The sequence below is a fragment of the Kitasatospora sp. NPDC050543 genome (assembly GCF_044457565.1).
Lineage (GTDB): Bacteria > Actinomycetota > Actinomycetes > Streptomycetales > Streptomycetaceae > Kitasatospora.
Map to the genome: position 1 here is coordinate 1 of NZ_JBITGZ010000014.1, position 57,671 is coordinate 57,671.

The window sequence follows — 57,671 nt, forward strand, 5'->3', positions numbered from 1 at the left end:
CCGGGACGTTGCCGACCATGATCTGCCGGGAGACGCGACGCGTGGCCAGCGGCTTGAGCGGCAGGGACGGAATACCGAGCGAGATCGCGGTCATGGTTGTGCACCTTCGTGGTCTGGTCCGTGTGCTGAACAGCGTGCATTGGCGCGGAAGGGAACAGCGGATCCGGCGGCCCGGCACGGGCGGCGGCCGGTGCCGGACCGGGGGGCTCAGCGGCCGTGGTTGGCGCTGACCGTCTCGCGGGCCGCCCGCAGCGACTCCTTGAGCGAGCCCATGGTGGCGAGCACCGCCGTCGGCTCGTAGCCGCAGTGCGCCATGCAGTTCTCGCAGCGCGGATCGCGGCCGCGGCCGTACTTCGACCAGTCGGTCTTCTCGATCAGCTCGCGGTAGGTCGGCACATAGCCGTCGGCCATCAGGTAGCAGGGGCGCTGCCAGCCGAACAGCGAGTAGTTGGGGATGCCCCAGGCGGTGCACTCGAAGTCCACCTTGCCCTCCAGGAAGTCCAGGAAGAGCGGGCTGTGGTTGAGGCGCCAGCGCCGCCGGTTGCCGCCGGCGAAGGTCTTGCGGAACAGCTCCCTGGTCTGCTCGACGCCGAGGAAGTGCTCCTGGTCGGGCGCCTTCTCGTAGGCGAACGCCGGGGAGATCATCATCTCGTCGACCTGGAGTTCGTCGTTGAGGTAGTCGAGCACCTCGATGATGGTCTGCGGCGTGTCGGTGTTGAAGAAGGTGCTGTTGGTGGTGACCCGGAAGCCGCGCCGCTTGGCCTCCTTGATCGCCGCCACCGCCTCGTCGAAGGTGCCCTCCTTGGCCACCGACTCGTCGTGCCGCTCACGCATCCCGTCGATGTGCACGGTGAAGGTGAAGTACGGCGAGGGCGTGAACTTCTCCAGCTTCTTGCGCAGCAGCAGCGCGTTGGTGCAGAGGAAGACGTACTTGCGCCGCTCCACCAGCTGGCGGACGATCTCGTCGATCTGCGGGTGCATCAGCGGCTCGCCGCCCGCGATCGAGACCATCGGCGCACCGGACTCCAGCACGGCGCCGACCGCCTGGGCGACGGGCATTCTCTGCTTGAGCACCCCGGCCGGGTGCTGGATCTTGCCGCAACCCTCACAGGCCAGGTTGCAGGCGAAGAGCGGCTCCAGTTCCACGATCAGCGGGAACTTGTCCCGCCGCTTCAGCAGCTTCTGCTGCATCAGATAGGTGCCGACCCGCACGGTCTGGCGCAACGGCATGGCCATGGCTAGCTCGCCTCCTGGGGGAGCGTCGAGGATGTGGGGTGGTGGTGGGTGACAGGGTGTTCCCGGGGCGCGGCCCCGGCCTGCCGGTGCCACGCGACCAGCGCGGGCACGGTGGCGCGCAGCGTCCGCCAGGCCCGCAGGCCGGCCGGCAGGGTGCCCGGGCGCAGCAGCTCACGCTCGGGCGTGTCGACGACCACCCGCAGGACGGCCGCGGGCAGTGCGGGGCGGATCTCCTGGCGGCGGGCCAGCACGGCGGCCGCCTCCATGTCGACGGCGAGGGCTCCCTTGGCGTGCAGGGCACGGCGTTCGATACCGCGGACGACGTGGTCGGCGGTGTGGTGCACACCGATGTGGGTGGTCAGGCCCCGCGCCCGCAGCGCCTCGGCCAGGACGGGCCCGGAGTCGAGCGTGAAGAGGTTGCCCTCGGCGTCGCGTACGCCGTCCGCGACGATGACGTCGCCGGGGGCCATGCCCGGCGCCACGGCGGCGCCGAAGCCCGCCACGACCAGCGCGCCGTAGCCGCCCGGTGCGCAGGCGAGCAGCGTCTTGACGGCGGGTCCGGCCCGGCGCCGGCCCACGCCGGTACGCACCAGCACCGGCGGCCCGCCGGCCGCGCCGGACCAGTCCCCGCCGCGCAGCGCCCAGACCTCGGGGCCCAGTGCGCAGATCACCAGGAGCGGAGCGCCGGCATTCATCGGGCGGCTCCCAGCGGGCCGGCCGCGAGCGGGGCGGCCGCGGCTGCGGGGGTGCCGATGACGGGGGTGCCGTGGAGATAGCGGCCGAGAGCGGTCACGGGGAACACCAGCCGGTAGAGGTGGTAGTTGATGGAGAAGTCCCAGGGGAACCCGGTGCCGGTGAACTGGGGCTCGTCCCAGGTGCCCTCGGGCAGTTGGGTGCGCACCAGCCAGTCGACGCCGCGCTCGACGGCCGGGTTGGCCCGCCCGTCGGGGCCCTCGCCGGCCGAGAGCAGCGCCATCAGGGCCCAGGCGGTCTGCGAGGCGGTGGACTCCCCGCGCCCGGCCCAGTGCTCCGGATCCTCGTAGGAGCGCATGTCCTCGCCCCAGCCGCCGTCCGGGTTCTGCCGCTCCTCCAGCCAGCGGACGGCGCGCCGGATCGCGGGGTGCTCGGCCGGCACGCCGGTGGCGACCAGGGCGGGCAGCACCGAGCCCGTGCCGTAGATGTAGTTGGTGCCCCAGCGGCCGAACCAGGAGCCGTCCGGTTCCTGGTTACGCAGCAGCCACTGGACGCCCTTGCGGGTCCGCGGATCCCCGGTCATGCCGACCTCGGCGAGCATCTCGACCACGTGCGCCGTGACGTCCGCCGAGGGCGGGTCCACCACCTCGCCGAAGTCACAGAACGGCAGCTTGTTCGGCAGGGTGCTGGTGTTGTCGACGTCGAAGGCGGCCCAGGCGCCGTTCTTGGACTGCATGCCGAGGTTCCAGTCGACGCCGCGCCCCACCGCGCCCTGGACCCGGTGCGGGTCGGGGTGGACGACGCGGCGAAGGGCGAGCACGACCTCGGCGGTGTCGTCGATGTCGGGGTAGTTGTCGTTCTCGAACTCGAAGGCCCAGCCGCCGGGGGCCAGCCCCGGGCGCCGGACGGACCAGTCTCCGCGCCGGGTGATCTCCTCGTCGAGCATCCAGTCGACGGCGGAGACCAGCGCGGGGTGGTCGGCCGGAACTCCGGCGTCGACCAGGGCGATAGTGGCCAGGGCGGTGTCCCAGACGGGCGACTGGCAGGCCTCCAGCCAGCGCTTGCCGTCCTCGGTGTGCACGGTGAAGCGGTCGAAGGAGGCGAGGCCGGCCTGCATGACGGGGTGTTCGAGCTCGTAGCCCTGGAGGTGGAGGGCGATCAGCGAGTAGACGGCCGGGGGCTGGATGCCGCCCCAGCAGCCGTCGGCCTCCTGCCGCTCGACGATCCAGCGCCCGGCCTGGGCGAGGGCGAGCCGGCGCAGTGGGCGCAGGGCCCGGCGGTGGTAGGCGTGCAGCAGCTTGTCGAGGCGCTCGAAGAGCCCGTCCCAGGTGGTCGGCGGGGCGAGCGGGCGTTCGGGGAAAGGATTCGCCGGATCGGTGTGCAGCTCGGTCAGGGTGAAGGGCGCCGGGCGGATCGGGCGGTGGGCCGACACCACGGTGAGCGGTACGATCGTCTGCCGTGCCCAGCAGCCGAAGGCGTAGATGTTCAGCGGCAGCCATCTGGGCAGGAAGATGATCTCCGGTGGCATCTCCGGCAGCCGGTCCCAGGGCCACCAGCCGAACAGGGCGAGCCAGATCCGGGTGAAGACCCTGGTGGCCGCGATCCCGCCGCTCGCGCGGACGTAGCGGGCGGCCGCCTGCATGTGGGCGGCCTCTGGTCGGTCGCCCGCGAGCCGCAGCGCGACATAGGCCTCGACGGTGGTGGACAGCTCGGGCGGACCGCCGTGGAAGGTGCCCCAGGTGCCGTCGTCCCGCTGGTTCGAGCGGATCCACTCCGCGGTGGCCTTGGTCTGCTCATCTGTACGGATGCCGAGGAACTGTCGCAGTAACAAGTCCTCGGCGTCCATGGTGACGTTGGTTTCCAGGTCGCCCTTCCACCAGCCCTCGGAGCTCTGCAGGGAGAGCAGGTGGGTGGTGGCCCGGGCCAGCGCCTCCTCGGCGGAGGCTGGCCCGGCGTGAGGTTCACTTCCAGTTGGTTCATCAGCTTGTCGGACCGGTTGTGGTCCGTCAGGCTTCCACCGCCCGGCGCTCAGCAGCGCCGGTGGGCGGTCGCCCACCGCGACCGGCTCGGGATCGTACTCAGGGTCGAGCCGGCCGTCCGCGGTTGCTGTCACCTTGACGTCACCTCTCTCGTACCACCACGAATTCGGCGAGTGCGACGAAGTGCTCGCGCACCGCGTCGGCCATCGGCACCTCGTCCAGAGCGGCGAGGGCAGTCTTGTGCTGGCGGCGGGCCTCGCCCTGGGTCCAGGCGCGGCCACCGGCCTCCTCGATCAGAGCCGCACGGGCGGCGAGCACCTGCTCGCTCTCCTCGCCCCGGCCCTGCGGATCGGCCAGCTGCGCGGCCAGCCGGCGCGAGGCGGCACCGCCCTCGGCCAGCGCCGCGGCCACCGGCAGCGACTTCTTGCGCTGGCGCAGATCGCCCCAGTGCGGCTTACCGGTCACCTCGGTGGCGCCCCAGATGCCGAGCAGGTCGTCGACGGCCTGGAAGGCCAGGCCGAGGTGGTGGCCGTAGCGCTGGAGCGCGTCGGCGACACGGTCGTCGGCCCCGGCGAGCACCGCGCCGACCGCGGAGGCGGCGGCGAGCAGGGCGCCGGTCTTGTTGCCCTCCATCTCCAGGCACTCCTCGACCGTCACCACATCCCGGTGCTCGAAGGAGAGGTCCTGGGCCTGGCCGTCGATGAGCCTGCGGGTCGCGGTGGTGAGCAGCCGAACGGCCCTTGCCGCGTCGACCGCGTCGGCCCCGCCGCTCACGGCGGCGTCCAGCAGCACCTCGGTCCCGAGGGTTGCCAGGGCGTCGCCGACCAGGATCGCCTGCGCCGGTCCGAAGACCGTCCAGGCGGTGGCCCGGTGCCGTCGAGTCTCGTCACCGTCCATCAGATCATCATGAAGCAGGGAGAAGTTGTGCACCAGTTCAACGGCTACCCCGCCGGGCACACCGGCCTGCGCCGGGGCCCCGACGGCCTGCGCCGAGAGCACCGCCAGGGCGGGCCGGACGGCCTTGCCACTGTCCCCCGACACCGGGGTGCCGTCGCGGTCGATCCACCCGAAGTGGTAGGCGGCGACGGTGTCCATCGGCGCCACCAGCCCGGCCACCGCCGCGCGCAGCGGCGGGGTGCAGAGCGTGCGGGCACGGGCGAGCAGCGCGGGCACCGAGACCGGCTCCGCGGGTGCTGGGCCTGAGACGGCGGTGCCGCTGCGTGACTCCACGTACGTTCCCTCTCCCTCGTGGTGGCGGGCCGCCGCAGCTGGCCCGGCGGTTGCCATGTCTACCGTGGCGGTACTCCCGGTGCCGGAGTGTGCCGTGCCGGTGTACGCGGTACCGGTGTGCGCGGTACCGGTTCTCGCGCCGCCGCTGCCGGGGGTCATCGGGGCCACCTGCCGTCGCCCCGGTCCACCGGCACCCGGGACGCTGCGGCGGCCAGGGCGGCGTCGGCCGCGGCGTGACCGCTGCGCACGGCGCCCTCCATGGTCGCGGGCCAGCCGGTCGCCGTCCACGAACCCGCCAGCAGCAGGCCCGGCACCCTGGTGCGGGCCGCCGGACGCAGGGCCGCGGTGCCCGGGGCCGGGTCGAAGGTCGCGGTGCGCTCGCGGGTGACGAAGAAGTCCAGCACCTCGGCGCCGGGCACCGCGGGCAGCAGGCGCTCCAGCTCCGGCAGGTAGCGCCGGCGCAGCTCGGCGACCGGCAGGTCGATCTCGTCCTGGACGGCGGACTGCGACAGCGCCAGGTACTGGGCGCCGGGGTGCGTCGTGGCGAGCCCGGAGTGCGTGGTGCGGTCGAAGACCCACTGGACCGGTGAGTCCAGTGCCGCGAAGAACGGGCGGCGCAGCACCTTGCGGTCGTAGATCACGTGGATGTTGAGGATCGGGGCGGTGCCGAAGCCGGTCAGCTCCTGCTGCCGGTCGATCGCGTCGTCCGGCAGCAATGCGGCGGCGGCGTCCTGGGCCCCGGCGAGCACCACGGTGTCGGCGGTGAGCAGCTCCCCGCCGTCCAGGCGCACGGCGTGCGGAGCGGCCGGTTTGAGCTCCACCGCGCGGGCGCGCAGCAGCACCCGCACGCCGGCGCGCTCCAGCTCGCCGAGCGCCGCGTCATGGTGGATCGCGCCGAGCGGGACGGCGGCCATGCCGATGTCGGAGGCCCCCGGATCGGAGAGCAGACCGGTCTTGAAGACCATCGCGGCCAGCGCCAGCGAGACCTGGTCGGCTCTGGCGTTGAGGGTGGCCACGCCGACCAGGTCCCACATGGCGGCGATGGTGCGCTCGTTCTGGCCGTGCCGGCGCAGCCAGTCACCGAAGGAGACCGCGTCCAGCGCCGGATCGCTGAGATCCAGGCCCTTCAGTGCGAGCGCGGCGCGCACCACCCGCAGCCGGTCGGCCGGGCCCAGGTGCGGGTAGCCGGCCAGGCTGCCGGCCAGGTGCAGCGGCACCGGCAGGCCGGCCCTGCGCAGCCGGCCCAGGGTGCGGCGGCCACCGGAGACGGCGAGCACCGGGACGTCCAGCCGGGGCTGGAGGTCGACCAGGTCGTCGGCTCCGAGCCGGTCGAGCAGGCCGCGGTAGGCGGTGCAGCAGCGCAGGAAGACGTGCTGTCCGTTGTCGACCGTCAGGTCGCCGCGCTGGAAGGAGAACGCCAGGCCGCCGAGCCGGGGCCTGGCCTCGACCAGGGTCACCCGGTGGTCGGTCTCGGCCAGCCGCAGGGCGGCGGTGATCCCGGCCAGACCGCCGCCGACCACGACGGCACTGGGGCGGGAGGCGGCGGGGCGGCCCTGGTCGGATCGCACGCTCATCCGACCTCCCCCCTGACCGCGGCGCGCGGTACACACGTGGCGAACACAGCGGCGAACACAGATCTACCCATGCGTGATGGCACGCTGACACAGCGTGACAGAATCGGCGAGAGAATCAAGAACGCCCTCCGGCGAGCCCGGAAAGCGCCACGTATGCCTTCTCCCAGCCCGGCAGGGAGACCCGGCCGCGCAGTACCGACTCCGGGTCGGCCGCGATCCGCCCGAGCAGGCGGTGGTAGATGCCGGCCATGGCGGCGGTGCAGGCGCGGCTGCGCCGGTCCAGCATCGGCAGCAGCCGCAGGCCGTCCTCGAAGGCCCGCTGGGCACGGGCCGCCTCGAAGGCGACCAGGCCGGCGAAGTCCGCCCCGGCCGGCGGTCTGGAGAGGGCGAATCCCTGCTCGCAGCCGAACCGGACGAGGTCCTCGGTCGGCAGGTACGTCCGGCCGTTGAGGGCGTCCTCGCGCAGGTCGCGCAGGATGTTGGTGAGCTGGAGCGCCAGACCCAGGGTGTCGGCGTACTCGGCGCCGCGCTCCGGGTCCTCACAGCCGTACACGCCGAGCGAGAGCCGCCCGATCGCGCCGGCCACACAGCGGCAGTAGACCTGGAGCTCCTCGTACGTCTGGTACTCGGCGCCCTTGAGGTCCATCTCCACGCCGTCGATCAGCTCGTCGAAGCCGCCGAGCGGAATCGGGAAGCGCCGCGCGGCGTCCGCGAGGGCGACCTTGATCGGGTCGGTGTCGTCCTCGGCGACCGCGCCGGCCCGGATCTCGCCCAGCAGCCCGCGCGTGCGCAGCAGCTGCTCGGCCTTGCGCTCGGGCGGCAGGTCTCCGTCCCCGATGTCGTCGACCCGGCGGGCCAGGGCGTAGAGCGCGGACATGGCCAGCCGCTTGGGTTCCGGCAGCAGCCGGATGCCGTAGCTGAAGTTGCGGGCCTGCAGGCCGGTCACTGCCTCGCAGTACCGGTACGCCGCCATGACCTGGGCCGACGCCAGTGGTGATGCCGCCACTCGGGCGTTCACCTTCCCTTCGCGAAGATTGCCGCCGCCTTCGCTGCGAGGCGGCGCTTGTCGGGCTTTGCCTCCTGAGCGAGTACGTCGTACCCGGCGGCCTCGACGGCCGCCAGGGCCGCGTAGCCGCCTGCGGTGAATCCCGCCAGAAGCAGTCGAAGCCTTCCCCGAACCGTACCTACCAGCGGCGCACCTCGGTCGAGCAGGGTCCGGGCCCGGTCGGCCTCGAAGGCGATCAGGTCCCGGACGGCGGGGCCGGCGGTGGGGGCGGCGAGGTCGGCCTCGGTGACGCCGAAGCGTCGCAGGTCATCGGCGGGGAGGTAGATCCGGCCGTGGGCGAGGTCCTCCGCGACGTCCTGGAGATGCTCGACGATCTGCAGCGCGGTGCAGACGGCGTCGGACAGCGCGATCCGCTCGGGAGTGGCGACGCCGGCGATGGCGAGCACCAGCCGGCCGACCGGGTCGGCGGACAACTGGCAGTAGCCCACCAGGTCTTGGTAGCTCCCGTACCGGGTGGTGGTCTGGTCGACCCGGTTGGCCTCGATCAGGCGGCGGAACGGCTCGGGGGTCAGGCCGTGCTTGTCGATCAGCGGGACGAGGGCCCGCAGCAGCGGGTGCGCGGGGCGTTCGGCGGCCGAGCCGGACAGCGTCGACTCGAAGGCGCGGTCGAGGTCGCGCTCCAGTCCGTCGAGCAGGGCGAGGCGGAACGCGACCTCCTCGGGGCTCGGCGGGCCCGCCTGCGCCGAAAGGGTGACGCCGGGGGCGGGCGGGGCCTGCACACCGAGCAGCCGGGCCACGCCCGCCGGATCGGCGAGGTCGCCGTCGCCGGCGTCGTCCACCAGGCGGGCGAAGCCGTAGACCGCCATCAGGTCGCCGCGCCAGGCGGCGGGCAGGAAGAACGGGGCGACCGGGAAGTTCTCCAGGTCCGCCTTGTCCAGCGTGGCACCCGCTGACCGATCCGCTGACTCACTGCTGGGCTGGGCCGAAGCCGACACTGCTGTCACTCCCCCGTTCTACACTGCTCTGGACCACTGACCTCGCTCGGACACGCGTCCGATATCGGGCGCCCCGCGCGACACACCACTCCCCCGCCTACAGCCTGGCACCGTCGGCCTCGCCGGAGCAGGCCGCCCCGCCCCGGGGCGCGGCGGCCTCACCCGGACAGCCGCAGGGGCCGGTGCCGGGACCACGACGTCCCCGCACCGGCCCCTGCGGGCCAAGCCGGCTAGCGATCCGGGCGCTCGCCCTTCTCGTAGGCGCGCACGACCACCTCGGTCGGCCCGTCCATCACCAGCTCACCGTGCTCGATCCAGATCGTCCGCTCGCAGGTCTCGCGGATCGAGGCGTTGTCGTGGCTGACCAGGAAGACCGTACCGGCCTCCTTGCGCAGCTCGTTGATCCGGGCCTTGCTGCGCTTCTGGAACGCCTGGTCACCGGTGGCCAGCGCCTCGTCGATCAGCAGCACGTCGTGACGCTTGGCCGCCGCGATGGAGAACCGCAGGCGGGCACCCATACCGGAGGAGTACGTGCGCATCGGCAGCGAGATGAAGTCACCCTTCTCGTTGATGCCCGAGAATTCCACGATGTCCTGGTAGCGACGCTTCACCTCGGACGGGGTCATGCCCATGGCCAGGCAGCCCAGCACGACGTTGCGCTCGCCGGTCAGCTCGTTCATCAGCGCGGCGTTGACGCCCAGCAGCGAGGGCTGGCCGTTGGTGTAGATGGCACCGCTCTCGGTCGGCAGCAGGCCCGCGATGGCGGCCAGCATCGTCGACTTGCCGGAGCCGTTGGAGCCGATCAGGCCGACGGCCTCACCCTTGTACGCCGTGAAGCTGACGCCGCGCACGGCGTGCACCTCGCGGACGCCGGCCGCGCGCTTGCGGCTGATGATCCGGCTCAGCGCGGAGGTGGCACTGCCCTTGCCCGAGCCGGCGCCGTGCACGCGGTAGACGATGTGCACGTCGTCCGCGATGACGGTGGGGATCCGGGCGACGTTGTCGGCGGGCTTGCTGAGCTGCACGTCGGACTCAGCCTTTCGGGTCCTGGTACCTGCGATGTCAGCCACGGCCGTACTCCTCCTCAGCCTTCCAGAAGAAGACATAACCCAGGACGAACATACCGACTGCCCACGCGAGCCCGTACTCCCAGAGGTGATCGGGATACGTCTGGTAGTTCTCCGTGTGCTTGTTGTAGATCACCGGTGCCATCGCGTGGCGGACGAGGTCCATGTACACCGACGCCGGGTTGATCGTCATAAGAGTCTGGATCCACGGTGCCCACTGGCTGATGTGGTCCTGGATGCTGTACATCACGCCGGACAGGTACAGCCAGGCGCGCATCACGAAGGGCACCAGCTGGGAGATGTCGCTGGTCTTCGCCCCGATCCGGGCCATCACCAGGGCCAGGCCGGTGTTGAACATGCACTGCAGGACCAGCGCGGGCGCCACCAGCAGCCACGTGCGGCCCGGCTCGACACCGTTGGCGAGGACCACCACGACGAGCACGACCATCGAGATCAGCAGCTGCTGGAGCTGGATCACGGTGAACGCGATCGGCATCGAGGCGCGGGGGAAGTGCAGCGCCCTGATCAGGCCGAGGTTGTCCGCGATGGCCCGGGTACCGGACTGCACCGCACTCTGCGTGAACTGGAAGATGAAGACGCCGATGCAGAGCCAGGCGACGTAGTGCGGGATCTGGTCCTTGGTCGACAGGATCACGCCGAAGACGAGGTAGAACACCGCGCAGTTCAGCAGCGGCGTCACCACCTGCCACACCTGGCCGAGCTTCGCGTCCGTGTACTGCGCCACCAGGCGCGCGGTCGCGAAGGCCCAGATGAAGTGGCGCCGGCCCCAGAGCTGCTTGGTGTAGGCGATCAGCCCAGGGCGTCTGCCGCTCACCGACAGTCCGTACTTGTCCGCAAGCTGCTTCGGGGTCAGTCCCGCGTCCGCCCCCCTAGGGGCTGAGAGGCTGACGGGTTCACTCACTGTCGACACATTCGTCCTTCGCGGGGATCGGGAGTCGGCCGGACGGCAGTCGGGGGGATGCCTGCCGTTCGGCGATGGAGATCCACAGGGATCACTTGGGGGTACCCGGCCGGCGGTGCAGTCGCCGACCGGTGCGATCAAACGACCGGAGGTCTTCCCAACCTGGTCAATCGCCATACGGTACGCCATCGCATGGGTCGTCGCTCGCCGCAGGGCTCGCGCCAGCCCGCCCGGAACCCGCCCCACCAGGCCTTCAGTGCCTCCGGGGAGGGACGGCGGGCCAGCGTGAGCAGGAACCAGACTCCTGGATAGAGAGGCACGAACGGGGCCGGAAGGTTCCGTCGTGCGAGCCAGACCCTGTTCCGGGCGATGTTGTGGAAGTACGAGGCGTGCCGTGCGGGCGAGGTGGTGGGGTGGTGAAGCACCACGTCGGCCCGGTAGTCGATGGACCAGCCGGCGTCCAGGGCGCGCCAGGCGAGGTCGGTCTCCTCGTGGGCGTAGAAGAACTCGGCGGGCAGCTGCCCGGCCTGCTCGAACACCCGGCAGCGGACGGCGCTCGCGCCGCCGAGGAAAGTCGTCACCCGCGAGGAGCGCAGCGGGTCGCTGGCGCGCAGCCGGGGTACGTGTCGGCGCTGGGTGACACCCGTCTCGGGGTCGGCGATCCGGAAGGCGACGATGCCGAGCCCGGGGTCGGCCGTGAAGGCCTCCCGCAGCAGCCGGGCGGAGTCCTTGCCCGGCAGCAGGCCGTCGTCGTCCAGGAAGAGTATGGCGTCGACGTCCCGGCCGTCCTCGCCGAACAGCTCGATGCCGACGTTGCGTCCGCCGGGGATGCCCACGTTCTCCGGCAGCTCGACGCTGCGCACGCCCTCGGGCAGCGGTGGCAGCGGCGCGCCCTGGCCGACCACGGCGAGCTCCACCGCCGGGCCCTCCTGGCTCGTCACCGAGTCGATCAGCGCGGCCAGCTCGGCCGGGCGGTTGCCCATCGTGATGATCACGGCACCGAGGCGGAAGTCCTCGGGGCGGGCCGCGCCGGCGGCGGGGGCGCTCATCGCAGCCTGCTGGACAGGACGATGCTGAGCAGGTGCAGGACGGTCTGCAGCATGGCGATGGCGGCCAGCACGACGACCGCGAGCCGGGTGAAGAACAGCCCGCCGTGCACGGCGTCGGCGATCCCGGCGGCCAGGATGAACAGCGAGGCCTCGACCGCGCCGACCAGCCGGTGGAACTTGAGGAACGCGGCGGCCTTACGGGCCTTGGCGACACCGCTGGAGCGCGGCACCGCGGCGCTGTCCTCGACGGCGGTCAACCCGCTGCGGGCCCGGGCGACGTCCACCAGGTCGGTCTCGGACTTGATCAGGATCGCGCCGAGGGCGGCCAGCGTGCCGAGGAAGGCCCACTCCCAGTGCGAGGCCGAGCCCTGGCGGTGCAGCAGGTCCGTGGCGCGCAGGCCGAGGCCGGTGAGCAGCGCCGCCTCGGACATGTAGTGACCGACCCGGTCGAGGTAGACCCCGGTGAGCGAGGTCTGCCGGCGCCAGCGGGCCACCTCGCCGTCCACGCAGTCGAGCAGCAGGTAGACCTGGATCAGCAGGGCCCCGAGGACGGCGCCGGCGAGGCCGGGGACGACCAGGGCCGCTCCCGCCAGGATGCCGGTGAACATCATCAGATAGGTGAGCCCGTTGGGCGTGATGAAGGTGACCGGGGCCAGGATCCGGGTGATCCGCAGCGAGATGCTGCGCATGTAGAGGCGGCCCGCCCAGTGCTCCGCGCTGCGGCGCTGGAGCATCCCCTCAGGGTGGATGACGGCGCGCAGCTCCTCGATCGAGGGCCGCACCGTGAAGTCGATCGCGGGGCGCTCGGCGGAGCCGCCGGCCTGGGGGTCGGCGGGGCCGCCGGCGGGGCGGTCAGCTGTTGACGGCTTGGACATAGTCGGCGTACGCGTCCCTGATGGCTGATGGGGAGAGGTCGAGGTGCTCAAGGATGGTGAAGCGGCCCGGGCGGGTGTTCGGAGCGTAGTGCACCGCCTCGGTGAACTCCGCCTCGGTGAAGCCGATCTGAGCGGCGGTCACCGGCAGCCCGTGACGCGCCAGGCGCTCCACGATCAGACCGGTCAGCTCGCGCTCGCCCCGCAGGTAGCTGGCGAAGGCGGCCCCGAGGCCGACCTGCTCACCGTGCTGGGCGGACCGCTTGGGATACAGCACGTCCAGGGCATGCGAGATCTCGTGGCAGGCGCCCGACGAGGGCCGGGTGCTGCCTGCGATATTCATCGCGATGCCGGACAGTACCAGTGCTTCCGACAGCGCCGTAAGCAGGTCCTGGTCCTTCAGACCGCCCGGGTGGCGCAGCAGGTTCTCGCCGGCCGAGCGGGCCATCGCGACGGCCAGTCCGTCCACCGGTTCGCCCGTGACGCGGTGGGAGAGTTCCCAGTCCGCGCAGGCCGAGATGTTGGAGATGACGTCGCCGATGCCGGACGCCACGAAGCGCGGCGGGGCCTGGCGGATCACATCGAGGTCGACCACGATGCCGATCGGGCTGGGCACCCCGTAGGAGCCCCGCCCGGCGTCGTTGTCCAGGATCGACACGGGCGAGCAGATGCCGTCGTGCGCGAGGTTGGTGGCGACCGCGACGAGCGGCAGGCCGACCCGGGCGGCGGCGTACTTGGCCGCGTCGATGATCTTACCGCCGCCGAGGCCGACGATGGCGTCGTAGTGTCCGGCCCGCATCGCGTCCGCCAGGCGCACCGCGCTGTCCAGGCTGCCGTCGTCGACGTTGTACCAGTCGGCGCCGGGCAGGGCCGGCTCCAGCCGCTCGCGCAGCACCGCACCCGAGCCGTTGCTGATCGCCACCGCGACCCGGCCCGAGGCGGAGAGCCGCTGGTCGGCCAGGATGCCGGCCAGCGAGTCCAGCGCCCCGGGGCGGATCTCGACGAAGACCGGGGACGGCACCAGCCGGGTCAGTACTGGCACGCGATCTCCCGCGCCTTGGCCAGGTCGTCGTGGTTGTCGACCTCGACCCAGGACACCTCGCCGATCGGCTGGACGTCGATCCGCAGGCCGCGGTCGACCATCTCCTGGTAGCCGTCCTCGTAGTACAGCTGGGGGTCGCGCTCGAAGGTGGCGCGCAGCGCGTCGCTGAGGTCCTCGGCGGCGGAGGGATTGATCACGGTGACACCGATGTACTCGCCGCTGGCCTCGGCCGGCTCCATCAGCTTGGTGATCCGGCGCATCCCGGCGGCCGGGTCGACGACGACCTTCATCTCCTCGTCGGCGAGCTTCTTCACCGTGTCGAGGGCGAGCAGGATGCCGGGGGCGCGGCCCTGGCTGATCAGCCGGTCGTTGCCGTCCAGCATGGTGCGCTGCACGGAGGCCGGGTGGACGGTGTCGCCGTTGGCGAGCAGCAGGCCCTCGGCGAAGAGCTCGCGGGCGCACCAGAGGGAGTAGGCGTTGTTCCACTCCTCGGCCTTGTCGTTCTCGACCAGGGTGAGCTTGACGCCGTACTTCTGCTCCAGGGCGTTCTTGCGGTCGTACACCGCCTCCTTGCGGTAGCCCACCACGATGGCGGCCTCCCGCAGGCCGACCTCGGCGAAGTTGCCGAGGGTCAGGTCCAGGACGGTCCGCTCCCCGTCGACCGGCACCAGCGCCTTGGGCAGGGTGTCGGTGTACGGGCGCAACCGGCGGCCGGCGCCGGCTGCCAGAACGAGGCCGATCATGCGGTGTCTCCTGATCCGTGGTGTTCTGGTGGTCTGCCGCTGAGCCGCGCTCGCCCCCGTGGCGCTGCCCCCGCGCACGCGGTACACGGTGTCCTAGTGATGGTAGGCGACCGCGACGACCAGCCCGAACGCGGCCGGGGCCCCCGGACGCCGGGCCCGCGCCGATCTGGCCGGAACATGTCCGAAGAGGGGCGGGTACCTGCACGAATCGAACACATTTGGCATTTCGGTGGGCAGTATCCGCCCCATCTGTGTTTCGGTCCGTAGGCATCCCCACCGATGCGGCAGACTGGGGGCGACGCCACCGGTGCTCCCGAAAGAGGCCTCATGCCCCAGAGTCTCCCGACCAACCCAACGCACTTCACCTCGGAGATCGACACCGGACTCGACGTCGAGAGCGACGTGGCCAACCCGGCCGGCGAGCTCGCCGACCCGGAGATCCTCCTGGAACTCGTCGACGACGAGGGCGTGACGATCGGGACGGCCGAGAAGCTCTGGGCGCACCAGCAGCCGGGCCGACTGCACCGCGCGTTCTCCGTGTTCCTGTTCGACCGCCAGGGCCGGCTGCTGCTCCAGCGCCGGGCGCTCGGCAAGTACCACTCCCCCGGGGTCTGGTCCAACACCTGCTGCGGCCACCCCTACCCCGACGAGCCGCCCTTCGTCGCCGCCGCGCGCCGCACCGCCGAGGAGCTGGGTGTGGCGCCCGCGCTCCTCTGCGAGGCCGGCACCGTGCGGTACGACCTGCCGGACGAGGCGTCGGGGCTGATCGAGCGCGAGTGGAACCACCTGTTCGTGGGTCTGGTCACCGATCCGGTGCGGCCCAACCCGGACGAGGTGGACGACTTCGCGTTCGTCACCGCGCAGGAGCTGAAGACGCTGGAGGCCGAGCGGCCGTTCTCGGTGTGGTTCCGGACGGTCTTCGAGGCCGCGCTGCCGGGTATCCGCGAGATCGCCGGGCGGGACTGGTAGGCGATAGGCCCCACCCCCGCCGCATCGGTCCGATCCGGTCCGGCGCGTGTGTGCGCGGGGGGCGGCGGGTACCCCTTCGGGCAGCGCGCCGGGTCGGCTAGCCGTGATGCCGGATGCTCGGGGCGGGGGCGGCGAGGCCGACGACACCCCCGGCACTCCCGTGACTACCGGCGCCCGTGCCGTCGATGCCCGTGTCGTCGGTGCCGTCCCCGGTGGAGGACGGAATGGGCAGTGAGGCCCAGACCACCTTGCCGCCCTCCCCGGTGCGCTCCACGTCACAGATCCCGCCCGCCTGCAGCGTCACGCTCTTCACCAGCAACAGCCCACGCCCGCCGAGCTGCCCGAGATCGCTCTGCAGCGCCTTCGGCCGGTACGGGTGGCCGTCCTCCACCGAGACCCGCACCCAGCCGCCGGCGATCGCCAGCTCGGTGGTGACCTGCGGAGTGAGCACCGCCGCGTGCGTCACCGCGTTGCTCACCAGCTCCGAGACGATCAGCAGCAGGTCGTCGATCAGCTCCTGGTACCGCACCCCGCTCATCCCCTGCGCCAGCAACCTGTCCCGTACGGCATGCCGGGTGCGCGGCACCGAGCACTCCTGCGCCAGCACCGAGATCCGCCAGACACCCTCGACGGGGCCGGCCGGCCCGGTGCCCGGCCGTCTCGTCACGGGTTCGACCGCCCCGCTGATCTGCTCCACGTCGAGCCGCCCTTCATGCTGAGAGCGGGAGGCGTCACCGGCTGCCGCCGACGTCGGGAATCCGGCACTCCGCTCAAGGCTCCCTTGGTCCACAGAGGCTAGGAGAGCCGGGGTGGACACCGGGGCAGCGTCGACAAGTTGTCCGTGTCGGACCGCTTGCGCCCGGCCTTGACCGGCCCGCGCTCCGCATCTGGGCGGAAATATTCGCCGTACACCACCGGATCGTTCATCCGGTGGCCGGATTCCCCTCTCCCGCCGCCCCGATTGCCCGGCTTGCCCGGCTACGCACTACCGACTCCCCCATCACCCCCCGCGCCCACGGACCACCGCCCGCCCGGACCGCAGAAACGCAGGTGAGAAGCACTCCAGAACCCTGGTAATGTTCTCTCTGTCGCCGAGGGGACAGCAGGAAGAACCCCGAAGCACACACCCTGTCCGGGTGGCGGAATGGCAGACGCGCTAGCTTGAGGTGCTAGTGCCCTTTATCGGGCGTGGGGGTTCAAGTCCCCCCTCGGACACCACTTCAGATCCCCGCGAGGCTCGCAAGAGCCCCGCGGGGATTCGTCGTTTCCGGCACCGCCGCCCGCCGGGTCCGCGCATCGGCCGGCGCGTCGGGCCGAGCCCACGGGCGCCACGGCCGACAGACCCGGGAGATCTGAAGGAGCACCGTCCCCCCGGGCAGACCGAGACGCGCGGCCACCGCTGAGAGGGTCATCCCGGTGGGGGGTGGGGGTGGCTATCTTGGGGGGCGTGGGTTCGTATCCTCCGGCGCGGCATCTGTTGCGGGCCAAGGACCTCGCTGACGCCCGGTATGCCGAGGCGCTCACGGTCGCCGAGCTCGCGGCGGCGGCCGGGCTGTCCCGCGCGCACTTCAGCCGTGAGTTCCGGCGGGCGTTCGGGGAGTCACCGCACGTGTACCTGCTGACCCGACGGCTGGAGCGGGCGGCCACGCTGCTGCGGATGACCGACCGGCCGATCGCCACCGTCTGCTTCGACGTCGGGCTGAACAGCCTGGGGTCGTTCACCACCAGCTTCACCCGGATGTACGGACTGACGCCCGCCGCGTACCGGGCCGCGTTCCCGCCCGCCGCCGCGCACGCGGTCATCCCCGGCTGCGTGCAGCGCGCCTACGGGCGGCCGCAACACCGCACGTTTCGAGAAGACGGCGCCGAGGGCCCCGGAATAGCGTGGCGGTAGCCCCGAAGGCAGAAGGAACGCGTACCGGGAGGATCCGATGATCAGAATCGCCACCGCGCAGCTCTGGGTTCACGACCAGGACGAGGCGCTCGCCTTCTACACCAAGAGCGTCGGGATGGAGGTCAAGTCCGACGTCACCCTCCCCGAGATGGGGAACTTCCGCTGGCTGACCGTCGGCCCGGCCGGGCAGGAGGATGTGGCCATCGTGCTGATGGCGATCCCCGGCCCCCCGGTGTTCGACGCCGAGACCCAGTCGCAGGTCGAGCAGCTGACCGCGAAGGGCGCGGCCGGCACCGTCTTCCTGACCACCGACGACTGCGACGCCGCCTACGCGGAGCTCTCGGGACGTGGCGTCGAGTTCAACGAGAAGCCGACCGACCGGCCGTACGGCCGCGACTGCGGGTTCCGGGACCCGTCCGGTAACAACATCCGGCTCACCGAGCTCCGGGACATGTGAGCGCCATGGCGCACCCCGGGCGCCCCGGGGTCACGGCCGCTGCCTGGCGGCCGGGCCGCCGGGGGGTTCGGGGTCGGGCGCGGGGGCGGGAGCGTCGGGCGGGGGCGGGGTCCAGGGCGGTGCCGAGTGCCGTCAGAAGCTCGGTGATGCGGTTGACGACGCGTTCGCCGTGCTCGTCGAACGGCGCGAGGAAGAGCTCCTCCTTGCTGCTGAAGTTGGAGTAGAACGCCCCCGGGTGTAGCCCGCGCGCTCGCAGATGTGCTCGATCGACGCGGCGTGGAAGCCCTGCTCGGCGAAGGTCTCCAGGGCTGCCCGGAGCAGCGCCGCGCGAGTGCGGGGGCGGCGCTTGGTCACACCCTTGGGCATCGGTTCTCCCTCATCGGACTCATCGGACGCCCGGCCAACGCCCGGCTGATCGCGCTGGTCAGGGAGGCGGAGGCGGCCGGGCCCGGCTCGGCCCGGGCCTGGAGCGGGGCGGCTCTCCTCGCCGAGCCGATCTCGCCGCGCTGACACCGGCGCGCCGAGGCCGGCGAGCTGACGCGGCCCCGGGCGGGGGCCACGCCGCGCCCGGCCGGCCAGGTGCAGCCGGCTCCGGAAGGGCGCGTTCCGTTGACTCGTCGTCAGCTCGCAGCCTTCTCTCGACCGGCCGGTTCGATCACGTCGACCAACATCCCTTCCCTGCAAGGGCATTGACATGGACGCGCAACGAGAGCTTAACCTGTCGGGCACTACCGATCGGTAGCGTCAGCACTGGATCGGCCGGCGGACCGTGCCGCGGCGCCCCCGCACCCCCAGCGAGGGTAGCCGCTGCAACGCCCTGGCCGAGAGTCGCACACACCCCCATACCTGCGCCGCGACGCAAACCGGAGAGCCCATGAGGCCCAAGTTGCTGCTGGCCGACATCGTCATCGGGATCACCCCGTTCCACGAACCGGACGCCGGCCTGGCCGAGGCCGTCTGCCGGGCGGGTGCCCTGGGCGTACTGGATCTCGGGGGCGGTGATCGCCGGTCGCGGGAGGAGCTTGCCGGGCTGTGCGAGCGGGCCCCCGGCCGGTTCGGCATCCGGATCGGCCCCGCCTGCCGGATCACCCCCGAGGAGCTGCGCGCCCTCGGCCCGGCCGGGCCGCACACCCTGGTACTGGCCGCCGGTATGCCCGACCGGGCGGTCGGGACGCTGTCCGCCGACTACCGCCTGCTGGTCGAGGTCACCGACCTGGAGCAGGCGCTGGCCGCCGTCCGGGCCGGCGCGCACGGGCTGATCGCCCGCGGCAGCGAGAGCGGCGGGCCGGTCGGGGAGTTGAGCACCTTCGTGCTGGTGCAGCAGCTGCTGGCCGCTCCGCAGATCCAGGCACCGGTGTGGGCCTGCGGCGGCATCGGGCCGCGCACCGCCGTGGCGGCGGTGGCCGGCGGGGCGGCCGGAGTGGTGCTGGACAGCCAGCTCGCACTGCTGGCCGAGTCCTCGGCGCCGGCGCAGGCCGCGGCCGCCGTACGGGGCATGGACGGCTCGGAGACCGCCGTCGTGGAAGGGCGCCGGGTGCTGCGCCGGGGCGGTGACCCCGAGATGGAACTGATGGTCGGTCAGGACGGCTTTCTGGCCGAGGTGTTCGCGACGAGATGGGGCACCGTCGGCCGGGCGGTGCGGGCCGTACGGGAAGCCGTGGTCGACGGGGTGCGGGTCGCGGCGCGCGGTGGCGCGGGGCCGCTGCTGCTCGGGCCCGGGGCACCGCTGAGCGAGGCACTGGGCACCAAACTGCCGCTCGCGCAGGGGCCGATGACCAGGGTCAGCGACCAGCCGGGCTTCGCGGCGGTGGTCGCCGACGCGGGCGCGCTGCCGTTCGTGGCCCTGGCCCTGGCCGGCCCGGAGCAGGCCCGGGAGCTGCTCGCGCAGACCGCCGCCTGTGTCGGCCCACTGCCCTGGGGCGTCGGCGTACTGGGGTTCGCCCCGGAGGAGTTACGCAGCGCCCAGCTGGCGCAGGTGCTGGCCGCGAGACCGAGCCATGCGGTGATCGCGGGCGGGCGGCCGGCGCAGGCGCGGGTGTTGGAGGAGGCGGGGATCCGGACCTTCCTGCACGTGCCCTCCCCCGGACTGCTGCGGCAGTTCCTGGAGGACGGTGCGCGCAGGTTCGTCTTCGAGGGTTCGGAGTGCGGCGGGCATGTCGGCCCCCGGCACAGCTTCCCCTTGTGGGAGGCCCAGTTGGCCGTCCTGGAGGAGTTCCTGGACGCCGAGGGGCAGCGGGGCCAGGGCCGCCCGGACGGGCGGCCCTGGGTGGAGGTGCTGTTCGCGGGCGGTGTGCACGACGAACGGTCGGCGGCGATGGTGGCGGCGATGGCCGCGCCGCTGGCGGAGCGGGGAGTGGCGGGCGGCCTGCTGATGGGCACGGCGTACCTGTTCACCGAGGAGGCGGTGGCCCTGGGGGCGGTGCAGCCGCAGTTCCAGCGCCAGATGCTGGCCGCCCGCGGGACCGAGCTGCTGCAGACGGCACCGGGCCATGCCACCCGGTGCGTGCCGAGCCGGTTCACCGCGGAGTTCCACGAGACCCGGGAGCGGCTGCGGGCGGCCGGAGTGCCGGACCGGGAGGTCTGGGAACAGCTGGAGCGGCTGAACATCGGGCGGCTGCGGATCGCCAGCAAGGGCGTCGACCGGGTGGCGGGTGCGCTCGCCGCGGTGGACGAGCAGGGGCAGCTGGAACGGGGCATGTTCATGGCCGGCCAGGTCGCGGTGCTGCGCTCGGCGACCACGACGGTGGCCGAGCTGCACACGGCGGTCAGCTCCGGGGCCGCGGACTTCCTGACCGCCCGGGCGGGCGACCTCGCGCAGCGGCTCGGCCTGGACACCGACACGGCGGGGCAGGAGCGGCCGCAGCCGCTGGAGATCGCGGTGATCGGCATGGCCGGCATCTTCCCGCAGGCCCCCGACCTGCCCTCGTTCTGGGCGAACGTGGTGGCCGGCGTGGACGCGATCACCGAGGTGCCGGTGCAGCGGTGGGACCCGGCGGTGTACCACGCGGCCGGCGGCGGGCCCGGCACCACACCGTCCAAGTGGGGCGGCTTCCTGCCGCCGATCCCCTTCGACCCGCTGAGCTACGGCATCCCGCCGGCCGCACTGGGCAGCATCGAGCCGGTACAGCTGCTGGCGCTGGAGACGGCGCGCAGGGCGCTGGTGGACGCGGGGTACGACGGTGGCGGCGGGCAGGGCGGCCGGCCCTTCGACCGCTCGCGCACCAGTGTGGTGTTCGGTGCCGAGGCGGGCAGCGACCTGTCCAACGCGGGAGTGCTGGGCGCGGTGCTGCCGGCCTACCTGGGCCGGGTGCCGGAGGCGATCGCCGAGCAGCTGCCCGTCCTCACCGAGGATTCCTTCCCCGGCATGCTCTCCAACGTCATCGCGGGCCGGATCGCCAACCGGCTGGACCTGGGCGGCGCCAACTACACCGTGGACGCGGCCTGCGCGTCCTCGCTGGCGGCACTGGACGCGGCCTGCAAGGAACTGGCCACCGGCAGCAGCGACCTGGCACTGTGCGGCGGCGCGGACCTGCACAACGGGATCAACGACTACCTGCTGTTCGCCTCGGTGCACGCGCTCTCGCCGACCGGCCGCTCCCGCCCGTTCGACGCCTCGGCGGACGGCATCGCGCTCGGCGAGGGCGTCGGCTGCCTGGTGCTGAAGCGGCTGGCGGACGCGGAGCGGGACGGCGACCGGGTGTACGCGGTGGTGCAGGGGATCGGCAGCGCGAGCGACGGCCGGTCGCTGGGCCTGACGGCGCCGCGCCCCGAGGGGCAGCGGGCGGCGCTGGAGCGCGCGTACCGCGGCGCCGGGATCGGGCCGGCCGAGGTCGGCCTGGTCGAGGCGCACGGCACCGGGACGGTGGTCGGCGACCGTACCGAACTCACCACCCTGAGCGAGGTGTTCACCCGGGCGGGAGCGGCGCCGGGCAGTTGCGCGCTGGGGTCGGTGAAGTCGCAGATCGGGCACGCCAAGTGCGCGGCCGGGCTGGCGGGCCTGATCAAGGCCACGCTGGCGCTGCACACCGGGGTCCGGCCGCCGACCCTGCACCTGGAGCAGCCGAACGCGGCCTGGCAGGCCGGGTCGAGCCCGTTCGCCTTCCACACCGAGGCCACGCCGTGGGCGCAGCCGCCCGCCGAACGGGTCGCCGGGGTCAGCGCGTTCGGCTTCGGCGGCACCAACTTCCATGCCGTGCTGCGGGGTTATGACGGGCCGCAGCCGCTGCACGGGTTGCAGGAGTGGCCGGCCGAGCTGTTCCTCTTCCGGGGCGCCGACCGGGAGCGGGCGCTGCGCGGGGTGGCGGAGCTGCTGCGGCTCGCGGAGGCGGACGGCGGGGACGGTCGTACGGGCGGTGCGTCGTGGCGGCTGCGGGACCTGGCGCTGGCCGCCTCACGGCGGGCGGAGTCGGGGCGCGGGCCGGTGCAGGTGGCGGTGGTGGCCTCGGACGTCGCGCAGCTGGTCGGGTCGCTGCGGCGGGCCGCCGCCGGCGAGCACGACCCGGCGGCCGGGCTGCACCTGGCAGCCGGGGCGGACGGGGCAGGCGGGGTGGACGGGCCGGAAGGCGCGGCCGGGGCCGCCGGCGGCCAGGTGGCGTTCCTCTTCCCCGGGCAGGGCAGCCAGCGCCCGGGCATGTTCGCGGCGCTGTTCGCCGCGTTCCCGCAGGTCCAGCGGCATCTCCGGCTGGGCCGGGAGCACGCCGACGTGCTGTACCCGCCGGACGCCTTCACCGCCGGGGCACGTGAACAGCAGCGCGCGGCGCTGACCGACACCCGGGTCGCCCAGCCCGTGCTGGGCATAACCGGCCTGGCCGCGTACGAGCTGCTCGCGCTGGCGGGGGTGCGGCCGCAGCTGGCGGCGGGCCACAGCTACGGCGAGCTGGTGGCGCTCTGCGCGGCGGGGGCGCTCGCAGCACAGGACCTGCCCGCGCTCAGCGCCGAGCGCGCGCGGGCCATCCTCGACGCGGTGGGCGAGGGCGCGGACCCGGGTGCGATGGCCGCCGTCACCGCCGGGGCCGAGGACGTGGAGCGGGCGCTCGCGGCGGCCGGCCTGGCCGGGCGCGTGGTGGTGGCGAACCGCAACGCGCCCCGGCAGAGCGTCGTCTCCGGCGCGAGCGAGGAGGTGGCGGCGGCGACCCGGCTGCTGCGCGAGGCCGGGTACGGGGTGAAGCGGCTGCCGGTCGCGTGCGCCTTCCACAGCCCGCTGGTCGCCGGCGCCGGTGACCGGTTCGCCGAGGCGCTGGCCGCCCGGACGGTACGGGCACCGGAGTTCCCGGTCTGGTCGAACCGCACGGCCGCCGCCTACCCGCCGGACCCGGCGGCGGTGCACGCCGAGCTGGCGGCGCAGATCGGCGCCCCGGTGCGCTTCGTGGAGCAGATCGAGGCGATGTACGCGGCGGGCGCCCGGGTGTTCGTCGAGGCCGGGCCCGGGTCGGTGCTGACCAGGCTGGTGGGGGGCGTGCTCGGGGACCGGCCGCACCGGGCGGTCCCGGTCGAGGGGCGCCGCCGCGGCCTGCCGGGCTTCCTCGACGCGCTGGCCGAACTGGCAGTCGCGGGGGTGCCGGTGCGCACCGACCGGCTGCTGCGCGGCCGCGACGCGGTGGACGCGGGCCGGGCGCGGGCGACGCGCCGGCCCGGCTGGACGGTGGACGGGCAGCTGGTGCGCACCGCTGCCGGAGAACTGCTGCCCGGTGCGCTGGCACCGGCCCGACCCGTACCGGAGGCCCTGGTGACGACGCAGGACGCTCAGCCGCAGGACGCCCGTCCGAACGGTGACCGCTCCGCCGGGGACGCGCTGGTCTCGGAGTTCCTGAGAGGCAGCCGCGAGCTGATCGCGGCTCAGCGGGATGTGCTGCTCACCCACCTGGGCGGGGCGCCCGCGCTGCCGGGCACCGGCCCGGCGTCGCCCCCGGCGGTGACGGCGGTGACGGCGCCTGTGGTCGCGCCGGTGGTGGCGAGGCCCGCCGCCCTACCGGCGGTGGCCGCCGTCGCGGCGGAACCCGCCTCGCCCGTCGAGGCGCCCGCGCAGGAGCTCGGTGCCGAGGACATGCTGCGCGCGGTGGTGGAGGTGATCAGCGAGCGCACCGGCTACCCCGCCGACATGATCGAACCCGACCTCGACCTGGAGGCCGACCTCAGCATCGACTCCATCAAGCGCACCGAGATCATCGGGCGGCTCGCCCGCCGGCTCGCGGACGGCTCCGGCAGCGACCTCGCCGCGTTGGGTGACGAGGAGCTGGAGGAGCTCTCGCGAGCGCGTACCGCCGCCGCCATCACCGGCTGGCTGACCGCCCGGCTGAGCCGCCCCGAGCCCGATCTCGGCTCCGGGTCCGGCTCCGGCTCCGGCTCCGATGCTTCAGTCGTCGCGGAGCAGGATCCGGTACAGCCGGTGCAGCGGTCCGAGGCACCGGCCGTCGCGGGGCACGAGCCCGTGCGGCTGCGGTTCACGACCGTGCCGCTGGCGGCGCCCGCCGGGCGGCCGGATTCGCTCGCCGGCCGGCGGTTCGCCCTGCTGGGCGGGGACGGCGCGGGTGGGGGCGGCAGGGACAGCGGAGACGGCCACGGCATCGCGCGGGCCCTCGCGGCGCGGCTCGCCTCGCACGGCGCGCAGGTGCTGGCCGTCGACGCGGCGTACGAGCTGACGGCGGCTGACGGCCCGGTGGACGGCGTCCTGCTGCTGGACCCGCTCGCCGGGCAGGGCGCGCCCGCGCTGCCCGGCTGCGTACCGGCGTTGCAGGCCGCGCTGGCCCGCTCCCCCCGGTGGCTGCTGGCCGCACGGCCGGCGTCCGGCCAGGGCCCGGGCGCCGCGGGTGGCGGACGTGCGGACGGGCTGCGCGGGCTGTTCCGCACGCTGGCCCGCGAGTACCCCGGCACCACGGCCCGGCTGGTCGAGATCGGCCGGGCCGGCGAAGGGGCGGCCGACCCTGACGGAGCGCCGGCGGCGGGCCCGGACGACCCGGCGTACGCCGCCCGTGCGGCCGACGCGCTGATCGGCGAGCTGCTCGCCGAGGACCGCGAGCCCGTGGTGCTGCACGGCCCGGCCGGCCGGCAGGGTCTGGCGCTGGCGGAGTCCGGTCTCGGCGTGCTGGGCAGCACGGGGGCCGGGCCCGCCGGGGACGGGGTGGCGGAGGCCGCCGCGCTGGGGCTGGACCGGGACGCCGTGGTGCTGCTGGTCGGCGGTGCGCGCGGGATCACCGCCCGGTTCGCCGCCGCGCTCGCCGGCGCCTCCCGCTGCCGTCTGGAACTGCTGGGCCGCACCGCGCCGCCCGAGGGCCCCGAGGACCCGTCGACCGCCGCCGCGCCGGACCGCTCGGCGCTGCGGGCCGCGCTCGCCCGCCAGGGGGTGCCGCTGCCGGAGGTGGACGGCGCGGCCTCCCGGCTGCTGGCGGGACGCGAGGTGGCGGCGACGCTCGGCGAGCTGGCCGCCCTGGGCTCGTCCGCCCGCTACCGGGCCGTGGACGCGGCCGATCCGGCGGCGCTGCGGCAGGCCGTCAAGGAGGTCCACGCCGAGTACGGCCGGCTGGACGGCGTCGTCTTCGCGGCCGGCGTGATCGAGGACCGGGTGTTCGCGCAGAAGACCCCGGAGTCCTTCCGCCGGGTCTTCGCCACCAAGGCGGACGGTGCCCGCGCGCTGCTCGACGCGCTGGCCGAACTGCCGTCCGGGCCTCGCTTCACGGTGCTCTTCGGCAGCATCGCCGCCGCCCTGGGCAACCGGGGCCAGGCCGACTACGCGGCGGCCAACGACGCGCTGGAGGAGCTCGGGGCCCGGTGGGCGGCGCGGACCGGGCGGCGGGCGCTGACGGTGCACTGGGGGCCGTGGGCGCCGTCCGGTGCGCACGGCGGCATGGTCTCCGTGGAGCTGGCGCGCGACTACGCCCGGCGGGGTGTCCGGCTGATCGACCCGGGCGCGGGCACGCTGGCGCTGCTGCGCGAGCTGGCCTGGGGCGAGGAGTCCGCCCGGTCCGTCGTCTACACGGCCTCGGGCTGGTGACCGCGCCGGTGGCGGACAACGGCCCGACGCACCGGTTGCCGCCGGTGGCGGTGGTGGGGATGGCGGTACTGCTGCCCGGCGCCCCGGACCTGGCGGCGTACTGGCGGAACCTGCTCGGCGGCGTGGACGCGATCACGGACGTCCCCGAGGGGCGCTGGGACGCTGCGTACTACGACCCGGCGGCGGCCACCGGACCGGCCGCACCGGACCGGCTCTACTGCCGGCGCGGCGGCTTCGTGGACGGGCTGGCCGAGGTGCAGCCGACCCGTTTCGGCATCATGCCGAGCTCGGTGCCCGGCACCGAGCCCGACCAGCTGATCGCACTCCAGGTGGCCGCCGCCGCCATCGCGGACGCGGGCGGCGAGCACCGGCTGCCCGACCGTGACCGGATCGGCGTGGTGCTGGGCCGGGGCGGGTACCTGACGCCGGGGCTGGTCCGGCTCGACCAGCGGGTCCGCAGCGCGCACCAGCTGGTCCGCACCCTCGGCGAACTCCTCCCCGACCTGACGAGCAGTCAACTCGACCGAGTGCGGGCGGCGTTCACCGACCGGCTGGGCCCGGACCGGCCGGAGTCCGCGATCGGGCTGGTGCCCAACCTCACCGCCTCCCGGCTGGCCAACCGGCTCGACCTGCGCGGCCCCGCGTACACGGTGGACGCCGCCTGCGCGTCCTCACTGGTCGCCGTGGACCAGGCGGTCGGCGAGCTGGCGACCGGGCGCTGCGACGTGGTGCTGGCGGGCGGTGTGCACCACTGCCACGACGTCACGCTGTGGAGCGTGTTCGCCCAGCTGCGGGCGCTCTCCCCCAGCCAGCGGATCCGCCCGTTCCACCGGGGAGCCGACGGCATCCTGATCGGCGAGGGCACCGGCGTGGTGGTGCTCAAGCGGCTCGACGACGCCGAGCGCGACGGCGACCGGGTGTACGCGGTGATCCGCGGCACCGGCGTGGCCAGCGACGGCCGCACAGCCGGGCCCGCCACGCCCGACCCGGCCGGCCAGAGCCGCGCGGTGCGGGCGGCCTGGCGGGCGGCCGGGCTCGACCCGGCGGCGCGCGGGGCGCTCGGCCTGCTGGAGGCGCACGGCACCGCGACCCCGGCCGGGGACGCGGCCGAACTGGCCACGCTGGCCGAGGTGTTCGGCCCGGTCGGCGCCGGCGAGGAGCGGGCGGTGCTCGGCTCGGTGAAGTCGATGATCGGCCACACCATGCCGGCCGCCGGCGTGGCCGGGCTGATCAAGGCGGCCCTGGCCGTGCACCACGGCGTCCTGCTGCCGACCCTGCACTGCGAGGATCCGCACCCGGCGCTGGCCGGCACCCGCTTCCGTACCGTCGCCCGGGCGCAGCCCTGGGAGAGCGCCGGCGGTCTGCCCCGCCGCGCCGGGGTGAACGCCTTCGGCTTCGGTGGCATCAACGCGCACGTGGTGCTGGAGCAGGCCCCGGGCCCGGACGGCACCCCCGGCGCCGCCGGGCCGGACGGCCGGCGGGCCGCCGTGGTCGTCACCGAACCCGAGCGGGTGCTGCGGCTGGCGGCCGACGGGCCGGAGCAGCTTGCGCGGCTGCTGGCCGCCGACGACCGCACCGTCCTGGCCGCCGCCGCGCCCGAGCGGGGCGGGCCCGCGGCGCGCTGCCGGGTGGCCGTGGTGGACCCCACCGGCAAGCGGCTGGCGCTGGCGCGCCGCGCGGTGGCCAGGGGCCGGGCCTGGCGCGGGCGCAATGACGTCTGGTTCGCCCCCGAGCCGCTGCTGACCCCGGGCCGGGCGGGAGGCGGGCGGCTGGCGTTCCTCTTCCCGGGCCTGGAGGGCGAGTTCACCCCCCGGGTGGACGATGTCGCCGACCACTTCGGCCTGCCGCGCCCCGCGCTGGCCGGCGGCGCTCCGGGCTCCGCCGCCCGGGTGGGCGACATCGGGCGGCACGGCGCCGGCGTGGTCGCCGTCGGGCGGCTGCTCGACACGGCCCTGCGGCACACCGGCGTACGGCCGGACGGCGTCGCCGGGCACAGTGTCGGCGAGTGGACGGCGATGATCACCGGCGGCCTGTACGCGGGCACCGCCGTGGACGCCTTCCTGGAGTCGTTCGACCCCGACGCGCTGCACGTCCCCGGGCTCGCCTTCGCCGCGCTGGGCGCTCCGGCCGCCCGGGTCCTGGAGGCGCTCTCGACGGTCGAGGGCATGGACGAGGTGGTGCTGTCGCACGACAACGCGCCGCAGCAGTCGATCGTCTGCGGGCCCGAGCGGCCCGTCGGGGAGCTGGTGCGGTGGTTCCGCTCGCACGGCGTGCTGGGCCAGGTGCTGCCCTTCCGCTCCGGCTTCCACACGCCGATGCTCGGCCCGTACCTGGAGCCGATCCGGCGGGCCGCCGAGGGCTTCGAGCTGCACCGCCCCGCCGTACCCGTCTGGTCCGGCACCACCGCCTCGCCGTACCCCGGCACCGAGGCGGGCGTGCGGGAGTTGTTCATCCGCCACCTGCTGGAGCCGGTACGGTTCCGGCCGCTGGTCGAGGCCCTGTACGCGGCGGGGTTCCGGGCGTTCGTCCAGGTGGGTACCGGGCAGCTCGGCTCGCTGGTCGGCGACACGCTGGGCGAGCGGGACCACCTGGCGATCGCGGCGAACTCACCGCACCGGGACGGGCTCGCCCAGCTCCGGCGGGTCGCCGCCGCGCTCTGGGCGGACGGCGCGGAGCCCGACGCGGCGGCGCTGCTGCCGGGCCGTTCCGCGACGCGGGCGGCGGCGGAGGTGGAGGCTGAGGCTGAGGCTCGCGAGCAGGCGCCCGGGCGGGCGCATCCGGCGGTGCCGCTGGAACTCGGCGGGGCGCTCGTCTCGCTGGACCCGGCCGCCCTCGGCGGGCTCCGCGCGGAACTGACGGCCGGTGACACGCGAGGCGGTCCGCCCGCCCGTACCCCTGTCCGTACGCCCGGTGGCCCTGGCCTGGCGGCGCTGGCGGCCCGCTTCCCGATGGCGGCCGAGCTCGACGCGCTGCTGCGGGAGACCGAGCAGGCCGCGGTGCAACTGATCGGCACCCGGCCGGGCGCCGGGGCACCGACCCCGGCCCCGGCCCTGCCGGCTGCGACCTCGCCGCCGGCCGCCGCGCGGACCAGCCGGCTGCACGTCTCGCCCGCGGCCATGCCGTACCTGCTCGACCACTGCTTCTTCCGCCAGCGCCCCGGCTGGCCCGACCTCACCGACCGCTGGCCCGTCGTCCCGGCGACGACGATCGTGCAGCACCTGATGGACGCCGCCGAGCGGGCGGTGCCCGGCCGGGTGACCGCCGAGGTGCACGGGCTGCGGTTCGGCCGGTGGGTGCCAGCCGCCACCCCGCTGGACGTGGAGATCACCCTCCGGGACGCGGGCCCCGGCCGGCTCGCCGCCGACTTCGGCGGCTACGCGCGCGGCACCGTCGAGCTGACGGACCGCCGGCCCGCGCCCCCGGCAGCCTGGCGGCCCGACCTCGCGAGCGAGCGCGTGCCCGATCTGACGGCCGCCGGGCTCTACGAGCAGCGCTGGATGTTCCACGGCCCGGCGTTCCAGGGCCTGACCGAACTCACCGCGCTGGGCGAGGCCCACGTACGGGGCGTGATCACCGCACCGGCGGCGCCGGGCGCGCTGCTGGACAACGTCGGCCAGCTGCTCGGCTACTGGATCATGGCGACCCGCACCGAACGGACCGTGGTCTTCCCGGTCGGGATGCGGCGGATCCGGTTCTTCGGCCCGCCGCCACGGCCGGGCACCGCGCTGGAGTGCCACATCCGCATCACCGGCCTCACCGACACCACGCTGGAGGGCGACGTCCAGCTGCTGACCGGCTGCCGCGTCTGGGCCCAGGTGGACGGCTGGCAGGACCGCCGCTTCGACAGCCACCCCGACACCCGTCCCGTCGAACGCTTCGTCGACCGCCACACCCTCTCCACGCCCCAGCCCGGCGGCTGGGTGCTGCTGCACGAACGCTGGCCGGACCTCGCCTCCCGAGACCTGATCATGCGCAACCACCTGGGCTCCGCCGAGCGGGCCCGGTACGAGCAGCAGCAGCCGCGTGCACGGCGGGGGTGGCTGCTGGGCCGGATCGCGGTGAAGGACGCGGTACGGCACTGGCTCCGGGAGCACGGCGAGGGGCCGGTGTTCCCCGCCGAGATCGAGGTGTCCAACGAGCCTCCCCCGGCCTCCGGCGAGGGGTACCCCCATGGCCGGCCCAGGGTCACCGGGCTGCACGGCCGCACACTGCCGGAGCTCGACGTCTCGCTCGCGCACCGGGCCGAGGCGGCGGTCGCGCTGGTCCGGCCGCGCGAGGGCGGCGGCGGGCCCGGCGCGGTGGGCATCGACCTGGAGGAGGTGACGGACCGTCCGGCGCAGACCCTGCTGGTCGCGCTCGGCCCGGCGGAGCGCGAGCTGCTGGCCGCCTGCCGCGCCGCCGCCGTGGCGACGCGGGCCGGGGCGGGGGCGCAGGCGGGAGCGGGCCCGGGGGAGGACTCCGAGGCGCTCTGGTTCACCCGGTTCCGGGCCGCGAAGGAGGCGGCCGCCAAGGCCGAGGGCACCGGGCTGCGGGGCCGCCCGCGCGACTTCGAGGTGATCGCGGCGACCGCGTCCGAGCTGCTGGTCACCGCCCCGGGGCCGGGCCCGGCCCGCACCCACCGCGTCCGCTGCACCCGGCTCACCTCCCCGCCCGGTCTGCCGGAGCGCAGCTACGTCGCGGCCTGGACGACCGCCCGGGACGAGCGCGGCACCGCGGACCCCGGCGAGCACCGCGCCGCGGGCCCGAGCAGGCCCGACCGCGGGTCCGACCGCGGGCACGACACCGCGAACCCCGGCGAGAACGACGAAGGGACGGCAGCGAAGTGACCACCAGCGAGCAGCCCGTGGACCTGAACCAGCCCACCGAGCAGGAGGTCCTGGCGGCCATCTCCGGCATGCTGGCCGGCGTCCTGGAGGAGTACGGCCTGGACGACGCCGAGGTCACCATGGAGTCCCGGTTCACCGAGGACCTCGAACTGGAGAGCATCGACCTGGTGACCCTGGCCGGGCAGCTCCAGGAGCGCTGGGGCGAGCGGGTCAACTTCGCCGAGTTCATCGCGGGCATGGAACTCGACGAGATCATCCAGCTGACGGTCGGCCGGCTGGTGCACTACGTCCTGGACCGGCTCCGCGCACCCGGGCGGAGCTGACCGTGACCTTCGTCGACCTCGACGGCCTGCGCGTCCACGTGCAGCGGCTCGGACCCCGGGACTCGGGCCCGCCCGCCGCCACCGCCGTCCTGCTGCACGGGCTGCTCACCGACAGCCTCGCCAGCTACTACTTCACCCTGGCCCCGGCGCTGGCCGCCGCCGGGGTGGAGGTGCTGATGTACGACCACCGCGGCCACGGCCGCTCCGGTCGCCCGCCGAGCGGGTACCGGCTGGAGCACTTCGTCGACGACCTGGAGGCGCTGCTCGACCGGCTCCGGATGGCCGGCCCGGTCCACCTGCTGGGCAACTCCTTCGGCGGCACGGTGGCGTTCGGCCTCGCCGCCCGGCGCCCCGAGCAGATCACCGGCATCCTCGCCATCGAGTCCGAGCCGGCCTCCCCGGCGTGGTCCGCCAAGCTGGACGCCATCCTGCGGCGGGCCCGGACCGAGCTGGTCGACGAGTCCGCGCTGGCCTGGGTCGCGAGCGAGCGCGGCCCGCACACCGCGCGGCTGGCCCGCTCCGCCGGCCGACTGCTGGCCGACACCTCGCTGGCCGGGGAGATCCCGGCCAGCCGGCTGCCCACCGAGGCGCAGCTGCGCGCGATCCACTGTCCGGTGCTCGCGGTGTACGGCGCAGAGTCGGACCTCGCCGAGCAGGCGGCCTGGCTGGAGGACCTGCTGCCGGACTGCCGGAGCACCTTCGTACCGGCGCAGCAGCACTCCGTCCTGGTGGAGGCGCCGGACGTGGTGCGCGCCCTCACGCTGTCCTGGCTGCGGGAGCACGGCGCCGAGCTGCGGCTGCCGCCGGCGGCCGACGACCGGTGGCCCGCGCCGGCCGACGGGACTGCGGCGCCCGCCGAGGGGTACGTCCGGTGAGCCGGTTCCTGTTCGTCGTCCCGCCGCTGGTCGGCCATGTGAACCCGGCCGTCGGTGTCGCCGCCGAGCTGGCCGCGCGCGGGCACGCCACCGCCTGGGCGGGGCTGCCGGAGGTGATCCACCCGCTGGCCGGCCTCGGCGCCGAGGTGTTCCCCTGCGCGGTCGCACCCGGTACGGCGCCAGGCGGCACGCTGCGGGAGCGGCCGCCGCAGACGCGCGGACCCGCGGCGCTGAAGTTCCTCTGGGAGGACTTCATCGTCCCGCTCGCCGAGGCGATGGCCCCCGGCGTGGCGGCGGCCGTCGAGCGGTTCGGCCCCGACGTCCTGGTGGTGGACCAACAGGCGGTCGCGGGCGCGCTGCTGGCCGAGCGGCTCGGCCTGCCGTGGGCGACCTCCGCCACCACGTCCGCCGAGTTCACCGGCCCGCTGGACGGCATGCCGCTGGTGGACGCCTGGGTGCGCGGCCTGATCGCCGACCTGCGCGGGCGCATCGGCACCCCCGGCGGGACGGCGGACCCCCGCTTCTCGCCGCACCTGATCCTCGCCTTCACCACCCCGGAGCTCACCGGCCCGATCGCGCCGACGGCCGGCCCGATCCGCTTCGTCGGCCCGTCGATCGCGCCCCGCCCGACGCCTGCGCCGTTCCCCTGGGAGTGGCTGGCCCCCGGGCGTGCGACGGTGCTGGTCACCCTCGGGACGGCCAACGCCGACGCGGGCGCGGCGTTCCTGGCGCAGTGCCAGGAGGCCTTGCGGGCCCGGTCCGAGCGGCTCCAGGCGGTGATCGTCGACCCGGCGGGCGCGCCCGGGGTGCCGGCGGGCGACCCCGATGTCCTGGTGCTGCCGTCCGTACCGCAGCTGCGCCTGCTGGCCCGCACCGCCGCCGTGGTCTGCCACGCCGGGCACAACACCGTGTGCGAGGCGCTGTGGCACGGCGTGCCGCTGGTGGTCGCCCCGATCCGCGACGACCAGCCGGTGGTGGCCGGCCAGGTGGCGGCGGCCGGCGCCGGCCGGCGGGTGCGGTTCGGCCGCGCCGACGCGGCCCGGCTCGGCCGGGCGGTGGACGCGGTGCTGGACGATCCCGCGCACCGGAGCGCGGCCCGCCGGATCGGCGCCTCGTTCCGGGCCGCGGGCGGGGCGGCGGCCGCCGCCGACCACCTGGAACGGCTGACCGGCCGGGCCCCGCAGCCGGCGGGCCGCCCCGGGGGCGACGAGCCTACGGAGAGTGAGAGGGAGCGCCGATGAGCACCACCGAGGCACGCCCGGCCGAGCGCGGGCGCGCAGGCCGGGCCGGACGGGCCGGACGGATCGCCGCCGTGCGCCCCGGCTACCTGGCGGACCTCGCCCGGGGCACCGACCGGTTCTTCGAACCGCGCCGCACCGACTGCCCGTGGTGCGGCTCCGCCAGGCTGCGGGAGCGGCTGCGCACCTGCGACCTGCTCCAGCACAAGCCCGGGCGGTTCGTCCTGGACGAGTGCCGGGACTGCGCGCACGTCTTCCAGAACCCCCGGCTGACCGGAGCGGGCCTGGAATTCTACTACCGCGACTTCTACGACGGCCTGGGCGAGCAGCGGCTCGGCGGGGTCTTCGGCACCCGTACGACCGTCTACCGCGCCCGCGCCCGCTCGGTGGCGCCGTTCACCTCGTCACCGTCCCGGCCCTCGCCTGCCTCGCCCGCGCCGGCCGCCGCGCCACCGGCCCGCTGGCTGGACGTCGGCACCGGGCACGGCCACTTCTGCGAGAGCGCCCGCGAGGTCTTCCCGGACACCCGCTTCGACGGCCTCGACCTCAGCGCGGGCGTCGAACTGGCCCAGCAGCACGGCCGGCTGGCCCAGGGCTTCCGCGGCTCACTGCCCGAGCTCGCGCCCTCCCTGGCCGGCCGGTACGACGTGGTGAGCATGTTCCACTACCTGGAGCACAGCACGGACCCCGGGCGGGAGCTCACGGCCGCCCGGCAGGCGCTGCGCCCCGGCGGGCTGCTGCTGATCGAGGTACCCGACCCGCAGTGCCGGTACGCCCGTCTGCTGGGCCGCTGGTGGCTGCCCTGGCTGCAACCGCAGCACCTGAACCTGGTGCCGGCCGCCAACCTGCGGCGACGGCTGGGCGAGCTGGGCTTCGAGGTCGTCCTGGAGCAGCACGGCGAGGCGCACGACCCGGTGGACCTGCTGGCCGCCGGCTGGCTGCTGCTGGACGCGCTCGCGCCGCGCGAGGACGCGCCCTGGCTGCCCGGTACACCGCCCGGCCGGCCCCGCCGCGCGCTGCGCGCCGCGCTGTTCCTGGCGGCCGCCCCACTGCTGGTGCTCGCCGCGGTGCTGGACCACCTGATCGCCCGGGTGGCCGGCCGTACGGGGCTCGCCAACGCCTACCGCCTGCTGGCCCGCCGCTCACCCTCACCTGCCGACGAGGCGTCAGGAGCGGGGCACACCGGCTGACTCCACCGCGCTCGGGCCCACCCGCCCGGGTGGGCCCGGAAATCCAGGTGACGGACGGCGGGCGGGCCGTCACCATTCCCGTGGACGGACCATCGGGGTCGGTGCACGGGAGGCGGAGATCATCGGTACCAGCGGGGCCGCACGGCAGCGGCCGGGGAACGCGACGGCGGCGCAGGACGGTTTGAAGCTGCACCGCCGGGTGCTGCGGCTCGACGGGCGCGCGTACACGGTGCTGGGGCTGCGGCCCGGCACCGACGCGCGCTTCGCGACCAACCGGTACCACGACACCTGGCACATCCTCTCCGACCGGCCGGGCGCGCAGCTGCTGGGCCGGCTGCTGTGGGCGATGTCGTACGAGCGGCGGCCCGACACGCTGATCGTCGTCGACCGCCCGTTCATCGACCCGACCCCGTTCGACGGTGAGCGCAGTGACCCGTTCGTGCTGATGCCGCGGCACCTGACGCCGCTGAGCGAGGCGGCCGCCCGGGCCCTGCGCCGGGCCCTGCCGCTGAACTCGCCGTCCCAGGGCACGGTCCGGCTGCGCACCCCGGGGCTGGACCTCGCGCTGGCCGACCCGGAGGGGTGGCAGGAGACCCTCCGGCACGACTACGGGCACGGCGTCGACTTCAGCAGCCAGGTGACCCGGCGGGGCGGGCTGCTGGTGCTGGCGGCGACGCCGGCGGAGCTGCGCTGCTGGGCGGTGCGGTCGGCGCAGCTGTCCGCCCACAACGCCTGGGACATGGACTACAGCTACCTCGGTGAGGGCTGCCGGGGGGACGGGGAGGTGCAGATCTTCCGCCGGTACCGGGCGATGGTCTCCAGCGCCGCGGTGGCCCGGCAGGAGGTGCTGGCCGAGGACAGCGGTCTAGATCTGCCGCAGGCGGTGCGCGAGCGGATCTGGCACCGCTCGGCGCAGATGCGCCGGCGCACCGCCCGCCCGGCCGGGCGACCGGCCGCCCCAGCCTCGGCCACGGCGTCGGCCGAGGTGGCGCGATGACGGGCGGAACGCCGGGCCGTAGGTCCGGAAGGACGGCGTCCGGGTGAGCAGGTTCCGGGACGACAATCGGACGAAGTACGACTTCCTGGACGACGTCCTCGTCACCTGCCCCCGGTGCGGACGGCCCGCACACATACGACCGGTGCCCGACGCGGATCCCGCCGCCGCCCGCCCGCACTTCGAGCCGCGCCGGCTGGCCTGCACGGCGTGCTCGTTCACCGTCGCCGCGGACGGCCGGTGGGTGGGGTTCTCGCGCGCCCCCGTCCACCGCGCCAGGGATCCCTACCTCGGGCTGCCGCTGCTGCTCCAACTGCCCACCCGGCACGGCGTGCTGTGGGCGCACAACCACGAGCAGCTGAGCGTGCTGGAGCGCTACGTCCGGGCCGGCCTGCGGGAGCAGCCGGTGCACAGCGCCAAGTCCATGGTCGTCGACCTGCCGCGCTGGCTGAAGCTCGCCGCCAACCGGGAGGAGAACCTCCGGGCGATCGCCCGGATCCGCAAGCGGGCTCTGGGGCTCTGACGCGGCGGGGGCGGCCCGTCAGCCGACCATGGCCGGTTAGTGGGAGGTGCCCGGACGGCGGCCGGGGCCGGATGCGACGATGGTGGGCATCATGACGACCTGGCAGCTTCGCACGCTCCGCACCGCGGTCTTCGCCGCGCTGTGTGTGACGCTGGCCGCGGCCGCCCACCTGAGCATGTCGCAGGCCGACCTGCCGGCTCCGGTCCTGCTGGCCGCGCTCGGCGCGACCGCCGGCTGCACCTGGGTGCTGGCCGGGCGCCGGCGCTCGCTCGCGGTGATCAGCCTCTGGATGGTGGCCGCACAGGGCGTCCTGCACCTGCTGTTCGAGCGCGCCACGCCGTCCGGTGGCGCCGTCGCCGCCCCGGCGGGCGCCGCGCCCGACTGGGTGCACCTGCTGCTGTGCACTCCGACCGGGGCGAACACCACCGGCATGTCCCCGGTGGAGCTGGCCAGGACGGCCGGGATCGACCCGGACTCGGTGTCACTCGCCGCTCTGCCGCTGCCCGGCCACCGGATGGTCTCGACGGCCGGCCACCACGGCCTGACCGCCGTGCAGAACCTCGGCGCCCCGGGCAGTACCAGCGGCGCCGGTGACATGAACGGCATGGGTGGCATGGGCGGCATGGAGTCGCTGCCCGGCGTGCCGGCCATGGCCGGACACGCTCTCTCCCCCGGCATGCTGCTCGCCCACCTGGTGGCCGCGCTCGCCTGTGCGGTGCTGCTGCGCCGCGGCGAGGACGCGATCGCCGGGCTGTCCGCGCTGCTGCGCACCCTCGCCGACGTCGTACTGCCGCTGCTCCTGCTCCTGCTCGTCCCCCGCGGGCACCGGCTGCCCGCGCCCGCCCGGCCCAGGGCCCGGCACACCCGCCTGCCCCGGCTGGTGGTGCTCTGCCACGCCCTGGTGCGGCGCGGGCCGCCCGCGTACGCCCTCGCCCTCTGACGACGCCCGCCGCCCCCGCGCCTTCACCGGCCCGGCGCGTACGCGGGCAGGTCGCCCCTGCGCAACGGGATCCGGTGCTCACCGGTCCGTGAGCCGCGGGGGCCGGGCCCTCCCCTCACCCCCGTCCCCGGACGAGACATCAGGCCGGCGTCCCCCGTGCGCGCCGACGCCCCTCGTCCTGCCACGCCGTGCCGCACCCGACCCCGGGGCGCCGCGGCGCGCCGAGCCATGAGCCGGCGCGGACGGCGGTGACGGTGAGCGGCCGTCACCCCCTCCGCGGTGCCGCCTGAGCGGCACCGCTCCCGAGCCTGCCCTCAGGACTCCCCATGAAGCACAGAGACTTCGCCCTGCCCGCCTCCGACCGCATGTCGGGGCCAGACCGTGGATGACGAGAAGCTGACCGCGCTGGCCCTGGCCGCCCGGGCCGGACGGGCCGAGGACGTCGAGGCGTTCGTCCGGGCCACCCAGCGGGACGTGTGGCGCTTCGTCGCCCACCTCACCGACGTCGAGTCCGCCGACGACCTCGCCCAGGAGACCTTCCTGCGGACGCTGCGCGCCCTGCCCGGCTTCGCGGGCCGCTCCTCGGCGCGCACCTGGCTGCTGTCCATCGCCCGCCGCACGGTGGTCGACCGCTACCGCAGCGCGGCGGCCCGGCCGCGCTGCGCCGCCCTCGCCGACTGGGAGCAGGCCGTGGAGCTGCGGCCCGGCCCGGCGGAGGCGTTCGAGGACCATCTGGCGCTGAGCGACCTGCTGACCTTCGTACCCGCCCAGCGGCGGGAGGCCTTCGTGCTGACCCAGGTGGTGGGCCTGAGCTATGCGGAGGTGGCGGCGGTGTCCGGCTGCCCGGTCGGGACCGTCCGCTCCCGGGTGGCCCGGGCCCGCGACGAGCTGGTCGCGCTGGTGCGCTCGGCGGAGCGCGGCGAGAGCCGGCCCGACACCGCGCCGGACGCCGGCGGGCGCGACCGGCGCAGGGACACCACCCGTGCGCCGGTCGCGGCCTGACTTCGCGCCAGTCATCCGAAGCACCCGAATCATCCGAAGCACCCGAGGAATCCGGAGCTCACATGACCTCGACGACAGTGTCCGCACGACGGCGGCCGGCCGGGCCCGGGCCGGGCCCGGCCCTGCTGGGGTTCGTCCTGCTGCTCGCCCTGCTCTTCGCCGGCTCGTACGCACTCGGCCGGCTGGTCGGGCCGCCCGCACCCGGGGGCGCCCGCCCGGCGGGGGACGACATGCCCGGCATGCACGCCGCCGGGCCCGTCCACCCCGGCACGCCGGGGGTGCGGCGGTGAGCCCCGGAGGCGCGGCGGCGGCGGCCGAGCAGGCCGGTACGACCGACACGACCGGCACGACCGAGGGCCTGACCACCACCGACCTGGCCGTCGGCGGCATGACCTGCGCGGCCTGCGTCAGCCGGGTGGAGAAGAGGCTGCGGCGGCTCGACGGTGTCACCGCCGGAGTCAACCTGGCCACCGGCCGGGCCCGGGTGCTGCACCCGGCGGCCGTCCCGGTGGCCGAGCTGGTGGCCGCGGTGGAGCGCGCCGGGTACACCGCCGAGCCCCTCGGCGGGCCCGCGCCACTGCCACCGGAGCCGGCCGGCGGCGGGCAGGACGGGGACGAGCGGCTGCTGCTGACGCTGGTGGCGCTGCTGGCGGTGCCGGTGATCGTGGTGTCGATGGTGCCCGCCCTCCAGGTCCGGGGCTGGCAGTGGGCCTGCTTCGCGCTGGCCGGGTACGTGGTGACGATCGGTTCGTACCGCTTCCACCAGCGGGCCTGGCGGGGTCTGCGGCACGCCACCGCGACCATGGACACCCTGGTCAGCCTGGGTGTCATCGCCTCCTTCTGCTGGTCGGCGTACGCGCTGCTGTTCGGTGGTGCCGGCGTCCTGGGCATGCGGATGCCGTTCTCGCTGACGGCCGGGCCCGGCGGCGGTGCGCACATCTACCTGGAGGCGGCCGTCGGGGTGCCGCTGTTCGTGCTGTGCGGGCGGCGGCTGGAGGCCGGGGTCCGGCGGCGGACGGGCTCCGCGCTGCGGGCGCTGGCCGAGCTCGGTGCCAAGGAGGTCTGCGTCCGCGAGGAGGGCGGCGCGCAGCGGCTCATCCCGGTCGAACAGCTGCTGCCCGGGCAGGACTTCGTGGTCCGGCCGGGCGAGAAGCTGGCCACCGACGGGGTCGTGGTCGAGGGCAGCTCCGCCGTGGACGCGAGCCTGCTGACCGGCGAGAGCGTCCCGGTGGAGGCAGGTCCTGGCGACCGTGTGACCGGTGCGACGCTCAACGTCGGCGGCACCCTGGTGGTCCGCGCCACGGCCGTCGGCGCCGACACCCAACTGGCCCGGATCACCGCGCTGGTGATCGAGGCCCAGGCCGGCAAGGCCCGCGCGCAGCGGCTGGCCGACACCGTGGCCGGGGTCTTCGTGCCCGTCGTGCTGGCGGTCGCCACCTGCGTCCTGGGCTTCTGGCTCGGCGCGGGCGCCGGCACGCAGGAGGCCGTCACCTCGGCCGTGGCCGTCCTGGTGGTGGCCTGCCCGTGTGCCCTGGGGCTCGCGACGCCCACGGCGCTGCTCGCGGCGACCGGCCGTGGCGCCGAACTCGGCGTCCTGGTCCGGGGTCCGCAGGTGCTGGAGAGCCTGCGCCGGATCGACACCGTCCTGCTGGACAAGACCGGCACGCTGACGGCGGGCCGGCTGCGGCTGGACGCCGTCACCACGGTGCGGGGGTTCGAACGGGAGGAGGTGCTGCGGCTGGCAGGTGCGGTGGAGCGGTTCTCCGAGCACCCGGTCGGCCGGGCCGTCGCCTCGGCGGCCTACCCGGTGGCCGGCTCTGCCACCGCGCCGGCGGCCGGTGCGGCGGCACCACCGCCGGTGACGGGCTTCCGGGCCACCACCGGCCTCGGCGTCGAGGGCCGGGTCGAGGGCCGGCCGGTCCGGGTGCTGCGCCCGGACGCCCTGCGGCTGCCCCCGGAGCTGGGTGAGGCGCTCGGCCGCGCCGAGGCCGCCGGGCAGAGCGCCGTCGCGGTGGAGCTGGACGGCCGCCCCGCCGCCCTGCTCGCCGTCGGCGACACCCTGCGGCCGGGCAGCTACCGCGCGGTGCACCGGCTGCGCGGGATGGGCCTGGAGACCGTCCTGGCCACCGGGGACCGTCCGGCCCCGGCCCGGGCGGTCGCCGAGCAACTCGGCATCAGCGAGGTGCACGCGGGCGCCTCGCCGGAGCGCAAGGCCGAACTGGTCGCCGAACTGCGCGCGGCGGGCCGCAGTGTGGCCGTGGTCGGCGACGGCGTGAACGATGCGGTGGCGCTGGCGGCGGCGGATCTCGGCATCGCGCTGGGCTCGGGCACCGACGCGGCCATCGGGGCGGCCGGGCTGACGCTGGTGACGGGCGACATCGAGTCCCTGGTGGTCGCCGTACGGCTGGCCAGGCGCACGCTCGCCACCATCCGCACCAACCTGCTCTGGGCGTTCGGCTACAACGCCGTCCTGCTCCCGCTGGCGGCGGCCGGCGCGCTCAACCCGATGATCGCGGCGCTGGCGATGTCGGCGAGCTCGCTGCTGGTGGTCGCCAACAGCCTGCGACTGCGGGCCTGGCGGCCCTCCCCCGGGCGGCGGCCCGGGCGGTAGGCCGGGCATAGGCCGGGCGGTGGGGGCGCCGGCCGGCGCCGGCCACTCGAAAGTGTTCCCGAAAATCATCGAGGTGTTCGGGAACTCGCGGCGGTCGCGGGCCGACTGCTGTGACGGACGCCGTCGCCCCGACGGCGTCCGTCACGACCGACGGAGGGACGGACCATGCCACCGCCGCCCGGCCAGGACCCCCGGCGCCACCGCGAACGAACCGCCGGAGCGGGCCGATGACCCGCGCCGCAGAGCTCGACGCCCGGCTGGCCGGAACCGACCGCTGGAGCCTGGTCGCGGTCGCCGGGATGCTCTCCTTCGTGGCGATGCTCGACATGAACATCGTCAACATCGCGCTGTCCGACCTCGCCGGATCCCTCGGCGTCCCGGTGCGGACCGCGCAGTGGGCCGTGCTCGGTTACCAGCTCCCCCTGGTGGCCCTGCTGCTGCCCGCCGGCCGCTGGCTCGACCAGGTCGGCACCCGCGCCGCGCTGCTCTTCGCGGTGAGCGGCTTCGCGCTGTGCAGCGCGGCGGCGGCCGCGGCGCCCTGGGCGGCCTGGCTGATCGCCGCCCGGCTGGTCCAGGGCGCCTTCGGGGCCGTGCTGTTCGTCCTGATGCCGGTGCTCGCCGCCCGGTCGGTACGGCCGGAGCTGCGCGGCCGGGCGATGAGCGTGCCCGCCACCCTGGGCCCGCTGGGCGCCGTCACCGGCCCGGCCCTGGGCGGGCTGCTGCTCGACCACCTCGGCTGGCGGGCCGTCTTCCTGGTCAAGCTCCCGGTCTGCCTGGCCGCACTGCTGATCGCCCGTCGCGAAGCACCGCTGGGTGGCGCGCTCACCGTGACTGCCCCGCTCGCCCGTTCGACCCGGGGGCTGTGCCTGCCCGACCGGGCCGCCCTCGCCGACGCGGCCCTGGTCGCCGGGGCGGTCGCGTCACTGCTGCTCGCCCTGAGCCTCTCCCCGGGCTCCCCCGCCGCGCTGCTGCTGGCCGTGGCCGCCGTCCCGCTGACCGCACGCTGGCTGAGAAGACCCGGCGGGCGGCCGGTGGCGGCCGTCCTGCGTGAGTCGGGTACGGCCGGGGTGCACGCGGCCGTACTGTCCCTGGCGGCGGGCTTCGCCGCCATGCACTACCTGGTGGCGCTGCACCTGCGGCGCGACGAGGCGGTCAGCGCGACCGCCACCGGCCTGACCGTGCTCTGCTTCCCGCTGGCGATGGGCCTGGCCGGGCAGCTCGGCGGGCGGCTCGCCGACCGGTACGGACCCCGGCGGCCCGCCACCGCCGGCGCCACGCTCACCACCCTCGGCCTGCTGCTGCTCGTCCCGCTCGAATCCGGCTGGACGCTGCCCGACATCGGCTGGCGGCTGGCCCTGGCCGGGGCGGGGATGGGCCTGTACGGCGGGCCCGTCCAGGCGCTGGTGATGGGCGCCGCCCCGCCCGGGCGGATGGCCACCGCGGGCTCCGCCGTCCAGCTGGCCCGCAGCCTCGGCTTCACCCTCGGCCCGGCGCTCGCCACCGCCGCCTGGGGCCTGGGCGGCTCCGGCGGCCCGGACGGATCGGGCGGCGCCGGACTGCGGGCCGGGCTGGGGCTCGCCGCGGCAGCGGCCTGCCTGGCCGCCGCCCTGCTGGCCCGCAACCGGCCCGCCACGCCCGTCCACTGACCTCACGCCACCCCGGAGAGAGTGCACCCCACATGTGCGGAATCACCGGCTGGGTGTCCTTCGAGAAGGACGCGCGCAGCCAGACCCCCGTCATCGAGGCGATGACCGCCACCATGGCCCGGCGCGGCCCCGACGCCGGCGGCTCCTGGCTCGGCGCCCACGCCGCACTCGGCCACCGCCGGCTGTCGGTGATCGACCCCGTCGGCGGCGCCCAGCCGATGGCGCACGCCCACGCCGTGCTCAGCTACAGCGGCGAGATCTACAACCACGACCGGCTCCGGGCCGAACTGCGGCTGCTGGGCCACGAGTTCCACACCCGCAGCGACACCGAGGTGCTGCTGCGCGGCTACCTGGAGTGGGGCGAGGACGTCGTCCACCACCTGGAGGGCATGTTCGCCTTCGCCATCTGGGACGCCCGCGCCGAACGGCTGCTGCTGGTCCGTGACCGGCTCGGCGTCAAGCCGCTGTACTGGGCCCGGATCGAGGGCGGCCTGGCCTTCGGCTCGGAGCCCAAGGCCCTGTTCGCGCACCCCGAGCTGAGCCCCCGGGTGGATGCCGCGGGCCTGCGCGAGGCCTACAGCCTGCTGTTCAACACCGGCCCCACGCTCTGGGCCGGAGTGCGCGAGGTCCAGCCCGGCGGGCTGCTCACGATCGGCCGGGACGGCGTCGGGGAGCGGCTCTACTGGAGCCTGGAGGCCCACCCCCACCCGCACGACCTGGAAGCCACGATCGAGCGGGTCCGCGCGCTGCTCTCCGGCGCCGCGCGGGCCCAGCTCGCCGCGGACGTCCCGCTGTGCAGCCTGCTCTCCGGCGGCCTGGACTCCACCCTCGTCACCGCCCTCGCCGCGGACGAGCTGCGGCGCACCGAAGGCCCGCGGGCCCGGCTGCGCTCGTACGCCGTCGACTACCGCGACCAGGCCGAACGCTTCACCGGCGACGTGCTGCGCACCGGCCACGACACTCCGTTCGCCACCGAGGCCGGCGCCTTCATCGGCACCGACCACAGCACCGTCGTCCTCGATCCGCTCACCCTGCTCGACCCCGAGCACCGCAGAGCCGTGGTCGTCGCCCGGGACTCCCCGATCGGTGTCGGGGACATGGACACCTCGCTCTACCTGCTGTTCGGCGAGATCGCCCGGCACTCCACCGTCGCGCTCTCCGGCGAGGCGGCGGACGAGGTGTTCGGCGGCTACCCGTGGTTCCACGCTCCGCAGGCGCTCGCCGCGCCGACCTTCCCCTGGCTGCTGGTCACCGGCGACGAGGCCGCGATGCCGCTCGACCCCGGCCTGTCCGCCGTCCTGCGGATCGGGGAGTTCCGCGCCGACACCTACCGCGACGCGCTCGCCGCCGTCCCGCACCTGGACGGCGAGGACGCGCACGAACACCGGCTGCGCGAGCTCCAGCACCTCTCGTTGACCCGCTGGCTGCGCCAGCTGCTGCACCGCAAGGACCGCCTCAGCATGGCCCAGGGCCTGGAGGTCCGGGTGCCCTACTGCGACCACCGGCTGGTCGAGTACGCCTTCTCCGCCCCCTGGACGCTGAAGGGCCACGACGGCCGGGAGAAGAGCCTGCTGCGCTCGGCCGGCGCCGGGCTCGCCCCCGGGTCCGTCCTGCTGCGACCCAAGAACCACTACCCGGCCACCCACCACCCCGACTACAACCGGGGCCTGCAACAGCTGGCCCGGGACGCGCTGCCCGCCGTCCAGGGGCTGGCCGACGAGAGCCGGATCAAGTCCTGCCTCGACACCCCCGCCGAGGAGTTGCAGTGGGGGCACCGGCTCCGGCTGGAGCGCGTCGTGGACCTCGCCCTGTGGCTGGACCACTACCGCCCGGCCATCACCTTCTGACGCTCCGACCCGTCTGACGCTCCGCCCCTTCCGCCGTCTCCCCGACCCCTCCCGAAGGAACCCTCCGGATGACCCCGCCCGAGCCGCACCCGGCCCCCGCCCCGGTCTGCCCGTTCACCGGCGCGACCGGCGACGCCACCGGCGCCGACGGCACGACCGACGCCACCACCGCCACCGAGCCGGTGCCGCTGTACGGCCGCGCCTACAAGAGCGACCCGTACGACCTCTACCGCCAGCTGCGCGACACCGGCCCCGTGCACGGAGTCCGGTTCCCCAGCGGGATCGCCGCCTGGCTGGTCACCGGCTACGAGGCCGCCCACCAGACGCTGAACGACCCGCGCCTGGGCAAGAACCACGGCCTGGGCAACGACAAGTGGCGCGCGCTCGCCTCGATCATGCCCGAGCCCCAGCACTCCCAGCTCCAGGTGCACCTGCTGCACCAGGACCCGCCCAAGCACACCGACATGCGCCGCCTGGTGCTGGACGCCTTCGCACCGCGCCGCGTGGAGGCCCTGCGCCCGCGCTTCCAGGAGCTGGCCGACGCCCTGGTGGACGCCCTGCCCGACGAGGGCGGCGCCGACCTGGTCCAGGGCTTCGCGGCCCACTACCCCTTCCGGGTGCTGGCCGAAGTCATCGGCCTGCCCCGGGAGCTGGCGAGAAGATTCGACCGCGACTGGGGCAAGGTCGTGCAGCCCGTCGGCCCGCAGGACCCGGGCCGCCCGGCCTACGAGGGCCGGCTCCGGGCCCTTCAGGCGTACATCGCGGACGTCGTCGCCCACAAGCGCGAGCACCCCGAGGACGACCTGCTCGGCCGGCTGGTCACCGCCAGGGACGGCGGGGAGCTCAGCCAGGAGGAGCTCGACTCGATGATCTTCCAGCTGCTGGTCGCCGGCCAGGAGCCCGTCACCAACCAGATCAGCACCATGCTGATCACCCTGCTGCGCCACCCCGACCAGCTCGCCCGGCTGCGCGAGGACCCCGCCCTGCTCCCCCGCGCGGTCGAGGAACTCCTGCGCTACGACAGCGCATTCGAGCTCACCACCTGGCGCTTCCTCGCCGAGGACGGCGACCTGCACGGGACCCGCATCCCGGCCGGCGACTCGGTGATCGTCTCGCTCTGCGCCGCCAACCGCGACCCCGAGCAGTTCCCGAACGCCGACACGCTCGACCTGGAGCGCACCCCCAACGCCCATCTCGCCTTCGGCCACGGCATCCACTTCTGCCCGGGCGCCGCCCTCGCGCGCGCCGAACTGCAGACCGCCATCGCCACCCTGCTCGCCCGGCTGCCCGGGCTGCGCCCCGGCGTCGGCCTCGACGAACTGGAGTGGATCCCGGCCGTCCTCGCCCGGGGCGTCAACCAACTGCCGGTCGCCTACGACAAGCGCCTCTGACCCACCCGGGCCGCCCCGAACCCCACCCCCCGACACCGACCCAGCAGACCCCATCCAGCCCGCGCCCCGGCGGCGACCGCCGGGGCGCCATCCCGCCATGCCCTCGTGGAGGACCGCATGCCGCCCGTCGGCACCATCACAGCACCATCCGTCGCCCGCACCTGCGCCGCCATTGTGGAACTGCTCCTGCCGTACCGCCGCGCCACCGACCCGGGCACCCCCGCGGCGGTCGCCGACTTCCCCGAACAGCTGTGCCAGCTCGGCGACTTCGTCGAGACCGGCGAAGAGATCGTGTTCACCCTGCCCGGCTTCCCGTGCAAGTCACCGAGCCCCGCCAAGGTGCTCGGCCACCTCCCCGACGAGGGGGAGCGCCTCTCGCTCACCTTCCTCAACGAACTCTGCACCGCCGTCGGGCAGATCCACCCGCCGGGTGCCCGGATCGAGATCTGCTCCGACGGCCACATCTTCGGCGACCTCATCCGGGTACCGGACGACCACATCGACGCCTACTCCGACGAGCTGGCCGCGATGATCCGCCGCGAGGGCCTGCGGCACCTGTCGGTGTTCGACCTGCGGGACGTCCTCGGCGACCTCCCGCACGACGAGAAGCGCGCCCGGGTGCACGCCGCGTACGCCCCGAGCCTCGAACAGCTGCGCGCCGAAGTCCGCAGCGACGAGAGCACCTTGGCGCTCTACCGGGGCATCACCCGCTTCCTTGCCGATGACACCGTCGACTTCGAGGGCAGCAGATCCGCCCTTCAGCGCGAGTGCCGGCGGCGCGCGTACGGCGTCATCCAGCGCAGCCGCGCCTGGGGCGAGCTGATCGCCGAGCACCACCCGCGCTCGGTCCGGCTCTCCATCCACCCCCAGCGGCGCGGCGCCGCCAAGTTCGGCATCCGGCTGCTGGACGCCAAGGACGCCTGGACCACCCCCTGGCACTCCACCGTGCTCCACCGGGCCGACGGCCGCTGGGAGTTGATGCGGCGCAGCGAGGCGCAACGCCTCGGCCGACCGGTCCTGCGCGAGGCCCGGCCGAGCCACTTCGAGGCGTACCGGCTGCCTTCCTGACGACTCGCCCGACGGTCCCCGGGAGCGTTCCGCAGCCCACGGGAGCGTTCCGACCCTAGGAGTGTTCCGCCCGGGTCGCCGGCTGCTCCGCCGGCGGCGCCGGGGGTGCGGCCGGCAGGTCGCGGACCTGCCGGTCGTAGTCCTCCAGCAGCTGCCGCAGCAGCTCGACCGACTCGGCGGGCACCCCGTCCGGCTCGGACTGCGCGACGAAGCGGGCCGCCGCGACCAGGGCGGCCAGCTCGTACACGTGGAACGTGCCGCGCAGGACCGTCGGGCGCAGGCGCTCCAGCTCCACCGCTAGCCCTTGGACCGCACGTAGTCGACGACCTGCGCCAGCTCGGCGGCGAACTGGTCGTAGTCCTCCTGCATGCCGTTGATGTAGGCGCTCCAGCCCAGGCTCGCCTTCGCGTAGTGGACGGCCTCCTGGATCTCCTCGTCGGTGGCGCCGAACAGCTTCGCCGCCTCCGTGTGGAACAGACTGCAGTAGTGGCACTTGGTCTCGGCGTGCAGCCCCACGCCGATGAGTTCCTTGTACTTGTTGGGGATGAGGGTCTCCCCGAGTTCGATCCGCTTGAAGATCTCCCACTCGGGGCCCAGCAGCTCGGTCGGGATCCTGGCGAAGAAGTGCGGGACGAGCCCGAGTGTCTCCTTGATCTCCGCCTCGACCTCGGCGCGGTTCACCGTGGCAGCCATGATGGCTCCCTCCTCGAAGGCCCCCACGTGCCCGAATCCGGTCCCGCCCGTACCGACCGCGGGCTGCGAGGCGCCGGTCCAGGGCGAGCCCGCCCTGTGGCATCCATGACCTTCCCTACCAGCCTAGGCACATCGGGTTCAGCTGTCGCAGGCTGGCGGCGTCACGGGGCCCAGGCCGGCCCGCCCCCGGCCGAGGCCGGGGTGTGGTGGTCGAAGGCGATCAGCGGGTCACCGGTCAGCGGGTGCTCGACGACCGCCGCCCGGACCCCGAAGACCTTGGCCAGCAGCTCCGGGGTGAGCACCTCACGCGGGGTGCCGGAGGCCACCACCGCACCCTCGTGCAGGACGTGCAGGCGGTCGCAGAGCGAGGCGGCCGCGTTCAGGTCGTGCAGCGAGATCAGGGTGGTGCTGCGCTGCGCCCGCAGCAGCGCGAGCAGCTCCACCTGGTGCTGGACGTCGAGGTGGTTGGTGGGTTCGTCCAGCACCAGGACGTCCGGTTGCTGGGCGAAGGCGCGGGCCAGCAGCACCCGCTGCCGCTCCCCGCCGGAGAGCGCGGCGAAGCTGCGGCCGGCGTGCTCGCCCAGGCCCACCTGGTCGAGCGCCGCCGCCACGATCTCCCGGTCGGCCGCGTCCTCCCCCGCGAAGGCCCGCTTGTACGGGGCGCGGCCCATCGCGACGACCTCGCGGACGGTGAACTCGAAGTCGCTGCCGCGCTCCTGGGGCAGCGCCGCGACGTGCCGCGCGGTCTCGGCAGTGGTCATCGACCGGACGTCCCGGCCGGCCAGCAGGACGCGGCCCGCGTGTGGCCGCAGGTGGCGGTAGACGGTGCGCAGCAGGGTGGACTTCCCGCTGCCGTTGGGCCCGACCAGGCCGGCGATCTCGCCCTCGGCCGCGATCAGCCGCACACCGGAGAGCACCGCCCGCCCGGCGAGGGTGACGGTCAGGTCCTCGATGGCGACTCTCAACTGCGCTCCAGGCGTCGGTCCAGCAGGTACAGCAGGACGGGTGCGCCGATCAGCGCGGTGACGACGCCGATCGGCACCTCCTGGGTGTCCAGGGCGGTCCGGGCGACGGTGTCCACCGCGACCAGCAGGACCGCTCCGGCGAGGGCCGAGACGGGCAGCAGCCGGCGGTGGTCGCCGCCGACCAGCAGCCGGCAGACGTGCGGGACGAGCAGCCCGACGAAGCCGATCGCCCCGGACACCGCGACCAGCACACCGGTGAGCAGGCTGGTGACGGCGAACAGCTCGCGGCGCAGCCGGGTGACGTCGACGCCCAGGCCCGCGGCCGTCTCGTCGCCCATCAGCAGGGCGTTCAGCGAGCGGGCGCGGGCCTGGAGGGCGAGCAGGCCGAGGGCCACGGCGGCGGCGGGGACGGCGACTTGGCTCCACTGCGCGCCGCTGAGGCTGCCCATCAGCCAGAACAGGACGCCCCTGGTCTGCTGTTCGTCGCCGGCCCGCAGCACCAGGAAGCTGGTGAAGCCGGAGAGGAACTGGCCGATGCCCACGCCCGCCAGCACCAGGCGCAGCGGTGAGAAGCCGCCCCCGCGCCGGGCCAGGGTCCAGACCAGGGCGAAGGAGGCGAGCGCCCCGGCGAAGGCGGCGGTGGAGATGCCCACGCCCAGGCCCGCCCCGGCACCCGCACCCAGGACGATCACGGCGACGGCGCCGAGCGAGGCGCCGGAGGAGATCCCGAGCAGGTAGGGGTCCGCGAGCGGGTTGCGTACCAGCGCCTGGACGGCAGTGCCGACCAGGCCGAGGCCGGCGCCGACGACGGCCGCCAGCAGGGCGCGGGGCGCGCGCAGCTGCCAGACGATCAGATCGCGGGTGCCGGGCTCGGGTTCGGCGCCGGTCAGCCGGCGGCCCACGACCGTCCACACCTCGCCGATCGGGATGTCCACCGAGCCGAGCGAGACGGCGACGGTGAGCCCGACGAGCAGCGCGAGCGCGAGGACGGCGGCGACGAGCCCGGGCCGTACCGCGCGGACGCCGCCCCGGGCGGTGGCGGCCGCCCGCACCCCGCCCATCTACTGGCCGTCCTTGACCAGGTCCGGGTGCACGGTGCGGGCGATCTGCCGGACGCTGTCGGCGTTGCGGACCCCGGCGATGGTGGTCTGCTCGGAGCCGATCCGCACGAACCGGCCCTGCTGGACGGCCGTCAGGCCCTTGGTCGCGGGGAAGTCGCGCAGGAACTGGGCGGCCGCCTCGAAGGCCTTCGCGGTCTCCGCCTCGCTGCCCTTGTTGCGCACGCCCAGCTGGATCCAGTCGGGGTTCTTGGCGACCACGTCCTCCCAGGAGACGGGCTTGAAGTCGCCGTCGCAGTCGGCGAAGACGTTGCGCGCGCCGGCCAGCGTGATCACGGCGTTGGCGACCTGCCGGCCACAGACGGCGATCGGCTGCTTGGTGCCGGCGTCGAAGTCGAAGAAGAAGTACGAGGGCCGCTGGTCGGGCGCGACGCCGGCGACGGCCGTACGGACGGCGCCGGTCTTCTGTTCCATGCCGGCCACCAGCTCCTCGGCCCGGGCGGTGGTGTCGGTGATCCGGCCGAGGCGCCTGATGTCCGCCTCGACCTCGGCCAGGTCCTGCTGGGGGCCCTTGAGCTGGGCGGCGCAGGCGGTCGAGTGCAGGTAGACGTGCTTGATGCCGGCCGCGGCGTACTCCTGCTCGGTGGGCGCCGCGCCCATCGCGCCGCCCATGGAGCCCATGTCGGCGAAGGTGTCGACGTACAGGTCGGCGCCGGAGCCGAGCAGCTTCTCCTTGGCGATCACCGTCTGGCCGAGGACCGGCACCTTGGCGGCGCGGTCGGCGAGTTCGGCGGGCATGCCGCCCTTGCCGGGCGGGAACCCGGTGCCGATGACGCGGTCTCCCGCACCGAGGGCCAGCAGCATCTCCAGACTGGCCGCGTTGCTGGTGACGATCTTCTTCGGTGCGGCGGCGAAGGTCGTCTCGGCGCCGGCGCAGTCCGTGACGGCGACGGGGAAGGCGCCCGCCGTGGCCGGGCTCGCGCTCCCGGGCTTGGCGCCGCCGTCGCCACCGGTGCCGGCGTCGCTGCCGCAACCGGTGACGAGCAGGGCGGCTGCGGCGGCCATGCCGCACAACACGCGAGAACGCATGGAACTCTCCTGTGGTCCGAGTGCACGGGGCCGCATCGGCGGACCCCGGACCAGGTAGTCGTACGCGGCAGGCCCCGGGTTCCCGGCGTCGTGCGGAATCTTCCCGGCCGGCGCACCGGGTGGGCGGGGAGCCGGCTCAGACGGCTCCCCGCGCACGCGGTTCCGGCGCCGCGCGGGCGGCTGCCCGACGGGAGCGACTACCGGAGACGGGAGCGGCTGGGCCGCGGTCACCCCCGAGGATCGCGGACCGCCCGTTCCCGGTGTCCAGTCTTGTGTCCGGGGCCCGCGCGCGGCTCCCTCCCAGGTACCGGGCGGCTCCCCCGGCGGGGTGATCCCCGGCCACCGCGGAGCCACCCCACGTACAGGTGAACGGGTCTGATCGTGCGTTACCTTGATCGGGATCGGAAGTTGGTCCAGGTGTTGTCCGAATACCTTCACCCTGGAGCACCCGTGGATTCCGTGGATCTCTCAACCAGTCAGCCGGCACCCGCCGAGGACCGTCCGAAGGTCGCCCGCCGTACGCTGCTGGGCTCCGCCGCCGCGGTGGCGACGGTGGCCGGGGCCGCCGGGTTCGCCGGCCGGTCGGTGGTGGGCGCCGCCCCCGCCTCGCGCAGCGGCGGCGCGGACGAGGCCCAGGCCCGCGATCTGGCGCGGAAGATGCTCATGGTCGGCGAGGACGAGCAGCAGGACCTCAAGCTGGACTACCTGCGCATCCTGATCGACGACAAGCTGCCGCCCCGGGCACCGCGCAAGAAGGTGCTGGTCGTCGGCGCCGGCGTCGCGGGGATGACCGCCGCCCGGCTGTTGAAGCAGGCCGGGCACGAGGTCGTGGTGATCGAGGCCAACGGCAACCGGGTCGGCGGCCGGGTGAAGACCTTCAAGGGCGTCTTCGAGGACAAGCAGCTGCACGCCGAGGCCGGCGCGATGCGGCTGCCGGACTTCCACCCGATGGTGCTCGCCCTGGCCGACAAGCTCGGCCTCAAGCGGCGCCTGTTCTACAACGCCGATGTGACGCCCGGCGCCTCGGCCGCCGGCACGGTGCCGCCGGTGGTCTACCGCTCCTTCACCGGTGAGACCTGGAGCAACGGCGAGGCGAGCGCCTTCAGCGCGCCCACGGCCAACTTCCGCACCAAGATCTCGGTGAACGGCACCCAGACCACCCGCGCCGCGTACGCCGGTTCCCCGCGCGCGGTCAACAACAGCTTCGGTACGGACCTCGACGGCACGGTCTCGGCCGCCGTCAGCAAGGCCTTCGAGCGGGTGAGCGTCCCCGGGGACGCCAAGATCGCCGACCAGCTCTCCGCCTGGGCCGAGATCTTCGAGAAGTACGACGGGCACTCCACCCACCGCTTCCTGACCGAGGAGGCCGGCTGGGACCTGGCGCGGATCCAGGCGGCGGGCACGCTGGAGAACATGACGTCCCGGCTGCACTACTCCCTGGTGCCGACCCTGATCGACCACGCCGTGATCAGCCCCACCAACCGTTACTGGGAGCTGGAGGGCGGCACCGCGGTGCTGACCGACGCGCTCGCCAAGGACCTCACCAACGACCTGCGGCTCGGGCGCCGGATGACCCGGCTGGTGCAGAGCGAGACCGGCGTCACCATCGAGACCATGGCCGAGAGCGGGGACGAGGAGTCCTGCGACGGCGCGCCGATCGGGCCGGTGGAGACCTTCGAGGGCGACTACGCCATCATCACCATCCCGTTCAGCGCGCTGCGGTTCTGCTCGATCGAGCCGCTGATGTCGTACGAGAAGCGGCGGGCCGTCACCGAGCTGCACTACGACTCCGCGACCAAGGTGCTGCTGGAGTTCAAGCACCGGTTCTGGGAGGAGGGGCCGAACGGCTTCACCGGCGGCGGCTGCGTGTCGGACAGCCCCAGCCGCTTCACCTACTTCCCCTCGCACTCCCCGGACGGCTCGTCCGGCGGCGTGGTGCTGGCCGCGTACACCTGGTCGGACGACGCGATGCGCTGGGACTCGCTGACGCCGGGCGAGCGGTACGCCTTCGCCCTGAACGACATGGAGAAGCTGTTCGGGCGCCAGGTGCGCGAGCAGTTCACCGGCGTCGGCGCCACCCAGTCCTGGGCCCGCGCCCGCTACGCCCTCGGTGAGGCCGTCATGTTCACCCCGGGCCAGCTGCACGAGCTGCACCCGGCGAGCCGCACGGTCGAGGGCCGGGTGCACTTCGCCGGCGAGCACACCAGCCTGAAGCCCGCCTGGATCGAGGGCGCCCTGGAGTCCGCCGTCCGCGCCTTCCTGGAGGTCCACCCGCGCTGAGCCCCGGCCCCCGGCCCCGCGGCTGCTGCCCGCCTCCCACGGGCGGCAGCGGCGGGCCGGCACCCGGCCGGGCGCCTTCGTGCCGTCAGGAGGGCGAGCGCTGCGCACCGTCGAGCGCCACCGCGGCCTCGCCGGTGTGCACCAGGAAGGTCAGCGACTCCTGGAGGTACAGCTCGACCCCGGCGTCCGTGTGGGAGCGGTAGCCGATCGACAGGTCCTGGCCGAGGTGGAGCGCGAAGTCGCCGCCCCGGCCGGAGAGCAGGAACGCCCCGTCCAGGGCGGGCGCCCAGACGATCTCGCCGTCCAGCAGCCGGGCCAGGTGGCTGTGGATGGGGTAGCCGTGGTCGGAGGTCTCGTTCACCGCGGTGAAGGCGTCCGCCCCGAGCAGCAGCGAGTACGGGCCGTTGACGCCCACCAGCCGCAGCGCGGTCAGCGCCTGGCTGACAGCGTTCGGGTACTCCCGCACGTCCTGCGGCAGGGCGATGGACGTGTTGGTGGTGCTCTCCCGGATGCCGGCGATCCCCGCGGCGGCGTAGCCCTCGAACAGCGCGCGGTCCTCGGCCAGCGCCATGAGGCGGGCGGCGTCCTTGACGGGCTGCCAGTCCGAGTCCCTGGCGCCGCGTTCGACGTCGTCCACCGCCCGGCGGTCCACGGTGAACGGCACCCGCAGCTCCACCAGCGGCTTCGCGCCGCGCGCGTACGCCGTCACCCCCACCACCGGCGGGTCGACGATCCGGGTGTGGCCCGTCCCGACCGCGGAGAGGTCGGGCCCGTCCGGGCCGTGCAGGTCCACCACCCGCCGCCCGGCGACGTGGAGCGTGAAGGTCCGCCGGGCCTCCTCCTCGATCTCGGCCCAGGCGGCCTCGGAGACGGGGGCGAGTTCGCGGTGCAGGTTGCTCATCGGAGGCTGCTCCTCTTCAGACTGCCGATGCCCAGCGAGCCGTCGGCGGCGGATCGGTTGTTGACGGCCCGCGCCGGGTGGCCGGCGGGCTCGGGCGGGGGCGGTGCGTCGAGGAAGTCCGCGGTGGGGGTGAAGAACTGCGTGCCGGTCACCGCCGTGGAGAAGTCCAGGATCCGGTCGTGGCTGCCGGGCGGATCGCCGATGAACATGTTGCGCAGCATCTGCTCGGTGACCTCGGGAGTCCGGGAGTAGGCGATGAAGTAGGTGCCGAACTCGCCGCGCCCGACCGTCCCGAAGGGCATGTTGTCGCGCAGGATCTGCCGCTGCTCGCCGTCCGGCCCGGTGACGGTGTTCAGCGCGACGTGCGAGTCCGGCGGCTTGACGTCGTCCGCCAGCTCGATGTTGTCCGCCTTCGTCCGGCCGACCACGCGCTCCTGCTCCTCGACGGTCAGCGCGTTCCAGGCCGCCAGGTCGTGCAGGTACTTCTGGACGACGACATGGCTCCCGCCGACGAAGTCCGGGTCCTCGGCGCCGACCAGGGCGGCGGCCTCGGCGGCGCGGCCGTCCGGGTTCTCGGTGCCGTCGACGAAGCCCAGCAGATCGCGCTCGTCGAAGTACTTGAAGCCGTGCACCTCGTCGACCACGGTGGCGGCGCCCGCCAGCCGTCCGACGATCTTTGCGGCGAGCTCGAAGCAGAGGTCCATCCGCCGGGCCCTGAGGTGGAACAGCAGGTCACCGGGGGTGGACACCGCGCGGTGCCGCCCGCCGACCAGCTCCTGGAACGGGTGCAGCCCGGCCGGGCGGGGCCCGCCGAAGAGCCGGTCCCAGGCGCCCGACCCGATGCTGGTGACGCAGGACAGCTCCCCGGACGGCGCCCGGAATCCGACCGATCTGCGCAGCCCGGCGAGGTCCGGCAGCAGCTCCCGGACGACGGGCTCACCGCCCGGGGCGATGGTCACCACCAGGAACAGCGCCGCGCTGGTGAGCGCGGCGAGGACGGCCTGGGGCTCGCCGGGCGCGCGGGTGGCTCGTTCAGCCGTGGGCGGCGGCAGCGTCATGGCAGCGGGCTCCCTCCGGGCGGGCAACAGATCACCCGCACGATTACACCGGATGCGGGACAAATCACCCACGGCAACACGCAGCTGACGCCCTTCCGGCGGCTTGGCGGCGTACGGCGGCCACCACACCCGACGCGCGGCCGCTGCCGCCGTTCCCGGCGCCCGCCTGCGCGGCCGCCCCTACGCGCCCGGGGCGGACGGGCGGCCGGCGGGGGCGTCGTACAGCAGGAGGTCGAGCACGGACTCGATGTAGCCGGCCAGTTCACCGGCGCCCTCCAGCGGCAGCACGCCCGGCAGCCTGGCCACCAGCTCGTCGTGGCCGACGTACGAGGTGTACCCGAGCGTCGCCCGCTGCCTGGCCACGGCCTGCGGGAAGCCGACCTCCTCGAAGAGGCCGACGACGTAGTCGATCCGGCGCTGCACCACCCGGCGTACCACGGGCGCGACCAGCCGGTGGTCCGCCGACGCGAGCACGTTGACCGTCACGGCGTTCTGCCCCACGTCCCCGGTGACCCGGGTGAACAGCAGCCGCAGCCGGGCCACCGGGTCCGGCTCGGCGGCCAGCGTCGCGATGGTGGCCTCGGTGAACCGCTGCTCCCAGAGCGCGAGCGCGGCCTCGATCAGCGCCTCCCGGTTGGTGAAGTGCCAGTAGAAGCTGCCCTTGGTGGTCCCGAGCCGGGCGGCCAGCGGTTCGACGGCCACGGCGGCCAGCCCGCCCTCGCCGAGTGCGGTGAGCGCAGCCGCCGCCCAGTCGTCTGCGGTCAGCCGCCGTCGCTCTTGCTCCATATCCATACGCTAGCGTACGGTCCCTCCATACGCCCCCGTATGGAGGGTCGCGCGAGGGAGGCACCGTGCAGAACGTCCAGCACCGCACGATCGACGCACCCGCCGCGAACGTCGGCGCCCTGATGGACCGGCTGAGCACCCCGCAGGACCAGGCCTGGCCCGCGAACTGGTCTGCGCTGCACCTCGACGCGGGCCTGAGCGTCGGTTCGAGCGGCGGGCACGGCAGGATCCGGTACACGGTGAGCGCCTACGAGCCCGGGCGGCGGGTGCGCTTCACCTTCACCCCCGGGCTCGGCCTCGACGGCTACCACGAGTTCACCGTCATCCCCGACGGGCCGCAGCGCTGCCGCGTCGTCCACACCGCCGAGGGCCGGCTCAAGGGGCCGATGCGGCTGCTGTGGCCGCTGGTGATCCGCTGGCTGCACGAGGCCCTGCTCCAGGACCTCTTCGACAACGTCCAGCGGCTGACCACCGGGCGGGTGCCCCGGCCGGCCCGCTGGTCGCCCTGGGTCCGGCTGCTCCGCCGCAGGTTCGCCCCGCGGCCGTGAACGCACCGGGCCCGGCCCGCCCGGCCGCAGAGGCCGGCGGGCCGGGCCCCGCAGAGCGGCTGGTCAGACGTCCTGCGGGTACCAGCGCAGCTCGACGGTGTTGCCGTCCGGGTCGAGGACGTAGAGCGACTGGGCGCTGCCGCGCGCACCGTACCGGGGCCCGGGGCCGTCCACCACGGTGAAGACGCCCGAGTCCACGACCTCCTGCCAGTCCAGCGGTTCGACGACCAGGCAGATGTGGTCCACATTGGACTCGCCGCGCTCCCGGCGGACCAGGTCGATGATGGTGCCGGGGCTCACCCGCACCGACGGGAACGAGACCTCACCCGCCCGCCACTGCTCGACCCGGACGGGTTCGAGCCCCAGCGGCCCGCAGTAGAACGCGAGCGAGCGCTCGACGTCCGCGACGTTCAGTACCAGATGGTCGAATGCGATGACGCGCACGGCAGACTCCTTGATCACGACCTGTGGTCGAACAGTATCGCCGCCGACTGACACCGCGGCTGACCCGGGGTCAGACCTCCTCGCCCCGGCCCCGGATCAGCAGATCGACGCCCGCCCGGTCCGTGCGGTCGGGTGATCCGTTGAGCCGGTGGATCACCACCCAGCGGCCGTCCGGCATGACCCCGGCGAAGATCGACGCGTGCCGGGTGGCCCCGTTGTGCCACCGCAGCCGCCCGGCACACTGCCACGACAGCGCCGGCTCACCCAGCCTGCGCTCCAGCAGCAGCCCGGTGACCAGGTCGGCCGCGGCCCGCGGGGTGGCCCACAGGCCTCCGGCGGGCAGGATCGGCCCGCTCATCGTCCAGGGCCGGCGCCGGCCGCCGAACAGGCCGGGTGCGAGCAGGCGGCGCTCCGCCGGCGGGTCGGCGGTGATCTCGTCGATCTCCAGCGGGCCGAGCACATACCGGCGCAGCAGCTCCTGGTACGGCAGGCCGGCGGCCTCGGTCAGGGCCGCTCCCAGCAGCGCGTAGCCCAGGTTGGAGTACTCCTCCTGCGCCCCGGGCGGTCGCACCGTGACGGTGTCGAGCCGGGCGAGCAGGGCACGCAGACTCTCCTCGTCGAAGGGCAGGTACGGGTCGGCGCCGCCGCTCAGCCCCGGTGGCAGGCGGGGCAGCCCCGAGGTGTGGTCCGCCAGGTTCCGCAGCGTGATCCCCGTCCCGGCGGGGACGGCGAGCCAGCGTTCCAATGGATCGTCCAGGCCGAGCAGCCCTGCGGCGTCCATCCGGGCGAGCGCGGTGCCGGTGAGGACCTTGGTGAGCGAACCTATCTCGACGAAGCGGTCCACGGCATGGCCACCGCTGGTGCGGGGCGGAGCCGAGTCGCTCAGGACGCAGGTGGGCGTGCGGAACACGGCGGGCTCCCCCTCGGTCGGCGTACGGACGGTCTCCCTTGAGGATGCCTCACCACCCGGCTCTCACTCCGCACGGGCCCCGGCCTCCCGTCCTTCACACGCTGCGGCCCCGGCAGCCGACTCAGCACACCGGCACCGCTGCTGACGCCGCATCCGCACCCGCCCGCGGTGCTTCGTCTCGCCCTGAGCCCCACATGGCACGGCGCGCCAGCGCGACCCCGCTGCGGGTACGCGCCACGGCCGCCCGGTCCGGCCCGGGCGCGGGCGCCGAGCCCGCGCACCGGCGGCAGACACCCGGCTGCGGCACGGGCGCCGCACATTGGGCGCACTCATGGACGGGCTTCACCACCACGGCCACCGGCACCGGCGGCATCTTCCGCTCCAGGCGCGCACGCAGGAGGGCCGCCGGGGCGTGCACACGCTCGGGCAGCCCGCTCAGCAGGGCCGCCCGCAGCCGGTCCACACTCCGGTCGCGCTCCAGCCACTGGGCCACCAACGGCGCCAGCCCGACGGCCTCGGTCAGGCCGAGCGATGCCAACCGGGCATCGGGAGCCGCCAGCGAGCAGAGCAGCTTCGCGGCCGCCGCCGTCGCCGCCGTCGCCGCCGCCGACGGGACCCGAGGCGCGTCAGGCACGCCGCCTGGGGCAGCCGGCGGGTGGGAGGTGTTCCTCCTCTTCTTCTCCCCCTTGGGGGAAGTGCTGACCTTCCGACCCCGCAGCGCACCGACTGCCGGCTTCCGGGCACTCGGCG

General features: G+C 74.6%; 47 protein-coding genes, 1 tRNA gene and 1 pseudogene (1 of these 49 running past the window's edge). 23 read left to right on the forward strand and 26 right to left on the reverse strand.

What is annotated here, in order from left to right; all coding sequences use genetic code 11:
- Window positions 1-207: 207 nt before the first annotated feature.
- The 13 genes from hpnH to ACIBH3_RS18685 form a co-directional block, all read right to left on the reverse strand.
- Window positions 208-1,236, reverse strand: coding sequence for an adenosyl-hopene transferase HpnH (hpnH, locus tag ACIBH3_RS18625; protein WP_396313075.1), 1,029 nt, complete (start codon window positions 1,234-1,236; stop codon window positions 208-210).
- Window positions 1,237-1,238: 2 nt separating this feature from the next.
- On the reverse strand, window positions 1,239-1,931 hold the full coding sequence (locus ACIBH3_RS18630; protein ID WP_396313076.1) for a 1-hydroxy-2-methyl-2-butenyl 4-diphosphate reductase: 693 nt from the start codon (window positions 1,929-1,931) through the stop codon (window positions 1,239-1,241).
- The gene (gene shc / locus ACIBH3_RS18635) at window positions 1,928-4,042 is read right to left on the reverse strand and encodes a squalene--hopene cyclase (protein WP_396313077.1); all 2,115 of its coding nucleotides are present in this window, start codon (window positions 4,040-4,042) and stop codon (window positions 1,928-1,930) included. The genes ACIBH3_RS18630 and shc overlap by 4 nt, the downstream gene beginning before the upstream one ends.
- 7 nt (window positions 4,043-4,049) lie before the next feature.
- Complete coding sequence (locus tag ACIBH3_RS18640; RefSeq protein WP_396313244.1) at window positions 4,050-5,195, reverse strand: polyprenyl synthetase family protein; 1,146 nt, start codon at window positions 5,193-5,195, stop codon at window positions 4,050-4,052.
- Window positions 5,196-5,293: 98 nt separating this feature from the next.
- Window positions 5,294-6,712: a hydroxysqualene dehydroxylase HpnE gene (hpnE, locus tag ACIBH3_RS18645; RefSeq protein WP_396313078.1), complete on the reverse strand. Its 1,419-nt coding sequence runs from the start codon at window positions 6,710-6,712 to the stop codon at window positions 5,294-5,296.
- A 115-nt stretch (window positions 6,713-6,827) separates the two neighbouring features.
- A complete protein-coding gene (gene hpnD / locus ACIBH3_RS18650) occupies window positions 6,828-7,685 on the reverse strand; it encodes a presqualene diphosphate synthase HpnD (protein WP_396313245.1) in 858 nt (285 codons plus the stop codon).
- A gap of 41 nt (window positions 7,686-7,726) precedes the next feature.
- Entirely contained in the window at window positions 7,727-8,713 is a 987-nt protein-coding gene (gene hpnC / locus ACIBH3_RS18655) for a squalene synthase HpnC (RefSeq protein WP_396313246.1), read from the reverse strand.
- Between the two features lie 230 nt (window positions 8,714-8,943).
- Window positions 8,944-9,738 carry an ABC transporter ATP-binding protein gene (locus ACIBH3_RS18660; RefSeq protein WP_396313247.1) on the reverse strand — a complete coding sequence of 265 codons (795 nt, stop codon included), beginning with the start codon at window positions 9,736-9,738 and terminating at the stop codon, window positions 8,944-8,946.
- Window positions 9,739-9,775: 37 nt separating this feature from the next.
- Window positions 9,776-10,711 (reverse strand): ABC transporter permease, encoded by a 936-nt coding sequence (locus ACIBH3_RS18665; protein WP_396313079.1) that lies wholly within the window; start codon window positions 10,709-10,711, stop codon window positions 9,776-9,778.
- 128 nt (window positions 10,712-10,839) lie between these two features.
- Entirely contained in the window at window positions 10,840-11,751 is a 912-nt protein-coding gene (locus ACIBH3_RS18670) for a glycosyltransferase family 2 protein (RefSeq protein WP_396313080.1), read from the reverse strand.
- The gene (locus tag ACIBH3_RS18675) at window positions 11,748-12,485 is read right to left on the reverse strand and encodes a CDP-alcohol phosphatidyltransferase family protein (protein ID WP_396313248.1); all 738 of its coding nucleotides are present in this window, start codon (window positions 12,483-12,485) and stop codon (window positions 11,748-11,750) included. The genes ACIBH3_RS18670 and ACIBH3_RS18675 overlap by 4 nt, the downstream gene beginning before the upstream one ends.
- 118 nt (window positions 12,486-12,603) lie before the next feature.
- Window positions 12,604-13,665 carry an iron-containing alcohol dehydrogenase family protein gene (locus tag ACIBH3_RS18680; protein WP_396313081.1) on the reverse strand — a complete coding sequence of 354 codons (1,062 nt, stop codon included), beginning with the start codon at window positions 13,663-13,665 and terminating at the stop codon, window positions 12,604-12,606.
- A complete protein-coding gene (locus tag ACIBH3_RS18685; RefSeq protein ID WP_396313082.1) occupies window positions 13,653-14,408 on the reverse strand; it encodes a sugar phosphate nucleotidyltransferase in 756 nt (251 codons plus the stop codon). The genes ACIBH3_RS18680 and ACIBH3_RS18685 overlap by 13 nt, the downstream gene beginning before the upstream one ends.
- Window positions 14,409-14,735: 327 nt before the next feature.
- Here ACIBH3_RS18685 and idi point away from each other — a divergent pair, with 327 nt between their 5' ends.
- A complete protein-coding gene (gene idi, locus ACIBH3_RS18690) occupies window positions 14,736-15,377 on the forward strand; it encodes an isopentenyl-diphosphate Delta-isomerase (RefSeq protein ID WP_396313083.1) in 642 nt (213 codons plus the stop codon).
- A gap of 223 nt (window positions 15,378-15,600) precedes the next feature.
- Here the strand turns inward: idi and ACIBH3_RS18695 are convergent.
- A pseudogene (locus tag ACIBH3_RS18695) lies at window positions 15,601-16,074 on the reverse strand (ATP-binding protein); the annotation flags it as partial.
- A 433-nt stretch (window positions 16,075-16,507) separates the two neighbouring features.
- Here ACIBH3_RS18695 and ACIBH3_RS18700 point away from each other — a divergent pair.
- From ACIBH3_RS18700 to ACIBH3_RS18710, 3 genes are all read left to right on the forward strand, one after another.
- Window positions 16,508-16,595 (forward strand) — tRNA-Leu (locus ACIBH3_RS18700).
- Window positions 16,596-16,824: 229 nt separating this feature from the next.
- The gene (locus ACIBH3_RS18705) at window positions 16,825-17,271 is read left to right on the forward strand and encodes a helix-turn-helix transcriptional regulator (protein WP_396313084.1); all 447 of its coding nucleotides are present in this window, start codon (window positions 16,825-16,827) and stop codon (window positions 17,269-17,271) included.
- A 37-nt stretch (window positions 17,272-17,308) separates the two neighbouring features.
- Complete coding sequence (locus ACIBH3_RS18710; protein ID WP_396313085.1) at window positions 17,309-17,728, forward strand: VOC family protein; 420 nt, start codon at window positions 17,309-17,311, stop codon at window positions 17,726-17,728.
- A 132-nt stretch (window positions 17,729-17,860) separates the two neighbouring features.
- Here the strand turns inward: ACIBH3_RS18710 and ACIBH3_RS18715 are convergent, their stop codons facing one another.
- The gene (locus ACIBH3_RS18715; RefSeq protein WP_396313086.1) at window positions 17,861-18,094 is read right to left on the reverse strand and encodes a TetR family transcriptional regulator; all 234 of its coding nucleotides are present in this window, start codon (window positions 18,092-18,094) and stop codon (window positions 17,861-17,863) included.
- Between ACIBH3_RS18715 and ACIBH3_RS18720 the strand changes: the two genes are divergently transcribed.
- From ACIBH3_RS18720 to ACIBH3_RS18800, 17 genes are all read left to right on the forward strand, one after another.
- Window positions 17,987-18,238, forward strand: a complete 252-nt coding sequence (locus ACIBH3_RS18720; protein WP_396313253.1) for a hypothetical protein — start codon at window positions 17,987-17,989, stop codon at window positions 18,236-18,238. The two genes, ACIBH3_RS18715 and ACIBH3_RS18720, sit on opposite strands and share 108 nt — an antisense overlap.
- A 364-nt stretch (window positions 18,239-18,602) precedes the next feature.
- Entirely contained in the window at window positions 18,603-25,715 is a 7,113-nt protein-coding gene (locus tag ACIBH3_RS18725) for an SDR family oxidoreductase (protein ID WP_396313087.1), read from the forward strand.
- Entirely contained in the window at window positions 25,712-30,541 is a 4,830-nt protein-coding gene (locus tag ACIBH3_RS18730; RefSeq protein ID WP_396313088.1) for a beta-ketoacyl synthase N-terminal-like domain-containing protein, read from the forward strand. The genes ACIBH3_RS18725 and ACIBH3_RS18730 overlap by 4 nt, the downstream gene beginning before the upstream one ends.
- A gap of 68 nt (window positions 30,542-30,609) precedes the next feature.
- The gene (locus tag ACIBH3_RS18735) at window positions 30,610-30,864 is read left to right on the forward strand and encodes a phosphopantetheine-binding protein (protein WP_396313249.1); all 255 of its coding nucleotides are present in this window, start codon (window positions 30,610-30,612) and stop codon (window positions 30,862-30,864) included.
- Between the two features lie 2 nt (window positions 30,865-30,866).
- Window positions 30,867-31,739 carry an alpha/beta fold hydrolase gene (locus tag ACIBH3_RS18740; protein ID WP_396313089.1) on the forward strand — a complete coding sequence of 291 codons (873 nt, stop codon included), beginning with the start codon at window positions 30,867-30,869 and terminating at the stop codon, window positions 31,737-31,739.
- Entirely contained in the window at window positions 31,736-32,980 is a 1,245-nt protein-coding gene (locus ACIBH3_RS18745) for a glycosyltransferase (protein WP_396313090.1), read from the forward strand. The genes ACIBH3_RS18740 and ACIBH3_RS18745 overlap by 4 nt, the downstream gene beginning before the upstream one ends.
- Window positions 32,977-34,167: a class I SAM-dependent methyltransferase gene (locus ACIBH3_RS18750; RefSeq protein ID WP_396313091.1), complete on the forward strand. Its 1,191-nt coding sequence runs from the start codon at window positions 32,977-32,979 to the stop codon at window positions 34,165-34,167. Before ACIBH3_RS18745 ends, ACIBH3_RS18750 begins: the two co-directional genes overlap by 4 nt.
- A gap of 181 nt (window positions 34,168-34,348) precedes the next feature.
- Window positions 34,349-35,164 carry a hypothetical protein gene (locus ACIBH3_RS18755; RefSeq protein ID WP_396313092.1) on the forward strand — a complete coding sequence of 272 codons (816 nt, stop codon included), beginning with the start codon at window positions 34,349-34,351 and terminating at the stop codon, window positions 35,162-35,164.
- Window positions 35,165-35,207: 43 nt separating this feature from the next.
- A complete protein-coding gene (locus tag ACIBH3_RS18760; protein ID WP_396313093.1) occupies window positions 35,208-35,684 on the forward strand; it encodes a hypothetical protein in 477 nt (158 codons plus the stop codon).
- A 91-nt stretch (window positions 35,685-35,775) separates the two neighbouring features.
- A complete protein-coding gene (locus tag ACIBH3_RS18765; protein WP_396313094.1) occupies window positions 35,776-36,624 on the forward strand; it encodes a hypothetical protein in 849 nt (282 codons plus the stop codon).
- 381 nt (window positions 36,625-37,005) lie between these two features.
- The gene (locus tag ACIBH3_RS18770; protein ID WP_396313095.1) at window positions 37,006-37,626 is read left to right on the forward strand and encodes a sigma-70 family RNA polymerase sigma factor; all 621 of its coding nucleotides are present in this window, start codon (window positions 37,006-37,008) and stop codon (window positions 37,624-37,626) included.
- 62 nt (window positions 37,627-37,688) lie between these two features.
- Complete coding sequence (locus ACIBH3_RS18775; RefSeq protein WP_396313096.1) at window positions 37,689-37,916, forward strand: hypothetical protein; 228 nt, start codon at window positions 37,689-37,691, stop codon at window positions 37,914-37,916.
- A 98-nt stretch (window positions 37,917-38,014) separates the two neighbouring features.
- Window positions 38,015-40,237 (forward strand): heavy metal translocating P-type ATPase, encoded by a 2,223-nt coding sequence (locus tag ACIBH3_RS18780; RefSeq protein ID WP_396313250.1) that lies wholly within the window; start codon window positions 38,015-38,017, stop codon window positions 40,235-40,237.
- A gap of 227 nt (window positions 40,238-40,464) precedes the next feature.
- Window positions 40,465-41,883: an MFS transporter gene (locus tag ACIBH3_RS18785; RefSeq protein ID WP_396313097.1), complete on the forward strand. Its 1,419-nt coding sequence runs from the start codon at window positions 40,465-40,467 to the stop codon at window positions 41,881-41,883.
- A 32-nt stretch (window positions 41,884-41,915) separates the two neighbouring features.
- Window positions 41,916-43,730 carry an asparagine synthase (glutamine-hydrolyzing) gene (gene asnB / locus ACIBH3_RS18790; RefSeq protein WP_396313098.1) on the forward strand — a complete coding sequence of 605 codons (1,815 nt, stop codon included), beginning with the start codon at window positions 41,916-41,918 and terminating at the stop codon, window positions 43,728-43,730.
- A gap of 68 nt (window positions 43,731-43,798) precedes the next feature.
- Window positions 43,799-45,121, forward strand: a complete 1,323-nt coding sequence (locus ACIBH3_RS18795) for a cytochrome P450 (protein WP_396313099.1) — start codon at window positions 43,799-43,801, stop codon at window positions 45,119-45,121.
- A gap of 117 nt (window positions 45,122-45,238) precedes the next feature.
- Window positions 45,239-46,189 (forward strand): L-tyrosine/L-tryptophan isonitrile synthase family protein, encoded by a 951-nt coding sequence (locus ACIBH3_RS18800; RefSeq protein ID WP_396313100.1) that lies wholly within the window; start codon window positions 45,239-45,241, stop codon window positions 46,187-46,189.
- A 55-nt stretch (window positions 46,190-46,244) separates the two neighbouring features.
- Here the strand turns inward: ACIBH3_RS18800 and ACIBH3_RS18805 are convergent, their stop codons facing one another.
- The 5 genes from ACIBH3_RS18805 to ACIBH3_RS18825 all read right to left on the reverse strand — a co-directional run bounded on the left by ACIBH3_RS18805 (window position 46,245) and on the right by ACIBH3_RS18825 (window position 49,994).
- Window positions 46,245-46,484, reverse strand: a complete 240-nt coding sequence (locus tag ACIBH3_RS18805; RefSeq protein WP_396313101.1) for a hypothetical protein — start codon at window positions 46,482-46,484, stop codon at window positions 46,245-46,247.
- A gap of 2 nt (window positions 46,485-46,486) precedes the next feature.
- Complete coding sequence (locus ACIBH3_RS18810) at window positions 46,487-46,882, reverse strand: carboxymuconolactone decarboxylase family protein (RefSeq protein ID WP_396313102.1); 396 nt, start codon at window positions 46,880-46,882, stop codon at window positions 46,487-46,489.
- Between the two features lie 161 nt (window positions 46,883-47,043).
- Window positions 47,044-47,847, reverse strand: coding sequence for an ABC transporter ATP-binding protein (locus ACIBH3_RS18815; RefSeq protein WP_396313103.1), 804 nt, complete (start codon window positions 47,845-47,847; stop codon window positions 47,044-47,046).
- Window positions 47,844-48,908, reverse strand: a complete 1,065-nt coding sequence (locus ACIBH3_RS18820; RefSeq protein WP_396313104.1) for a FecCD family ABC transporter permease — start codon at window positions 48,906-48,908, stop codon at window positions 47,844-47,846. The genes ACIBH3_RS18815 and ACIBH3_RS18820 overlap by 4 nt, the downstream gene beginning before the upstream one ends.
- The gene (locus ACIBH3_RS18825; RefSeq protein ID WP_396313105.1) at window positions 48,909-49,994 is read right to left on the reverse strand and encodes an ABC transporter substrate-binding protein; all 1,086 of its coding nucleotides are present in this window, start codon (window positions 49,992-49,994) and stop codon (window positions 48,909-48,911) included.
- 459 nt (window positions 49,995-50,453) lie between these two features.
- Here ACIBH3_RS18825 and ACIBH3_RS18830 point away from each other — a divergent pair, with 459 nt between their 5' ends.
- Window positions 50,454-52,274, forward strand: a complete 1,821-nt coding sequence (locus ACIBH3_RS18830) for a flavin monoamine oxidase family protein (protein ID WP_396313106.1) — start codon at window positions 50,454-50,456, stop codon at window positions 52,272-52,274.
- An 85-nt stretch (window positions 52,275-52,359) separates the two neighbouring features.
- Here the strand turns inward: ACIBH3_RS18830 and ACIBH3_RS18835 are convergent, their stop codons facing one another.
- From ACIBH3_RS18835 to ACIBH3_RS18845, 3 genes are all read right to left on the reverse strand, one after another.
- Window positions 52,360-53,175, reverse strand: coding sequence for a family 1 encapsulin nanocompartment shell protein (locus ACIBH3_RS18835; RefSeq protein ID WP_396313107.1), 816 nt, complete (start codon window positions 53,173-53,175; stop codon window positions 52,360-52,362).
- Window positions 53,172-54,233 carry a Dyp-type peroxidase gene (locus tag ACIBH3_RS18840; protein ID WP_396313108.1) on the reverse strand — a complete coding sequence of 354 codons (1,062 nt, stop codon included), beginning with the start codon at window positions 54,231-54,233 and terminating at the stop codon, window positions 53,172-53,174. Before ACIBH3_RS18840 ends, ACIBH3_RS18835 begins: the two co-directional genes overlap by 4 nt.
- A 180-nt stretch (window positions 54,234-54,413) precedes the next feature.
- A complete protein-coding gene (locus ACIBH3_RS18845) occupies window positions 54,414-55,019 on the reverse strand; it encodes a TetR/AcrR family transcriptional regulator (RefSeq protein WP_396313109.1) in 606 nt (201 codons plus the stop codon).
- Window positions 55,020-55,084: 65 nt separating this feature from the next.
- On the opposite strand from ACIBH3_RS18845, the gene ACIBH3_RS18850 reads away from it, so the two are divergent.
- A complete protein-coding gene (locus ACIBH3_RS18850) occupies window positions 55,085-55,567 on the forward strand; it encodes an SRPBCC family protein (RefSeq protein WP_396313110.1) in 483 nt (160 codons plus the stop codon).
- Between the two features lie 63 nt (window positions 55,568-55,630).
- Here the strand turns inward: ACIBH3_RS18850 and ACIBH3_RS18855 are convergent, their stop codons facing one another.
- From ACIBH3_RS18855 to ACIBH3_RS18865, 3 genes are all read right to left on the reverse strand, one after another.
- Window positions 55,631-56,011, reverse strand: coding sequence for a VOC family protein (locus ACIBH3_RS18855; RefSeq protein WP_396313111.1), 381 nt, complete (start codon window positions 56,009-56,011; stop codon window positions 55,631-55,633).
- A gap of 70 nt (window positions 56,012-56,081) precedes the next feature.
- Window positions 56,082-56,921, reverse strand: coding sequence for a serine hydrolase domain-containing protein (locus ACIBH3_RS18860; protein ID WP_396313112.1), 840 nt, complete (start codon window positions 56,919-56,921; stop codon window positions 56,082-56,084).
- 121 nt (window positions 56,922-57,042) lie between these two features.
- Window positions 57,043-57,671, reverse strand: partial view of a hypothetical protein gene (locus tag ACIBH3_RS18865; RefSeq protein ID WP_396313113.1) — the 3' portion only. Its footprint extends 367 nt past the window's final position; the window shows 629 of its 996 coding nt (coding positions 368-996); its start codon lies beyond the right edge, outside the window; its stop codon occupies window positions 57,043-57,045.

What these genes read in the sequence shown, in the direction of transcription:
- hpnH (WP_396313075.1), bottom strand. Translation starts at nt 1,236, where the DNA reads ATGGCCATGCCGTTGCGCCAGACCGTGCGGGTCGGCACCTATCTGATG.
- ACIBH3_RS18630 (WP_396313076.1), bottom strand. Translation starts at nt 1,931, where the DNA reads ATGAATGCCGGCGCTCCGCTCCTGGTGATCTGCGCACTGGGCCCCGAG.
- ACIBH3_RS18640 (WP_396313244.1), bottom strand. Translation starts at nt 5,195, where the DNA reads ATGGCAACCGCCGGGCCAGCTGCGGCGGCCCGCCACCACGAGGGAGAG.
- hpnE (WP_396313078.1), bottom strand. Translation starts at nt 6,712, where the DNA reads ATGAGCGTGCGATCCGACCAGGGCCGCCCCGCCGCCTCCCGCCCCAGT.
- hpnD (WP_396313245.1), bottom strand. Translation starts at nt 7,685, where the DNA reads ATGGCGGCGTACCGGTACTGCGAGGCAGTGACCGGCCTGCAGGCCCGC.
- ACIBH3_RS18670 (WP_396313080.1), bottom strand. Translation starts at nt 11,751, where the DNA reads ATGAGCGCCCCCGCCGCCGGCGCGGCCCGCCCCGAGGACTTCCGCCTC.
- ACIBH3_RS18675 (WP_396313248.1), bottom strand. Translation starts at nt 12,485, where the DNA reads ATGCTCCAGCGCCGCAGCGCGGAGCACTGGGCGGGCCGCCTCTACATG.
- ACIBH3_RS18685 (WP_396313082.1), bottom strand. Translation starts at nt 14,408, where the DNA reads ATGATCGGCCTCGTTCTGGCAGCCGGCGCCGGCCGCCGGTTGCGCCCG.
- idi (WP_396313083.1), top strand. Translation starts at nt 14,736, where the DNA reads ATGCCCCAGAGTCTCCCGACCAACCCAACGCACTTCACCTCGGAGATC.
- ACIBH3_RS18710 (WP_396313085.1), top strand. Translation starts at nt 17,309, where the DNA reads ATGATCAGAATCGCCACCGCGCAGCTCTGGGTTCACGACCAGGACGAG.
- ACIBH3_RS18715 (WP_396313086.1), bottom strand. Translation starts at nt 18,094, where the DNA reads ATGCCCAAGGGTGTGACCAAGCGCCGCCCCCGCACTCGCGCGGCGCTG.
- ACIBH3_RS18725 (WP_396313087.1), top strand. Translation starts at nt 18,603, where the DNA reads ATGAGGCCCAAGTTGCTGCTGGCCGACATCGTCATCGGGATCACCCCG.
- ACIBH3_RS18735 (WP_396313249.1), top strand. Translation starts at nt 30,610, where the DNA reads ATGCTGGCCGGCGTCCTGGAGGAGTACGGCCTGGACGACGCCGAGGTC.
- ACIBH3_RS18750 (WP_396313091.1), top strand. Translation starts at nt 32,977, where the DNA reads ATGAGCACCACCGAGGCACGCCCGGCCGAGCGCGGGCGCGCAGGCCGG.
- ACIBH3_RS18765 (WP_396313094.1), top strand. Translation starts at nt 35,776, where the DNA reads ATGACGACCTGGCAGCTTCGCACGCTCCGCACCGCGGTCTTCGCCGCG.
- ACIBH3_RS18775 (WP_396313096.1), top strand. Translation starts at nt 37,689, where the DNA reads ATGACCTCGACGACAGTGTCCGCACGACGGCGGCCGGCCGGGCCCGGG.
- ACIBH3_RS18780 (WP_396313250.1), top strand. Translation starts at nt 38,015, where the DNA reads ATGACCTGCGCGGCCTGCGTCAGCCGGGTGGAGAAGAGGCTGCGGCGG.
- ACIBH3_RS18785 (WP_396313097.1), top strand. Translation starts at nt 40,465, where the DNA reads ATGACCCGCGCCGCAGAGCTCGACGCCCGGCTGGCCGGAACCGACCGC.
- asnB (WP_396313098.1), top strand. Translation starts at nt 41,916, where the DNA reads ATGTGCGGAATCACCGGCTGGGTGTCCTTCGAGAAGGACGCGCGCAGC.
- ACIBH3_RS18795 (WP_396313099.1), top strand. Translation starts at nt 43,799, where the DNA reads ATGACCCCGCCCGAGCCGCACCCGGCCCCCGCCCCGGTCTGCCCGTTC.
- ACIBH3_RS18800 (WP_396313100.1), top strand. Translation starts at nt 45,239, where the DNA reads ATGCCGCCCGTCGGCACCATCACAGCACCATCCGTCGCCCGCACCTGC.
- ACIBH3_RS18810 (WP_396313102.1), bottom strand. Translation starts at nt 46,882, where the DNA reads ATGGCTGCCACGGTGAACCGCGCCGAGGTCGAGGCGGAGATCAAGGAG.
- ACIBH3_RS18820 (WP_396313104.1), bottom strand. Translation starts at nt 48,908, where the DNA reads ATGGGCGGGGTGCGGGCGGCCGCCACCGCCCGGGGCGGCGTCCGCGCG.
- ACIBH3_RS18825 (WP_396313105.1), bottom strand. Translation starts at nt 49,994, where the DNA reads ATGCGTTCTCGCGTGTTGTGCGGCATGGCCGCCGCAGCCGCCCTGCTC.
- ACIBH3_RS18835 (WP_396313107.1), bottom strand. Translation starts at nt 53,175, where the DNA reads ATGAGCAACCTGCACCGCGAACTCGCCCCCGTCTCCGAGGCCGCCTGG.
- ACIBH3_RS18840 (WP_396313108.1), bottom strand. Translation starts at nt 54,233, where the DNA reads ATGACGCTGCCGCCGCCCACGGCTGAACGAGCCACCCGCGCGCCCGGC.
- ACIBH3_RS18845 (WP_396313109.1), bottom strand. Translation starts at nt 55,019, where the DNA reads ATGGAGCAAGAGCGACGGCGGCTGACCGCAGACGACTGGGCGGCGGCT.